The following is a 57671-nucleotide window of genomic DNA, read 5'->3' on the forward strand; positions in this document are numbered from 1 at the left end:
AAGCGGCGCGGCGGCGATCCCCGGCGTACCGCGCGGGCGCGAGGCGCGGCGGGCGCGGGCGCCCCGGCGCGCGACCGCGCCGCCCGCGGTCGCTACTTCGGAGCGCTCTTGAGGGTGCCGCCCATGCCGAGCCCGTTGGTCCAGTAGACCCGCTGCGCGTCGAGGGCGATGCCGTAGGGCGACGGCTCCCCGGCGACGAAGGCCCCGATGATGCCGTTCGGCAGCATCCTCATGATGTTGGGCGACGTCGGGTCGGTCCAGTAGACGCCTGTCGCGTCGGCGGCGATGCCCCTCGGGTTCCCGAGCCCCGTGGCGATCGCCGTGGGCCGCCCTCCGGTCTTGGCCACGCGCATGACCGTGCCGGTCCTGCTGGTCGTCCAGTACACGTGCGTCGCGTCGACCGCGATCTCGCGCACCTCGCCTTGATCGTCCGCCAGCTGCTTGGGCGGGACGTTGCCCGTGGAGTCCTTGGGCGCCGACAGCACGCGGCCGCTGTCGTCGCGGATCGTCCAGTAGACGTGGGTCGCGTCGACCGCGAGCGCGTGGGTCGTCCCCTCGCCCTCCGAGATGACGACGAACGGCCCATTGCCGTTCGAGTCCTTCCGCGCGCGGACCACGGAGCCGCCGCCCTCGCGGTTCGTCCAGTAGACGAACTCGTCGTCGATCGCCACGCCGAACGGCGCGGCCTGCCCCGCGGCGATGGCGACCGGCTCTTCCTCGCCGCCGATGCGCGTCCGCATCACCTGGCCGTCGTCCTCGCCGCTGTTGCCCTGGTTGGCCCAGAAGACGTGGGTGTCGTCGGCCTTGATGTCCGCCGGCTGGATCTGGCCCGTGGCGAGGTTCTTCGCGACGTCGTCGCCGGGCACATACTGCCTGACCATGCCCTGCTCCCCGTTGGTCCAGAACATGATGCCGCGGGAGACCGCGATGTAGAGCGGATCCTGCTGGCCGGAGACGTGGCTCGTGGGGCGGGCGCAGTCGCCGTCCAGGCAGACGCCTTCGCAATCGACGGGGCAGGTGCCGCAGTGGAGCGCGTCGTTCGTCACGTTGACTTCACAGCTGTTCTGCTCTTCCCCATCGCAGTCGACGTAGACGTCGCCGCACTCCGGCGGCTCGTCGATGATGACGGGCCCCGCGCCCGCGCCCCCGGTGCCTCCGCCCGCGCCCGCCTCGCCGCGGCCTCCCTGGCCGCCCTCGCCGCCGGCGCCCCCGTCGCCCGGCGCGCCGCCATCGCCTCCGCCTGCGGAGGTGACGCCCCCCGGCCCGGAGCCGCCGGTAGCGAAGAGGCTCGACGCTTCGGGAGCGGAGCAAGCTGCCACGGCAAGTCCGGAGAAGAGCGCGGGGAGAACGGTGCGACGCATGGTGCTGTGCATGGAAACCTCCACGAATAGAGGCTACACGAGCCCTTCGAAAAAACGCATCTGCGAACTTGGCGTGTCGCTCACGCCGCGTTCGTCCACGCACGACGGGCGCCGATGTGGGCTGCTCGTGGCGCGACCGCCGCGGTCGAGCCCGCGCGCCAGAGCCGGCTCGGCCGTGGCCTGCCCTCGCGCTCTGCTCTCCTCATCATCCTGCCCGCACGCGGGACGCACGGAGCCGGGCCCGGCGAGGTCGCGGGATCTGCCGAGAGGTGGTCGCGCTCCGCCGGCGACGGGCGTCTGCCGCCCCGCGCGGAGCGGGGGTCGCGCGTCGGCGGGGCGCGGGCGTGACTCCGCATCTCGCGACCAGCGCCTCTCCCCGCGCGCGCCGCCGCGGGCCACAGGCCATGAGGGCTCCTCGCGCGCTGTCCGGCCGGAGGCGCGATGAGCCCGCGCCATGAGCGCAGGAGACGGCGCAGCGGGCGACTCCGCATCACGGCGGAGCGGTCGAATCCGGGCGAACGGCCGCGAGGGCACGGAGATCCGCGGAGTCCGCGGAGTCCGCGGGGTCCGCGGAGGGAGATCGACAGGCGGCCCCGCGCCGAGCGCACCTCGCTCGGCGCGCGCTCGGCGGCGCGGCTCACCCGCGCTCCGCGAGCTCCAGCCTCCGCGCCGCATGAGCCCGCGCGAGCGCGCGTTCCGCCGCCAGGCCGAACCGTGACGATGGCGCTGCGCCCGGAGGGGCGCTACCCTCGGGACGCCCGGTGCGAGCGCGTATGATGTCAGCCAGGGTGGAACCGCTGTTCCGCCGCCAGACGCCTTGCGGGCGCGGGGCGGCTGCGCGCGCCCTGCGCCGCGGCGCTGCCGGCGCGCGGGGGGCTCGGCCGGGAGGCGCCGCCGCATGAGCGACTCGGTGTACCTCGCGGGTGGTCAGGCGAGCTCGGCGGCGCGCGAGCGGGCGATGACGCTCATCGGGCGCACGCTCCTCCACCGCTACCGCATCGAGGAGCTCGTCGCGATGGGCGGCATCGCCGCCGTCTTCAGGGCCACGAAGCTCGCCACCGGCGAGGACGTGGCCGTCAAGGTGCTCCACCCGGACGCGGAGGAGCTGCCGGAGCTCATCGAGCGCTTCGAGCGCGAGGCCGTCGCCGGCCGCCACATCTTCCACCCCAACGTCGCGGCGGTCTACGAGATCAACCAGCTCGACGACGGCGCGTGGTTCATGGTGATGGAGTTCATCCGCGGCATCACGCTGCGCAAGCTCATCGACCAGGGCCCCATCTCCGCGCCGCGCGCGGCGAACATCGCGCGCCAGATCGCGACCGCCCTGAACGCCGCGCACGATTTCGGGATCGTGCACAGGGACGTGAAGCCGCTCAACATCATGGTCCTCGACGGGCCGGAGGAGCGCGTCCAGCTCATCGATTTCGGCCTCGCCAAGGTCCCGATCGAGCAGTTCTCGTTCACGACGGACGACGGCTCGCGCCGCTCGCTCACGAACGCCGGGGTGCTGCTCGGCACGGTGGCGTACATGGCGCCCGAGGCGGCGCTCGGCATGCGCTCGGTCGACCGGCGGGCCGATCTCTACGCGCTCGGCGTCATCCTCTACGAGATGCTCGCGGGCAAGCACCCCTTCACGGCGGTGGAGCCCTCGGCGCTGTTCGCCCAGCACCGGTCGACGCCGCCGCCGCCGATCGCCGAGCGCACCCCCGGCATCGTCGTCCCGCCCGCGCTCGAGGCGGTCGTGATGCGCCTGCTCGCCAAGGATCCGGACCACCGCTTTCCCCACGCGCGCGCGGTGCTCGTGGCGCTCGACGCCGCCATCCAGAGGATGAGCGCGCCGGACACGAGCCTCGCCATCGGCGCCCCGACCAGCCTCCGGGCCGCGGCGAGCTTCATCGAGCGGCGGACCTCGCGCGCCGTGCTCGCCGGCGCGGGGCTCCTGTTCTTCGCGCTGGGGAGCGTGATCGCCTGGATGCTCGCGACGCGGTGAGCGCGGCGCGGCAAAAAAAGGAGCGTCGCGCGCCGTCGCGGTGAGCGCGGCGCGGCGAGGGACGCCGCGCGCCGCGCCCGGAGCGGCCTACGCGCAGACGCCCACACGGGGAGCCCCGCGATCGCCGAGCGGTCGACGCACTTGCGAAGGGGTCGCAGCCGTCGCCGTCCACGCACGAGCCGCCCGTGGGCGAGCCGCCGTCGAAGACGCACGCGCTCCCCGGCGCGCAGGCCGAGGTGCGATCGCAGGTCGCGGCGCAGCGCTGATCCGGGCTGCACGACAGCGCCTCGCCGCACTCCGGCGCGCCGAGGCACGTGTCGCCGCGGCCGGCGCCGGTCCGCGGCTGCCTCGAGAGGCTCGTCCCGCGGGGCAGCGCGAGCGCATCGCGATCGAGGAGGACGCCCGATTCGTGGACGCGCGAGACCCGCTCGAGCGCGCGGGCGTGGGCGAGCGGATCGCCGTCGATCACGAGCACGTCCGCGAGCGCCCCCTCCTCGATGCGCCCGAGATCGGGCCGCCCGAGCGCGTCCGCGGCCGCGCGCGTCGCGGCGGCGAGCGCGTCGGATCGACGGGCGGCCTGCGCGATCGCCGCGACGGCGTCGGGCGAGAGGCGCGGGAGTTATCCAGGGTTCGTCGGCTGGCGCGGAGCGACGCGACGGAGGCGGTCCATCCCCGACGCCCCTGGCGGCTCTCCGGCCCGAGCGGATAGGCGCCAGAGGCCACAGGCGATCTTGGCAAACGGGCCTATCCAGGGAGCGAGCGCGGCGCGCCGGATCGACCGCGACGCGAGGCCGCAGGATGCCGCGCGCCGTCGTCCTCGCCGCCTCGGCCGCGCCCGGGCGAGCAGGGCCACCCGGGAGAGCCGCCATTCAGGGGATGCGCGAGACAGGCGCTCTCGCGAAGCAGCCCTGTACGGCGGCGGGTCGCGCGCGCTGACCGCCGCGCCGGTCACCCTGGACGACAGAAAATCAGCGCGACGTCCGTCGCCAGACAACGTTTCATCGGATTGACGAAGAGCCTTTGCCTCTCTCGCGTACTCGTGGGAGACTCTGCGATGAGTGACTCGAACAGCGGGAATGGTGCGCCGAAGGATCTGGAGGTATCGATAAAGGAGCTCCGCAACGCCATCAACGATCTGTCGAGCAAGCTGGAAGCAATGGAGTTGGCGAATCCGACCAGCTACACCCGCGGCGGCCGGTGGGGCGACCGGTGCAGGTGCAGGTGCAGGTGCGGCGGCCGCTAGGTAGCCCTGAGGGCGGCGGGGCCGATCGATGGCTCCCCAGAGGAAGACGAGGATCGTGAGGAATCGAGAATGACATCTTCCCGTCTTGCTGGGCTCACCACGTTCGGGTGAGCTGGCGCGCCGGCCGCAGGCGAGGCTCGTCTCTCCTTGGCCTGTCGGGATACCGCTCCTTGAGCGCCAGAACTGAACCTCTTTACCGAAGGCCCGGCGCGGCGGCGCTGCCCTTACCTGGAGATCTCGCGTGGCCATCCAACTGCCCAGCTCATCGACCGCGGCACCCACGCTCGCGGAGAGCGCCCCGCCCGCGCCGGAGGAGGCGCGCGGGAAGCTCGCGCGATCGCGCGTCCTCGTGGTCGGGCTCGAGCCTTGGGGCGTCGTCGCGGCCGCCGAGCTCGCGTCCGCCGGCGTCGGCGCGCTCCACGTCCTCGACGACAGCGAGGTGGCGGCGGACGATCTCGGCCCGTTCGCGGAGGCGGATCTCGGGAAAGACCGCGCGCCTGCGCTCGCCCTCGCGCTCTCGCGGATCGCGCCAGGCTGCGCGGTCACGTCCGGGGCGCTGATCGCGGCCGCGGATCGCCCGCTCGTCCTCGAGGACACCGGCTGGGACCTGATCCTCACGTGCGTCTCCGGCGACGATCTCCTCGTTCTTCAGAGCGTCGCCCGCTTCGCTCACGCGACGTCGACCCTCTCGCTCAGCGCGCACCTCGAGGGGCTCGAGGCGGTGATCGGCCCCGCCGTCGTTCCGGGCGAGACGGCGTGCTGGAACTGCTGCCGTCTCCGGAGGCTCGCGACCAGCGATCAGCCCGAGGCGGATCACGCGCTCCAGGCGACGCTCCTCGCCGGGCGTCCAGGGCGCCGCGCGCGCACGCACCTCGCGCCCACGCCGGCGCTCCTTGGCCACGCCGTCGCGCTCGCGGCCGTCGATCTGCTCGTGAACCTCGCCGCGTCGCGGCTCGCCGGGCACCTCGTGGTCCAGAGCCTGATCGACCTGGAGGCCTCCTTCCACGCCGTCCTGCAGATGCCCTGGTGCCCGATCTGCGGCGGCGCCGCCGGCGGCCTGGGCGCGGGGGGCGCGCGCAGGGCCTCGCGCGCGCGCCTGCGCGACGCGCGCGATCCGGCGGAGCTCCGGCGGATGCTCGCCGGCGTCGTCGATCCACGGACGGGCATCGTCCGGCGGCTCGCGCTGGGCGCCATGCACCCGGCGCTCGCCCCCGAGACGCCGATCATCGCCAGCGCGGTCCTCAGCCATTACACCGAAGGCGCGGCGCACGCGCGCTGCTGCGGCGAGCCGGAGGTCGGCACCGGAAAGGGCACCACGGCCGTCGAGGCCATGATCCGGGCGACGGGCGAGGCGGTCGAGCGCTACTCCGCGAGTCTCTTCGACGAGCAGGGGCTGCTCCGCGCCCCGGTCGCCGAGATGAAGGGCGACTTCATCGCTCCGGAGCAGCTCTGTCTCTACAGCGAGGAGCAATACGCGAGGCCCGGGTTCCCCTATGCGCGGCTCGATCCCAACACGCCGATCGAATGGGTCCTCGGGCATTGGCTGGACACCCGCGCGCCCGTCCACGTGCCGGCGCTCCCGACCTACTACGGCGATTGCGCAGGGCCCGACGCCTACTTCTGCCAGGTGACCTCGAACGGGCTCGCCGCCGGCCCGACGCTCGAGGCGGCGTCGATGGGGGCCGCGCTCGAGCTCATCGAGCGCGACGCCTTCATGATCTCGTGGCTCGCTCGCAGGCCAGGGCGGCGCATCCTGCCCGACGACTCGGTCGACCGCGAGGTGCACGAGATCGCCCGGCAGCTCGGGGAGCGCGGCGCCCGGATCGAGCTGTATCTCCTCGACGTGGGCATCGCGGTCCCCGTGGTCATGTGCGTGGGATACGGCGATGGAAAGCGCTGGCCCGGCGCCACGGTCTCGCTCGGAGCCCACCTGAGCCCCCTCACCGCGATCAGGAGAGCCGTCCTCGAGCACGGTCAGATCGTCGGTTACGTCTTCCGCCTGATGGCGGGCGAGGAGCTCGCCATCCCCGAGCGGCCGGAGGACGTGCGCACGCTCGAGGATCACGCGATCTATTATGTCCCCCCGGGCCGCGCTGCGGCGTTCTCCTTCCTGCGCCAGGGGCGCACGGTGACCGCCTCCGAGCTCAAGGAGCCCGAGAGCGTCACCCTCTCCGAGCTCGCCCGGCGCGTCCAGGCCGCGGGCCTGCGGATCGCGATCGTGGACGTGACCTCGCCCGATCTCGCGTCGACCCCCTTCCGCGTCGCCCGGGCCCTCGGGCCCGGTTTCCAGCAGATCCATTTCGGCCACGAGCTCGCGCGGCTCGGCAATCCGCGCCTCCGTTCGATGGCCCCCGACGGGATCAACCCGGACCCTCACCCGATGGCCTGAGCGAGGACACCATGGCAAGGAGCAAAGAGGCGGACGTCGCGCGGCTCTATCACCTCCAGTCCTCCCACGTGAGGGCGCGGCCGGTCGAGCCGCCGTTCCACGGAGATCTCCAGCCGCTCCGCTTCCGCACCTACGCCGGCTCGGCGCGCACGCCGCTGCCCGGGCGCGATTTCGCGATCGACGCCCCGCTCGGCGCGGTGCTGGAGCGGCGGCGGTCGGTCCGCGACTTCGCCCTCAGGCCCATGCCCCTGGAGACGCTCGGGCGGCTCCTCCACGCGAGCTACGGCGTCCGCGGGACGCGGACGATCGACGGGGACTTTTGCTGCGATCGGCCGACGCCGTCGGCCGGGGGGCGGTATCCGCTCGAGATCTACGTGGCGGCGCAGGCCGTGGAGGACCTCCCGGACGGCCTCTATCACTACGACGCGCGCGCGCACGAGCTCGAGCTCCGCCGGGGAGGCCTCGCGCACGCCGCGCTCATGGATCTGACGCTGGATCAGGACATGGTCCGGAGCACCAACGTCGTGGTCGTCATCACGGCGGTCCCGCTCCGCACCCTGTGGAAGTACGGCCAGCGCGGCTATCGCTTCCTGTGGCTCGACGCCGGGCACCTCGGCCAGAACCTCTATCTCGTCGCGACGGCCATGGGCCTCGGTCCGGTGGCGATCGGCGGCTTTTACGACGACGAGCTCAAGGCCTTCCTCGCGCTCCCGGCCGAGGAGGACGCCATGTACATCGTCTGCATCGGTCAGCCCGGGCCGGCGGAGGGCCCGGCAGCGGCCCAGCGCGGCTGAACAGGGAGCGTCGGAGAGCACCATGCCCGGAATTCGACTCAGCCGCTCGGCCAGCATCACGCCCACGGACGCGGGGGTCATCCTCCGATCCGATCTCGGCACCTTCCAGCTCACCGGCGCGGACGTGAGCGCGTTCGTCGAGCGGGTGGCGCCGCTGCTCGACGGGTCGCGCGACCGGGAGGCGATCGTCGAGGCGCTCGCCGACTACTCGGGCCACAGCGTGCTCGCGCTCCTCGATCTGCTCGCGGCGCGCGGGCTGATCGAGCCCACCCCCGACGCGGCGGAGCCCCCGGAGCGCGAGCGCCTCCGCGGGCAGCTCGAGTTCCTCCGCAGGTGGTCCTCGGCCCCGGAGCAGGCGGCGCAGCGGCTCGCGGCCGCGCGCGTGCTCGTCGTGGGCCTCGAGCCGTGGGGCGCCGCCGCCGCCCTCGCGCTCGCGGCGGCCGGCATCTCCGCGCTCCGCCTGATCGACGAGGGCGACGTCGCGGTCGGCCCGCGCGACGCCGCGGTGGTCCGCGCGCGCGGCCAGGCGGCGCTCGGCGCGCGCGGACGGGCGGCGCGCGGCGCCCTGGCGGCGCTGATCCGCGAGCGCGCGCCGCGCTGCCGGGTGGACGAGAGCCCCGCCGCCGCGCTGCGCTCGGACGACCTGCTCGCGACGGAGGACCGCCCCGACCTCCTCGTCGCGGCCGTGCGCGGCGACGACGCGGAGCTCCTGGAGCGCGTCGCGCGGTTCGGCCACCGCGCGCGGATCGTCTCCCTCTTCTCGGACCTCGCGGGGACGACGGCCGTCCTCGGCCCCCTCGTGTTCCCGGGCGCGACGGCGTGCCGGGTCTGCGCGATGGCCGAGGCGCTGAACCCCCCGCCCGCCGCGGGCCCCCGGGGCGAGCCCGCGCTCCAGGCCGGCGCGATGGCGCAGCTGCTCGGCCAGCTCGTGGCCCTGGAGGCGCTCAAGGTGCTCTCGGGGTACACGCCGTCGAGGCTCGGGGGCCGGCTCCTGATCCAGGACCTCTCGACGTTCGAGACATCGCACCGCACGCTCGTGAGGCTGCCGTGGTGCAGGGGTTGCGGCGAGGCGTGACGCGGCGGCGGAGGTGCTCTAGCCTGCGGCCGTGAAGTCGGCTCGCCCCCAAGCCGCCGCTCCGGGCCTCCCGTCATGATCGGCCGCGTCCTCGACGAGCGCTACGCGATCGTCCGGCTGCTCGGCCAAGGCGGCATGGGCGCCGTCTACGAGGCGCGGCACACCGGCACCGGCCGCCGCGTCGCGGTGAAGGTCATCCTCGGCCAGGCCGCCGACGACGAGCTCCTCCGCCGCTTCCAGCGCGAGGCGCGCGCGGTCGGCGCGGTCGAGTCGGAGCACATCGCGCAGGTGTTCGACACCGGGCGCGACCGCGAGACCGGCTCGCCGTACATCGCGATGGAGTTCCTCGACGGCGAGGACGTGCAGTCCCTCATCGAGCGGCTCGGCCCGCTGCCGGTCGATCTCGCGCTCCGCGTCGCCGTTCAGGCGTGCCTCGGGCTCGAGCGCGCGCACGAGGCCGGCATCGTCCACCGCGACATCAAGCCGGCGAACCTGTTCCTCGCGCGCAAGCAGGGCGGCCAGCGCGTCGTCAAGCTCCTCGACTTCGGCGTCGCCAAGGTGACCGATCAGGGCCTCGGCAACGGCGCCATGACGAAGAGCGGCGCGCTCCTCGGCTCGCCCCTCTACATGTCGCCCGAGCAGGCGCGCGGCAGCGGCGCCATCGACGCGCGCTCGGACCTCTGGTCGCTCGGGATCAGCCTGTACCACGCCCTGTCCGGGCAGCGCCCCAACGAGCACCTGACCGGCCTCGGCGAGCTCGTCCTGGCCATCTGCACGACCCCCGTGCGCTGGATCCAGGAGGTCGCGCCGTGGGTTCCGCCGGAGGTCGCCCACGTGGTGCACCGGACGCTGGTCATCGATCCGGCCGGCCGCACCGCGAGCGCCGGCGAGCTGGCGGCGGCGCTGCGCGCGTTCCTGCCGCACGGCGAGGCGATCGTCGAGGCGATGCTCGTGCCGCTCGACGCCGTCACGCGCGCGTCGCGAGCGCCGAGCGCGCCGTTCAGGGCCGCCGCGCCGAGCGCGCCGTTCGGCGCCGCCGCGCCGTTCGGCGCCGCCTCGGGCCCGCCGCGCATGCCGAGCGCGCCGTTCGACGCCGCGTCGACCCCGCCCCGGCTGTCGAGCGCGCCGTTCGACGCCGCGCCGGGCGCGCCGCGGCCGTCGGGCGCGCCGGCCGGGCCGCACGCGCTGGCGGGCACGGCGCCCGCCACGAGCGTGGGGCTGTCGAACCGCAGCGACCGCCCGGCGTCGCGCGCGCCCGTGGCGCTGCTCGCCGGCGGCGTGCTGGCCGCCGCGATCGCGGGCGGGGCCGGCGTCTACCTCGCGGTGCACGGCAGCGGGTCGCCCCCGGCCGCGCCGTCGGCCGACCCGGAGCCCCCGCGCGCCGAGGCCGAGCCGCCGCCGCCGTCCGCGGGCGCCGAGGCCAGGCCGGCGCCGCGCGCCGAGGCCGAACCGCCGGGCAGCGGCGCGATAGCCCCCGGGGAGGCGCCGGCCGCGGCTTCCTCGACGGCCGAGGCGCCGCCCTCGCCGACGGTGACCGCGACGGCGACCGCGCCAGCGCGCACCGCCGCGTCGGCGAGCGCCGGCGCCGCCGCGCGCCCGCCCGCGCCGAGGCCGTCCGCCGTGAGGCCGCCGCCCCCCAGGCCCCCGAGGAACGACGATGACGAGACATCGAGGAAATAGGCGCGCCGCGTGGTGCGTCGCCGCGCTCCTGTCGCTCTCCGCGGGCCTGGCCCGCGCGGAGCCGTCGGCGGATCAGGCCGCCGCAGCCGAGGCGCTCTTCCGCGAGGGGCGTGAGCTCGTCGCGCAGGGCAAGCTCGCCGAGGCGTGCCCCAAGTTCGCGGCGAGCCAGCGGCTCGATCCGGGCTACGGCACCCAGTGGAACCTGGCGGACTGCCTCGAGCGGCTCGGCCGGACCGCGAGCGCCTGGGCGGCGTTCCGCGAGGCCGCGGACATGGCGAGCCGGGCTGGCCAGGCCGACCGCGAGGCGAAGGCGACGCGCCGCGCGGCCGATCTGGAGCAGCGGCTCGAGCGGCTCGCCGTCGCGGTGAGCGCGCCGGCCGACGGGCTCGTCGTGCGGCGCAACGGCGCGGTCCTCGACGCCGGCGCGTGGGGCGCGCCGCTGCCGGTCGACCCGGGCAAGCACCGCATCGAGGCGACCGCGCCCGGCAAGAAGCCGTTCTCGGTGGAGGCGCAGACCGCCGGCCCCGGCAAGGTCGTCACCGTGGCGATCCCGCCGCTCGAGGACGCCCCCGCGGCGGCCGGGGCGTCCGCGGCGGCGCCGCCGCAGCCGGGCGGGCCGCCGGCGCCAGCCGCGCCGCTCCGGCCGGCCGCGGGCGGCGACGATGGCGGCGCGAGCACCCGCCGCACGCTCGCCTTCGTGGCCGGCGGCGTCGGCGTCGCGGGCGTCGTGACCGGCTCGATCTTCGGGCTCATCGCCGGCGCGCGGTGGAACCGGGCCCAGGACGAGCACTGCCGGACCGAGACGCTCTGCGACGATCGGGGCGTGGCGCTGGTCGACGACGCCAAGAGCGCGGCGACGCTGTCCAACATCGGCTTCGTGGTCGGGGGGGTCGGGCTCGCGGCCGGCGTCGCGCTGTTCGTGACGTCGCTCGGCGACGCGCAGCCCGCGGCGGCGCGGATCGTGGTCACGCCCGCCGTCGGAGCGAACGGCGGCGGGCTCGGGCTCCACGGCCGGTTCTGACGAGCGTCGGCGGCGGCTTCGGCCTCGCGCGCCGCGGTGCGCGAGGCGCGCTCCACGAGGAGCGCGCCTCGCTCGTCGATCACTCCTCGATCACGAACTCCACGCGGCGGTTCTTCGCCAGGCTCGCCGGGTCGTCGCCCTCGGCCACCGGCCTGTCCGACCCGTAGCCCTCGGCCGTGAGCCGGCCCGGGCTGACGCCCTTCTGGATCAGGTACTTCCGGACCGTGTCGGCGCGCTGCTGGCTCAGCTCCTGGTTCAGCTCGCGCGTTCCGGTCTCGTCGGTGTGCCCCTCGACCCGCACGTGCTCGATCTCGGGGTTCGCCTTCAGGACGAGCGCCACCTGGTCGAGGGTCCTGTACGACTCCGGCTCGAGCTCGGCCGATCCCGTCCGGAAACGGATGGTATCCCGCATCACGAACTCGCCCTGCTCGTACGAGACGCGCGGATCGCCCTTGTCCGGGCAGCCGTCGTCGTCCTCGACGCCGTTGATCGTCTCCTTCTCGTCCGGGCACTCGTCGTCCGCGTTCGGCACGCCGTCCCGATCGTCGTCGGCGTCCTCCTCGGGGCAGCCGTCGCTGTCGTAGTCGGCGTCGCGGTCCTCGGGCACGTCGGGGCACTGGTCGCGCTCGTCGTCGACCCCGTCGTGGTCGCGGTCGTGCGAGGTCGGCGTGTACTTCACGCCGGCGAACACGCGGAAGAGCGGCACGCCGTAGCCGGCCAGCGCGCCGATGCCCGGGCCCGCGACGATCTCCCACTCCTCGCTCGGGTTGATCTTCACGTAGCCGAGCGCCTCGAGCGGCGTCTCCTCCTCCTTCAGGTCGTCCGCGGTGAAGCCGATGCCGCCGTTGGCCTCCGCGCCGATCTCGACCTTCCCGTCGATGCCGCCGAAGCGGTAGCCGAGCGCCGCCGCGTACGTCAGCTCGCTCCCCGCCTCGACGTTGCGGTACGTCGTCCCCTCGCGGATGGCGACGCCCGCGTTGACGCCGAACCTGAGGCCGGGCGCGAACCGGTGATCGAGGATGATGCGCGGCCAGAACACCACGTTGCGCGCGCCGCCCGCGAAGTCGCCGGTGTGCGTGGGCACGCGCAGCTCGGCCACGAGGCCGAGCCCGATGGAGTCGCGGTCGTCGAGGATGCGCAGCTTCGGCACGAGCCGGATGTCTCCGAGGCCCCCGAACGACGGCGAGCCCTCCCCCGACTGGAAGAGGAAGAACGGGATGTCGAGGCCGAGCGCGAACGGCTCGGCGATGGTGACCGAGGCCATGAGATCGGCGCCCAGCCGGCCGCTCACGATCTGGGTCCGCACGTCCCCGTCGCCGGTCGCGAAGATGAGCGGGTTGTGCGCGTAGTTCAGGAGCAGCCCGAACTCCCAGGGGTCCGCGGGCTCACGGACGCCGGAGCCCTCGGTGACGACGAACGCGTCGTGGGTAACGGCGGGCTTGAAGCGCTCGACGTCGATGTTGGTCTCCTGCGCCGACGCGCTCGTCGCGGCGGCGAGGATCGTGACGATGCTGCAGGCGGTGGCGGCGGTGGTCCGTGCGCGCATGGGTCTCCTCTTCATCGGCCAGCCCCCGGTCCGCGGCGGGGGCGTCTGCGCCAGGCGAGCGCGAGCCCGCCGGCGGCGAGCAGCGAGAGGGCGCCGCCGCCGAGGGGCGCGGGCCCCGCCGTGCAGGCGCAGGCGCCGCCCTGGACCCCAGCCTCCCCGCCCTCGACGCAGCGCCCGGTCGGCGCGCAGAGCAGGTCCCCGCCGCACTCGGACGAGCCCGGCGAGCACGGGCCGCACTGCCCGTTCACGCACACGAGATCGCCGCACTCGGCGTCCGACGTGCAGGTGCCGCTGGGCGTGGGGACGCACCGGTGATCCGGCGAGCAGTCCTCGTCCGCGTCGCAGTCCGCGTCGTCGACGCACGACACCGGAAGGATGCAGTCGCCGTCCACGCAGACGCCCCGGCCGGCGCACTCCGCGTCGTCCGTGCAGCCGGAGGGCGGCACGATCACGTCGGGCACGCGGTCGCCGTCCGCGTCGCCGGCCATGCACGGGGCGGAGATGCCGATGTCGAGATCGCCCGCCCCGATCCCCGGGGCGTCGTTCACCGACCGGAAGTACAGGTTCGCGTTGCACGTCGCGTCCACGCCCACGATGTCGAGCGCGATCGAGCCCTGCGCGTATCCCCGCGTCTCGTCGCCGAGCAGCAGCGGATCGACGTCGGTCCGTGCCTCGGTGGCCACCTGCATGTCGGTGACCGTGAGGGGCTCGTAGCTCCCCGAGGCCGCGAACGTCCAGACCCCCGCGCGCGTGCCGTCGCCCTTCACGCCGAGCACGACCTCGTAGCCGCCCGGCGACTCGTCCTCCGTGAACCGCGGGTCGATCTCGGGCGCCCGGGCCGTGCCGCCGGTCGCCCGGTTCTTGTCGGCGTCGATGAACACGAAGAGCGTCGCCTGGGCGCCGACCGCGGTCGTCCCCGACACGTAAGCGCGCACCCAGAGCCGCCCCGCGTCGGTGACCGCGTACGCCGCGCGGAAATCGATCGACTGCTCCGGGGCCTCGAACGTCCCCAGGCCGTCGCCCGCGACGTCCTCCTCGCCGTACGGCCAGCGCGGCTCCCCCGTCTTGTCGAGCGCGACGATCTCGTCGAGCACCGGCGTCGTCCGCCCGTCGGCCCATGTCTGAGCGGACGAGCTCTTCGGGACGAGCGCGACGGCGAGCGCCGCGCCCACAGCCAGCGGCGCGACAAGCGAGCGCCCCCTCCTGCACCCCTCTCTATGATGTGCCATGGCGGGCAGCATCCTCGCATAGGTCGCTGCAACCCTTGCAAATGAAAGGCGAAATGACCGGTGCGACGCGCCAGGAGTGCGCAGGGGTGCGCGCGCATCGGACAGCGCCTGCGCACGCGACGCGGCGCTCACCCGCGCTGGCGGCCCGCGCGCCGCGCTCGTGGTGCGCGCGACCGAACGCCCTGTTTTTTCAGCGCCGAGCGCCCCGACGCGGCGCTCGGGGCGCGTCGCCTTCGCTTGGCCGCGGGCCCGGGTTCTGTAACTGTCCCGCGGTCAGTTATGCGTCGCTGCGCCGGCTCGGGCTCGGAATGGCGGGCTCTAGCGTCGGGCCGGCGAGGGGAAGCTCCTCTTTCGATCGAGGGAGACCGGATGCACTGCACTGTCCAGAAACACCGCCCCGGAGCGTTCCGGGTGGCCTGCCTGCTGCTTGGATCGCTCGCCGCGGCGTGCTCGGGGGAAGGCCCGGCGCCGCTCGAGGGGAGCGCGTTCGACGTCGAGCGGTACGATCTCCGGGGCGAGTTCGACTGGGAGCGGGGCCGCCTCGTCGCGACGCTCGGCCTCACGCTGTCGATCACCGGCGACGGCCCGCGGGTCGTCGTGCTCGACAGCGCCGTCGCCGAGGTGAAGGAGGTCCGTCGCAAGGGCGGCGGCGCGCTCCCGCACGAGATCGATCCGGCGCGCGAGGCGCTCGCGGTCGATCTCTCGAGCGTGCCCGAGGCGGCGCGCGGCGAGCCGATCGCGCTCGAGATCGACTACGAGGCGCTCTCCGGCGACGCGCTCCGCGCGGTGCCGGCGCGCAAGGGCGATCCGGTCGCCGTGCGCGCGGTCTACACGATCTCGGAGCCGCTCGGGGCGTCGCGGTGGATGCCGTGCCACAACGCGCCCTCGGACCGGGCGGTGTTCTCGGTCGCGATGCGCGTCGACGGCGGCGAGTCGCTCATCGCGAACGGCGATCTCGTCGGCGACGAGGATCTCGGGGCCTCGGGCCGCCTCGTCCGCTACGAGACCGCCTACCCGCTGCCGCCCTACCTCATGGCGTTCGCGATCGGCGATTTCGAGATCGAGCGCGGCGCGAAGGGAGACCTCCCCATCGCGGTCTGGCACCGCCGCGGGCTGCCCGGCGATCACCGCAAGATGGTGGACGAGATCGCGCGCGCGATCGGCCGCTTCGAGGAGCTGCTCGTGCCGTACCCGTTCGAGAAGTACGCGCTCGTGCTCCTGCCGGACTTCTCGGCGGGCGGGGTCGAGCACGCGAGCATCAGCTTCCAGCGCGAGGAGCGGAGCACCGAGCCCGCGCTCGCCTCGGATCTCCTGCTCACGACGCACGAGCTCGCGCACCAGTGGTTCGGCGACCTCGTGACCGTGGAGACGTGGGACGACCTCTGGATCAAGGAGGGCATGGCGACGCTGCTCCAGCAGGAGGGCGTCCGCGCCTACACCGACGAGAGCGGCGCGGGCACGCTGAACGGCGACGAGCTCGGCCCCCGCGCGGGCGACGCCGTCCGCGACCCGTCGCTCGCGCCGGACGAGAAGTACACGAGCGGCCCCTACGACCGCGCGGCCTGGCTGCTCACCCAGATCCGCAGCCTCACCGGCGAGGACGCCTTCTGGTCGGCGCTCCGCGGCGTGCTCGCGGAGCGCCGCTTCGGGACGATCGGCACGGACGCGCTCCTCGACGCCTTCGCGCCGGCGCTCGGCCCGGAGGCGCTCGCCCGCGCGCGGCGCGCGGCCTCGGCCAAGGCGCTCCCGAGCCTCGCGGTCGAGCCCGCGCCGTCGGGCGGGGCGTTCGTCACGCTGCGCGACCCGGACGGCGCGCTCGTCGCCCCGCTGGAGCTCGCCTGGGTCTCCGTCGACGGCGCCACCCGCGTGCAGGCGCTCGCGCCCGGCGAGCGCGTCGAGGTCGCGCCCGCGCGCCCCTCCGAGCTCCTCGTCGTCGATCCGCTGGATCGCCACCCCGAGTGGGCCTTCCTCGGCACCGAGCGCGATCTCGAGGCCTACGCCGCGGCGCTCGCCCCGCGCCGCGTGCCGTCGGATCCCGAGGCGGTCTCGCGCTTCCTCGAGGTCGGCGGCGCGCACCAGCTCGCCGCGCTCCAGGGCGGCCTGCCCGCGGGGCTCGCGCCCGAGCAGCTCGAGATCTTCCTGGAGGACCTCGACGGCGAGGCGGCCCGCGCCGTGGCGCTCGCCGCGGCGTGCGACGCCGCGAGCGCGCCGGGCCTCGACGCCAAGGTCCGCGGCGCGTGGTCCAGCGTGCTCGCCGGCCTCTTCGCCGGCGCCCCGCACAGCTACGGGCTCGACTACGTCGACAGCTACGCGGCGTGCAGCGCCGTCGTCTCGCCCGAGGAGCTGTTCGCCGAGGACTGGGCCCTCTTGCGGGCCGGGCTCGCGTACGGCGGCGTCTCCGACGCGCGGCTCCAGTACCTGTCCAAGTTCAGGTTGTCCCCCGACGCGGCGCTCCGCACGTGGGGGCCGGTCGCGCTCGCGTCGAGCTCGGTGCGCGCGCGCGTCCTCGCGCTCCGGCACCTCGCGACGTACCTGGACGGGCTCGACCAGGCCGCCCTCCCCGCGTGGCGCGACCTCTTCGCCGGCGTGCTCGGCGCGACCGACGTCTCCGACGTCCTCGCCGCGGATCTCCGCGCCGTCGTGGCCTCTGCCGCGCCCACGGCGGCTGGCAACGAGGCGGCGCTCGCGGGCCTGACTCGGGTGCTTCGCGCGCCCGCGGCCCGCTCGGTCCACCCCGGCGCCGTCTGCGCGGCGTTCGTGTTGACGGGCGGTGACGAGCAGGCGTTCCGCCGCTTCGCCGCCGCCCTCGACGGCGCGGACTTGACCGATCGCGCCGCCGCCTTGCTGCGTTCTCCCTCCGACTGCCGCTGAGGCATCGCGCCCCGCGACGCGCCTCCTCCGGCCAGCCTCGCCTCGACGCGAGGCTGGCCGCCTGCGTCGAAAGCGGACGCTGCTATGCTCCTCTGCCCATGTCGGAGCTCATCCAACTTCTTCGCCAGAACGCCCCGGTCGCTCGCCTCGCGGAGTACCTTGATGGCCTGACGCACGACGAGCGCCTCCGCGCCCTCTCGACCACGACCCGCGCGGATCAGCGGTCGCTCTACGCCGCCGCGAGCCACTCCCCCCCGATCACGCTCGACTTCTTCGTCCCGGACGGCACCTCGCGCCGGGTCGCGGTTCATCACCAGGGCAGGAACAGTCTTCCTCTCCCGTCGCCGTTCCGTTTTTTCGAGAAGCGCTTTTCGCGCCCCGAGGACGGCAGCGCCCGGCTCTTTGGTTACAATGAGGGTCTCACGCGTTCCTGGATCGGTCCTGGCTTCTTCGTCGCGGTCCCGACCGCCGGCAATCTCGCCTGGCAGGAGCGCGGCGCGGTGGTGATCGATTACTTCCAGGTCCCGGACGGCCCCGTGCCCGACGGCTGGCCCCAGGTCGTTCCCAACAGCAAGGGCCTCCAGGTTTTCGTATACAACGGAACGCGCGACTTCATGCGCAGGGTCTCCAGGGACGTCTCGATCGGCGCCGCCTTCAAGGGAGAGAAGGCGCTCGATCATTACTTCACGCTCTGTCGCGCCCCGTCGATCTAGAGCGGTTTTCAGCTGGGACTGATACGCCGTCGTCCGCTTCTCGTCTCCGTCTCTCGTCTCTCGTCTCTCGTCTCTCGTCTCTCGTCTCTCGTCTCTCGTCTCCGTCTTCCGTGCGCGTGCGCGTGCGCGTCTGAAGATCCCGCACATCTTGATCCTTTTCGTCCGCGCCAAGCGTCCGAAAGGAGATGAGAAATTCGGGTTTGTCAGCGGCGGCACAGTCGATCGCCGATGAGTTCCAGGCGGTACAGCTGGGCGATGCTCGCCTTCACGAGCGTGTCCGCCGGATCGTGACGCGGCTCAGCGAGTCCCCTGGGGATAGTCTTCCCGACGCGATGAAGACGGACGCGGAGCTGGAGGGGCTCTACCGCCTCCTCGGCAACAAACGCGTCGCGTATGGTGCGCTCGTGAGAGCGCACGCGGAGCAGACCGTCGAACGCATGGCCGGGCATAGGACGGTCCGTGCGGTGCACGACACGACCGAGTTCGAGTTCGACGGCGAGGTCGAGCGCAAGGGGCTCGGCCCGCTGCGTGGCCGCAGCGAAGCGCGCGGCTTCTTTGCGCACGCGACGCTGGCGGTGGCCGAGGATGCGGTCAACCTGCCGCTCGGTCTGATCGGGCTGGAATGCTGGGCACGCACGAGCTCGCCGCGGTCCGGGCAGCGCAAGAAAAAGCTGAACGGCGGCGACTACGCGCGCATCGACGACAAGGAATCCACCCGCTGGGCGCGGCAAGTGGAGGAGGTCGAGCGAACGGTCGAGGGTCGCTGCTCGCTGGTGCACGTGATGGATCGCGAGGCGGATGCCTACCCGCTCTTGAGCGCGATGAGCCAACAAGGCCGGCGCTTCGTCGTACGCGTTGCGCGTGACCGGCTGGTGTGGGAGCTGGATGACCAGGACGAGCCGCTCGAGGACATCGGCCTGATGCCACTGAGCGAGGCGCTGGGCGAGCTGCCCATCAAGCTGGAGCGCGAGGTCGCGCTCTCCAAACGCCGCGCCAGCTCTGCGCCACGGCAGGGGCGCGCGCATCCCGACCGCCACGCTCGGCCGGCGACGTTGGGCATCAGCGCCACGCGCTTGGCGCTGCGGCGCCCGCCGTACCTGTCCGAGCAGATGCCCCACGAGCTCGGGGTAAACCTCGTGGTCGTGCGGGAGCTCGATGCGCCTGCCGGACAGGAGCCGGTAGCTTGGGTGCTGGCCACCAACGAGCCGATCCAGACCAAGGAGCAGATCGCAGCGGTGGTCGACCACTACCGCGCCCGATGGCTCATCGAGGAGTTTTTCAAGGCCCTGAAGACCGGCTGCTCCTTCGAAACGCGCCAGCTCGAGAGCTTTGAGAGTCTGACGAACGCGCTGGCCCTCTTCGTCCCGATCGCCTGGCAGATGTTGCAGCTGCGCGCGCTGTCGCGGCTCCGACCCAACGCTCCGGCCGACGAGGTGCTCAACCCAGCGCAAACGGCGCTGCTACGGCAGTTTCAGCCCAAGAAGATGCCCACCGAAGGCGCCACCGTGCGCGACGCGCTCTATGCCGTCGCTGGCCTTGGAGGTCACCTCAAGCAGAACGGTGCGCCCGGATGGCAGACGCTTGCGCGAGGCATGCAAACCTTGTTGACGTTGGAAGCCGGCTGGAATGCCGCGGCCGAGATTTCCCGCCAAACTATGGGGAAGATGTGATCAATCCTCAGGCGTGCGCGTGCGCGTGCGCGATTCCCCGGAGTCAACGCGCACGCGCACGCGCACGAAGGACGAGCAGGGAAGACGGAAGACGGAAGACGGGGGACGGGGGACGAGAGACGAAGGACGTCCGCATGAACCCGAGCGAAAACTGCTCTAGGTATCCGAAGCTAATTGGGCCGCGTCCCGCCCCCGCCCGAGAGCCGCGCGACCAGCCCCTTCCTCAGGAGCCCCACCTTGTTCCGCATCGCGGTCACCTGCTGCCGCATTCCGTCCGCCTGCTCCGCGAGGTCCACGATCCCCGCCGCCGTCGCCGCCTGAGCCAGCTCGCGCGCCTCGTCGGCGAGGCGTCCCATGCGCCCTTCGACCTCGTCCATGGCCGCCACCACCTCCGCGATCTGCTCGGGGCTCGTCGCGTCGCGCTGGCGCGCCGCCGCCTCCTGGACCAGCTGGTTGATGTTCCGCCCCTCCTCGCCGAGCGCCGCGAAGCGCTGGAACAGCTCCCCGAGCTGCTCCGCGCGCCGCTTGATCTCTTCCCCCCGCGCGGCCAGCGCCGTCGCCGTCGCCTCGTGGCGATCCCGCGCCGCGGCGATCGCCGCGATCAGCGACCCGAGCGCCACGCTCACGCGCTGCTGCGCCTCCGCGGCCTCCGTCGTCGACTTCGCCGCGCGCTCGATCCCCTTGCGTGTGTCCAGGGACAGCCGCCGCGCCGACTCCGCGAGCTCCTCGAAGCGGAAGAGCTCGCGCTCGAGCGCGCGCGCCGCCTCGGCGAGCTCGCCCCCGCCCTTGCCGTGATCGTCCTTCCCGCCCCCGCCGCGGCCGTTCTTCTCGCGCTTGTTCACGTTCTCCACTCTCGACCGCCCCTTGCGTCCGTCCGCGTGAGGCCGGCAGCATCCTGCACGATCCCCGGCCCGCGCGGCACCCCCTGCGCTCGCCCGGCGCGCGATCCCCGCGCAGGGGCGCTGCCGAGCGAGGCGCGTCGCGGGCGCGCGACCGCGCGCGGCCCCCTGCGCCGGCCCGGGCAGCGTGGTATCGGATGGCTCCCTACGCCTGCATCCGGTATCCTCGCGACCCCGCGCCCTCGCGATCTGTTGTTTCCATGAGAACGAAGAACAGCAGCCGCGCCCGGCGGCCATCCAGCAGGAACAAGAAGCCAGCGACTGCGCAGGTCGCACCCAAGCTGGAGGATCGTACGCCTGGCTTCATCGCCCAGAGCGCCGGGGCCCCGGCCGCCCACGAGCAGCTCGCCGTGGCTGGCCCAACCTACGTCGTGGGGATCGGCTCCTCCGCGGGGGGCCTCGAGGCGCTCCGGATCCTGATTGGCGGCCTGAAGGCCGCGGATCGGATGAGCCTGGTCATCGTGCAGCACCTCGCGCCGCAGCATCGGAGTCGGCTCGTCGAGATCATCAGCCACTCCACCACCCTGAGCGTCAAAGAGGTCTCCGAGGGCGAGGTCCTCCGCGCGAACACGGTCTACGTCACCCCGCCCAACGCAGACGTGGTGGTCGACGGCCACGTCCTCCTCCTGCGGCAGCCCGAGACCAAGGTCGGTCCGAAGCCGTCGGTCGACCTGTTCTTCAAGTCGATCGCCGAGCACTACGGCGAGAACGCCATCGGCGTCGTCCTCTCGGGGACCGGGTCGGACGGCGCGCAGGGCGTCCGCGCCATCAAGGCCGCCGGCGGGGTCACCATCTGCCAGACCCCCGAGTCGGCCAAGTACGACGGGATGCCGCGCGCCGCGAAGCAGACCGGCGCCGTCGACCTCGAGCTCGGCCTGGAGGAGATGGCCAATCAGCTCAGCAAGTTCAACGAGCTCGCCGGCCGCTCCGACCAGCCGGACGCCTCGCTCCGGCAGCTCAGCCTGAGCCAGCAGGACCCGTATCACAGCATCCTCACCTTCCTGGAGAAGGCGAGCCGGGTCAACTTCGCCCAGTACAAGCAGACCACCGTCCGCCGGCGGATCGAGCGGCGCGTCATCGCCACGCGCTGCGAGTCGATCGAGGCCTACGCCGACTACCTCCGCGTGCGCCCCGAGGAGGGCCGGCTCCTCTTCCAGGACATCCTGATCTCGGTGACGTCGTTCTTCCGCGACGAGGCCTCGTTCAAGGCCCTCGCGGCCTCCATCGCCGAGCGGATCGACAAGAAGCGCACCGGCGACAGCTTCCGCGCCTGGGTCGTCGGCTGCGCCACGGGCGAGGAGGCGTACTCGATCGCCATCCTCGTGTTCGAGGCGCTCGCGAAGGCGAACAAGCAGCTCCACGTCCAGATCTTCGCGACGGACATCGACGAGCAGGCGATGTCCGTCGCGCGCAAGGGGCTCTATCAGAAGGCCTCTGTCGCCGACATCCCCTCCAAGCTGCGGTCCAGGTACTTCGACGAGCAGGACCAGTGGTTCAGGATCAAGGACTACGTCCGCGACGCCATCGTCTTCGCGCGCCACGACGTCGCCCAGGATCCGCCGTTCCTCAAGCTGGATCTCGTCTCGTGCCGCAACGTCCTCATCTACTTCAACCCCCACCTGCAGGAGCACACGCTCAAGACGTTCCATTTCGCGATGGACGACCAGGGTGTCCTGTTCCTCGGCAAGTCCGAGTCGGCGACGACCGTGAGCGACCAGTTCGAGCTCACGGACAAGAACGCGAAGATCTTCGCCCGGTCCGGCAAGAAGGGCGACCTCCCGCGGTCGTACTCTCGGCAGGAGTTCAACCGCGAGAGCGCGCTCATCACGAAAGATCGGCAGTCCACCACGGCGATGGACCTCTTCACCGCCATGGTGAACGGCTTCGCGCCGGACTCGGTCCTGGTCGACGACGACCACCGGGTGCGGCACGTCTTCGGGAACGCCAACCGGTACCTGAACTTCCCGAAAGGCGAGCCCACCGTCACGATCCAGAAGCTGCTCCCGTCGGACGTGGCGAGCGAGCTCAGCGCGCTGCTCCACCGGGCCGAGCGGTCGGGCCACGCCGCGAAGGGGGACCACCGGCACAGATTCGTCATCGACCGCGAAGAGAAGAAGCTCCAGCTCACCGTCGTGCCGCTCCCGTCCGACGGCGGGACCGAGTTCATCGTCTGCTTCAGCCACGCGCACGACCCGCCCCGCCCCGCGAGGGCGCCCGCGAGCGGATCCCGCGTCGCGCCGGACGAGCAGATCCGGCGGCTCGAGCAGGAGCTCACGGCGGCGCGGGAGCACCTCCAGACCGTCATCGAGGAGCACGACACCGCGAGCGAGGAGCTCCAGGCCCTCAACGAGGAGCTCCAGTCGTCCAACGAGGAGCTCCAGTCCACCAACGAGGAGCTGGAGACCACGAACGAGGAGCTCCAGTCGGCGAACGAAGAGCTGACGACGCTGAACCAGGAGATCAACGTCAAGTCGTCCGAGCTCATGACGCTCAACCAGCGGCTCGTCGCGATCCAGAACGCGATCGCCTATCCCCTCCTCGTCGTCGACAAGAACCTCCGCCTCACCGACTACAACCCCGCGTCTCGCCACCTGTTCCGCATCTCGGAGGTGGACCGCGGCCAGCACATCCGCGCCGCGCTCGCGCACCTGAACGTCGAGCCCGTCCTCGATCTCGTCACCGAGAGCCTGCGCGAGCGGCGGCCCATGAGGCTCCAGCTCGAGGTCCTCGACCGGCACTTCGAGGCGCGCATCCAGCTCATCCCGGGGTCGAAGGGCGAGGTGGACGGGGCCGTCGTGAGCTTCGTCGACAACACCGAGCTCGTGCACGCGCTCACCCAGAGCAGGGTCAGCAAGGAGCGGCTCTCCGCCATCCTCGACAACACGCCGGCGCTCGTGACCATGAAGGACTCGATCGGCGCCTATGTCTACGTCAACCAGCGCTTCTGCGACGTCCTCGGGCGCTCCGAGAAGGACGTGCTGGGGAGGACGGACGAGGAGCTGTTCGGCCCGAAGGCCGGCAGCGCGCTGCGGGAGCGCGATTTCGAGGTGCTGAAGAGCCGGTCGCCCATGTGGCTGGAGGAGAGCCTGCATGTGGGCGGCAAGCTCCGCTACTGGCTCTCATCGAAGTTCCCCCTGCTCGACGACCGGCGCACCGCCCAGTCCGTCTGCACCATCGCGCTCGACATCACGGAGCGGGTGCTCCAGGAGCAGCACCTCAAGGTCTTCAAGAAGGTCGTCTCCGCGTCGAACGCCGGCCTCGCGATCCTCGAGTCGGACCAGGGGCTCTACCGGGTGACCTTCGCCTCGAACGAGTTCGCCGACAAGCTCGGCAAGGGCGAGCCCGAGCTCCACAGCCTCGCGCTCGACGAGCTGCTCGACCTCGTCCTCCGCGGCGCGGAGTCGCCGCGCATCGCCGATGTCTCGGACGCGGCCCGACAGAAGCCGCTCGCGTCGTTCACCATCAACCTGGCGGAGCGGGCGGGCGGCGAGCTCTGGATCGAGCTCAGGACGGCCACCGTCAGCTTCGGCGACGAGGAGCCGAGCTACCTCATCCTCCTCATCTTCGACGTCACGCAGCGGGTCCAGGCGCAGCGGCTCATCCTCTCCCAGCAGGAGGAGCTCTCGAGGTTCAGCAAGCTCGCGTCGCTCGGCGAGGTCGCGGCCGGGATCTCCCACGAGATCAACACGCCGCTCAACGTGATCACCACGAAGACCGATCTCCTGAAGCGGCTCGCGGAGCGGGGGCAGCTGGAGAAGGAGCGCCTCGCCCGCGTCGCGACCGAGATCGACGGCATGGTCGAGAACATCACCAACGTGATCTCCGGCCTCCGGTCCATCACCCGGATGGAGTCCGAGAAGCTCCGCCCTCACAACGTCCAGGAGCTCATCCGGGAAGCCGTCCGTGTCAGCGGCTTCCGGCTCCAGCAGGCGAGCGTCCAGCTGAGCTTCGATCTGCCGCGGGAGGAGCTCGTCATCGACTGCTACCCCGTCCAGATCATTCAGATCCTCATCAACCTGATCAACAACGCCGTCGAGGCCATCTCGGCGCTCCGGGAGCGATGGATCCGGATCGAGGCGCGCCCGTCGGACGGCAGGGTTTACGTGCGCGTGATCGACAGCGGCAAGGGGATCGATCCTGCGCTCGCGGAGAAGATCATGACCCCGTTCTTCACGACGAAGAAGGAGGAGCACGGCACCGGCCTCGGCCTCAGCCTCTCGCGGAACATCGCGCATCACCACAGAGGCGACCTGCGGCTCGTGACGGAGCACAAGAATACGTGCTTCGAGCTGGAGCTGCCCCAGAGGCAAGGCTGAGGCCGCCCCCGGGTCAGACGCAGGCCAGACGCAGACCTGACGCGCGCTTGGGGTCGCCGCGGGCTCGCGCCGGCTGCCGGACGCCGCGCTGGCCTCGTCCCCTCGACCGAGTCGGCTTGAACCCGCGGCGATCTCGCCTGGACTACATGTTCTCATGTAAGGCGACGCCTTACGCTCGACCTCGCCAGAGCGCCGAAACGCGCCGGAGCCGGCCAGCGCTTCGAGCGGGACACGACGCGGGATTTTGGAATCCTCGACGGCTGCCGCACGAGCTGCTAATCCGTCGTGAATGCCCGGCGTGAAGGTCGACACGCAGGTCCGATGGGCGGTGGGAGCATGCTCCTGAACATCATCATCGTCGAGGACAGCGAGGAGCTGTGTGAAGGATGGCAGGACATCCTCTCGCTCGACGGCCATCGCGTGCACTGCTTCCTCAACGGCAGGAATGCCCTCGAGAACCGGGCGCTCATCATGCAGGCCGACGTCCTGGTCACGGATTACTACTTGCCCGACATCAATGGATTGACGCTGGTCTCCATGGTGCGGAAGATCCGCGCGGACCTCCCGATCATCCTGCTCACCGGCACGCGCGACCCGGCCATCCGAGAGAGCCTCCGCCAGGTGGAGAACTCGATGTTCCTGAGCAAGCCGATCAGGATAGAGCAGCTGGAGCGCAGCATCCGCGAGCTCATCGCCGCCTCGTCGAAGCCCCCGGCCGCCGACGCCGACAAGGTGGACCAGACGCCCTCCTCGCCGTACTGAGCCGCGCGCTCCGCTGCGGGCGGCCTCGCGAGCGGGCGGCCTCGCGAGCGGGCGGCCTCGCGAGCGGGCGGCCTCGCGAGCGGGCGGCCTCGCGAGCGGGCGGCGCTCGCGAGCGGGCGGCGCTCGCGAGGGTGAGCGCGTGGAGGGCCCTCTGCCCCGCCTGTCGCACCTTCCGGAAGGGCGCCGCCGTTTCGCGTGCGGCGGTTGCTCGGACCGGTGTACTGTATCAAAACGGCGGACCGTACGTCGGACGGACCTCGGAGGAACCGATGCGAAGCGCGTTGCTCGTCCTCGTCGGAGTTCATGCCCTGCTGGGCTGCGGGGCAGCGTCGCAGGGAGAGCCAGCAACCGACGCTGATCCCGCGCACCTCCGGAGCGCTGCCCCGATCGCGGTCCCGGAGGGCTCGATCCGAGAGGCGCGCGCCGCCCTGCCCCCGCCCGACCAGGCCCCGCGGCCGTCGCCCGCGGAAGCCTCCCCGCCTTCACCCGAGACATCCCCGCTGCCTTCGTCCGTGGAGGCGGCCTTCCTGCCGTCGCCCGAGGAGGCGCTCCTGCGCGCCCCCGTGGAGAAGGAGCGCGCTGCGCTGCGCTCGCCCGGGAGTCGGCTCGCCCGGGACGCCGCGCCCGAGGCCGCGAAGGAGCGCGCCCCCGTCCCCCCGCCCTCGAAGGAGCGCGCCGCGGACAAGGCTCGCGCCCCTGCGGCCTCGTCCTCGAAGGGGCGCGCCGCGCGCTCGATCGAGGCCGATTGCAAGGCGCTCGGGCCCGAGGTGCAGAAGGCCTCACGGATGATCGAGGTGCTCCGGGAGTCCGACCTGAGCACGCCCCCCGAGGTGCTGCTGCGGATCGCGGATCGGCTCGACCTGTGGGCCGGCGCGGCCGCGGTCCGCGCCGCCGATCCGGAGCTCGCCCGCGAGGCCAGGAACCTCCAGGAGAGCTTCGCCCGGACGAGCACCGCCGTCCGCAAGCTGCGATCGTCGCTCATCCTCAACGGGCGCACCCCGAAGAAGGCGGGCGCCGCGCGCGCCGGGCTGGAGCGGGAGCTCGACAAGGACGCGAAGGTCGTGCGGAGCATCGTCGGCCGCTGCAAGAGCAACCCCTATGAGCCGATCAAGGGCAAAGCCCACATCCCGCCGCACGTCGTGCGGCGCGTCGTCCAGGAGAACTTCGGCGCCATGCGCGCCTGCTACGAAAAGGGCGTTCGCGCGAATCCCAAGCTCGAAGGGCGGATACCCGTGCACCTCGTCGTCGACGGCCAGGGCAAGGTGACGTACGCGGGTGACGCCGACCACCCGCCCGCCGACGCGCCCCTCCTCATCGCGCTCCCCTCGCCCGGCGCGGCGGCGCCGTCGTCGTCCGCTCCGCCGCTCCGCGACCCCAAGGTCATCGGCTGCGTGCTCGACGTCTTCCGCGGCCTCCGATTCCCCTCCCCCGCCGATCGCAAGAGCGTCGCCACGGTGGTCTATCCGGTCGTCTTCGGTGTGGACGATAACCGCTCTTCGGCCACGTCCTCCAGGTGACGCAGAGCGCAATCGCGGCGGCGGCGCGCTGGACATCTGCCGTCCGAGCGGGGCCGGCGCCAAGCACGCTCGCGGCCTGAGTTGCAAAGTTATTTCCTTCTCAGGAGCCAGAGGGTAAGCATTTCCCTGATGAAGCTCTCGCTCACCGAGCTCCAGGACATTCGCCGCACCCTCGCGGCCCGCATCGTCTTCGGCCTCTCCACGCCCGGCACCGAGATCGCCGCGCTCCCCGCCTACCTCGCGCCGCCGCCGGAGGGGATGACCGGCCGCGCCGTGGTGGTCGACGCCGGCGGCACGAACCTGCGCGCCGCCATCGTGGAGCTCCAGCCGGGCGGCGTGTCGCGCATCGTCGCCGGGCCCGCGCCGGCGAAGTTCCCGGGCGGGCCCGAGGTCGCGGGCGACGCCTTCTTCGATGTGCAGGCGGAGCTGGTCGAGCGCCTCGGCGCCGTGCAGGGCCTGCCGGTGGGGTACTGCTTCTCGTATCCTTCGGAGACCCTGCCGTCGCTCGACGCGCGGCTGCTCCGCTGGACCAAGGGCGTCCAGATCACGGGGGTCGAGGGCACGAACGTGGGCGAGCGGCTCGGCCGGGCGCTCGCCGCGCGGAAGCTCCGGCCCGGCCCGGTCCGGGTGCTGAACGACACGGTGGCGAGCCTGCTCGGGGGCGCCTTCACGCACGGCGGGGCCTCGCCCGCGGCGTTCATCGGCCTCATCGTGGGGACGGGGACCAACATGGCCACGTTCCTCCCCGCCGGTCGGATCCCGAAGCTCAAGACCGGGCACTTCGTCGCGCCGATGGCGGTCAACCTCGAGAACGGCAACTTCAACCCTCCGCACCTCCAGCCCTTCGACGCGGAGGTCGACGCGAGCTCGGAGAACCCGGGGGCGCAGCGCTTCGAGAAGGCGGTGTCCGGGGCCTACCTGCCGCGGCTCTTCGCGCGGCTGTGCCCGGAGCACGCTCCCCTGACCAGCTCGGCCGACCTGGTGCGGCTCCGCGACGAGGGCACGGGGGACGCGCGGCGGGTCGCCGGCGACCTGCTGCAGCGCTCGGCCGACCTCGTGGCGGCGGCGCTCGCGGCGGTCGCCGACGTGCTCGAGAGCCCCCCGGGGGTGGGCATCCTGGCGGAGGGCAGCCTCTTCTGGGGCGATCCGCGCTACGCGCCGCGGGTGCAGGAGACGCTGCGCGGCCTCGTCGGCGCGCGTGTCGAGCCGCGGATCGCCCGGCTCGAGCACGTCAACCTGATCGGGTCGGCCTGCGCCGCGCTGTTCGCCTGATCGGCCGCGCGCGTCGCCCCCGCTCGCCGTGTCCCAGCCGGCGAAGAGCGCGCCGGGGCTGGCCGTGCCAGGGCTGAGCGGGCGGCCGCGAGCAGCCGCCATTCTCCAATGTTTCCAGGAAGTTTCCGAAAGGGATCGCGATGGCGACCGGCGCGGCAGCGCGACGTTGCCACCGGCGGCCTGAAGCGGCAGAATCGCACATTTCTGGCCGTATTCGCCGTTTCGGACCACCATGGCGCAGCGTTGACCCCGAGGAAGGAGCTCGGCCGGTGATGTGTGGAACAGCAGCATGCTTCGGCGTTGCCGGGCCGGATGGGCGGGCGGGGCGCGTCCGGTCGTCGCGGGCGGGCCCCGGTAGCCGGAATGGCTATTGTCATTAGAGAGATGCTCCCGTCGAACCGCAGACTTGCGTTCCGAAGGCAGCCGCACCTGCTCGATGACAGCGGGAGCGTCGGCGTGTGGATCACGCAGCCGGCGGGCATGGTGGTGCAGCTCCTGCGCGAGACGGCGGCGACGGGCGAGATGGCGCGGTTCATCTCGGTCGACGCGTACCAGAAGCTCGTGGGCGTGATGCGCCCGGGGGAGCGGGCGTACTTCATCTACGACATGGCGCTCATGGTGCGCCACGAGACCGAGGCGCGCGTGGTCCTGACGCAGTGGGGGCTCAGCGTGCGCGACCGGATCGAGCACATCGTGGTCCGTCCGCCGCCCGAGATGAACAAGCTGGGGCGCATGGGGATCCAGACGATCGCGGCGGCGATGAGCCTGGCGGGGGTGCAGCTCGACATCATGGACGACTTCGAGCCGTTCCTGCGCGAGCGGAACCTGCGGCCGCGGATCAGCCTCACCTGAGGCGAGGCCTCGCCGGGGCGGCGGCCTGGCAGGCCTTGCTCAGGCCTGGGCTGTCAGGAGGGGGTCGCGGGGGCGGTCAGTGGCCGCCGCCGGTCCCCTTGATCTCGAGCTGAGGGCGGGAGGGGTGGGGCCAGTCGAGGTGGAAGAACTTGCCGCGCGGCTGATCCGTGCGCTCGTAGGTGTGGGCGCCGAAGTAGTCGCGCTGCGCCTGCAGGAGGTTCGCGGGCAGGTGGGGCGCGCGGTAACCGTCGTAATACGACAGGGCCGACATGAACGCCGGCGCCCAGACGCCGTTCTGCGCGGCGATCGAGACCACCTTGCGCCAGTTGGCCTGACCCAGCTTGATCTGATCGTTGAAGTACGGGTCGAGCAGGAGGTTCGTCAGGCCAGGATTGCGCGTGTACGCCTCCGTGATCTTCTGGAGGAACCGCGCGCGGATGATGCATCCGCCGCGCCAGATGCTCGCGATCGTGCCGAAATCGAGCTTCCACTTGTACTCCGCCTGGGCGGCGGCCATGAGCTGGAAACCCTGAGCGTAGGCGCAGATCTTCGAGCAATACAGGGCGTCGCGGATCGCCGTGATCGTGCCCTGACGATCCTCGACCCGGGTCGGCGTCGGCCCCGCGAGCTGCTTCGAGGCCTCGACGCGCTCGTCCTTGAGCGCCGAGAGGCAACGGGCAAACACCGCCTCGGCGATGGCGTTCGCGGGGATGCCCATGTCGAGCGCATTGCTGCTCGTCCACTTGCCGGTGCCCTTCTGCCCCGCGGTGTCGAGGACGAAATCGACGAACGGCTTGTCCTTCTGGACAGGGTCCTTCTGCTGGAGGATGTCCGCGGTGATCTGGATGAGGTACGAGTCGAGATCGCCGCTGTTCCACTCGGCGAACACCCGCGACATCTCGTCCTTCGACAGCCCGAGCAGCCCGTCGAGGAGCGTGTACGCCTCGCAGATGAGCTGCATGTCGATGTACTCGATGCCGTTGTGGACCATCTTCACGTAATGGCCCGCGCCGTTCGGCCCGATGTACGCCGTGCAGGGGACGCCGCCCTCCACCGGCTTGCCAGGGGCCGCGCCCTCGAGCGGCTTGCCGGTCGCAGGATCGACCTTGGCGGCGATCGCGCGCCAGATCGGCTCCAGGTGCTTCCAGGACTCGGGATCGCCGCCCGGCATCAGCGAGGGGCCGAAGCGCGCCCCCACCTCGCCGCCCGACACGCCCGAGCCGAAGAACTTGCACTGCTGCGCGTACTCATGCTCCCGACGGATGGTGTCCGTCCAGAGCGAGTTGCCCAGATCGACGACGATGTCGTCCGGCTCGACGCCCGCCTCGATGAGCTGCTTGACTACCATGTCCACCGGCGGACCGGCCTTGACCAGGATCACCGCCTTGCGCGGCTTCTTCAGGGCGCGGACGAAGTCCTTCAGCGTCTCGCAGTAGACAAGGCCGCCGGGGGTGCTCGGGTTCCTCGCGACGAAGTCCTTCGCGACCTGCACCGTGCGGTTGTACACGGCCACCTTGAACCCGTGGTCGGCCATGTTGAGCGCGACGTTCTCGCCCATGACGGCCAGCCCGATCATGCCGATGTCGCAGCTGGATGTGGCATCATTCATCCCGGTTCTTCTCCTTCACGCGTTGCTCATGCTCCGTCAGCGACCGCTGTGTTGCGCTGTCTTGCGCGGATGCGACGGCTCAGCAAGGCCTCGGCCCGCGCGCCGTCAATCTCGTTGGGTCGGCTGGCAGCCACGGCCGCGCATTCTGAGCAGGCCGGCGGCGCGGCGTCCAGTGCGCTCGTGAACGGACGCCGCGCCTGCACGCCAGCCACGCCGGCGCCGCGCGGAGGCGCGCCTCGCCCCCGCGCGACGCCGGCGTGGAGGCGCGCTCGCGCGCCGTGGTAGGCTCGCGCCGGTGCGACCGGGCCCGGCGCTCGTAGGCCTCTTCCTCGCCGCAGCCGCGGCCCCGGCGTGCGTCCCCGCCACGTACAACGTCCGCGCGGCGCGCGCCTTCGCCAACGAGGACGCCCGCCGCGCGATCATCGACGACCGCGCGGCCGATCTGGAGCGCGCGGTCTGGCTCGCGGACGAGGTCCTCGCGAACACCGCCTACTCCCCGGGCGACGCGTGGGTCGCGGCGCTCCGGCTCGACGACGACGAGGGCGAGCGGCTCCGCGAGCGCTTCGAGGAAGCCGCGCCGTACGACGGGGAGCACGAGGTCCCGCTCGCCAAGCTCTACCGCGTGAAGCTCGACGAGGCGCTCGCCCGCGCGGCGGCGCCGCGGCCGGCGCCGCCCGCGTTCGCGCGGCTCTTCGACGCGCTGGCGGCGCTCGCGGCGCCTGTCCCCGCGGCGCCCCCGCCCACGGCGCCGCCGAGAGCGCCCGCGGCGCCCCCGCCCGCCTCCAGCGCCGCGGGCCGCCTCCCGGCCGCGTGGCAGGCGCTGGCGGGGCACGCGCGGGCGCTCGCCGCCGAGGAGCGGAGCGTCGCGCGGCTCTCGGCCGGAAGGCCCCTCGGCGCGCCGGACACGCCCGAGCTCGCCGCCGCGAAGGGGAAGGTCGCCGGGCGGCGGCGAGCGCTCGCCGCCGCGCAACGGGACATCGCGGGCGCGGCCGCCGAGCTCCGCGCGGCGAGCGCGGGGCAGGAGCCCGCCGCGACCATCGCGCGCGACGCCCTCCGCGTCACGTCGTTCCTCCTGCGGATGCACACCGAGGCGCTCGCCGTGGCGCCGTACGTGGTGAAGCAGGCCCGGCGCGTCGCGCGCGGCGAGCCGGGCTACGGGGCCACGGCAGCGCGCGCGGAGGCGCTCTCCAGGGTCCTCGAGGAGCAGCGCGAGGCGCTCTCCGCCTGCGCCGAGGCGCTCGCCGTGCCGGCGCGGACGCCGCTCGAGGACACGGCGGGGTTCGAGATGCAGGAGAGCCTGCTCGAGCAGGGTCGGGCGATCAGCCTCGACGCCGTCCACCTCCAGCTGAAGAGCGACGTCGAGCTCCTCTTCTTCCACCAGCTCGCGAGCCCGAACTCCTCGGGCGGCATCAACGATTACCGGGGCAGGACGCGGCGGCTCGCCTACGACGTCGATCCCGTGTTCATGGTCGGCGGCCGCGCGCTGCTCACGTACGACTTCGAGCACGTGCGCAACGCCGCGCGCCTCAACGCCGGGTTCAAGACGGACCGGCTGTTCTCGTCGGGGGGCGACATCGCGTACGATAACTCGCTCGGGAAGCTGATCGGCCTGAACGGCTTCGCGAGCGACGTGTTCGACATCGGCGCCGACCTCGTCGGCATCAGCACGAGCCTCAAGATCGCGCGGTTCACCTCGGGCAACGTCACCGAGCTCGCCGTCGATCCGGTGACCGGGCGCGACGCCGGCGCCGTGGCGAGCGCGCCGTTCCAGCTCCTCGTCCGCCAGATCGACGTCGGCTTCGACGTGACGAAGCTCTTCCCGGAGGCCGCGGACGATGTCTACCTGGAGGAGCTGCTCGTCGGCTTCCGGTACATGGATTACAAGCTCCCGCGCATCTTCTATGCGCTCCGCGAGCGGGAGCCGGGCACCGGCAATGTTTACGTCTTCGAGCGGCAGAGCCCTGCCCAGAGCGTGACATCGCGCTTCTACCAGGGCGGCTTCAGCCTGCGGATGGGCAACGGCGAGTGGCCGCGGCTCGCGCCGTTCGGCGACCTCGGCCTCTACGGAGGCGCCGGACCGGTGCGCTACGCCTTCTCGGCGGATCCCGCGGTCCCGGGCGGCCCGCGCGAGGTCGACGAGGCGACGATGATCGCGCTCTCCGGCAACCTGTCCGTGGGGCTCCGGCTCCGGCTGACGTCGTACCTCAGCCGGCTCCGCCTGCTGACCGAGCTGTCCTACAACGTCGAGGCGGTCGGCCAGGGCATCGTGTCCAGCATCCACGCGACGAGGCGTGGAGACGAGACGACCTACACGGTCGGCCGCAAGATCGACATCGGCGGCTTCGACCTGTTCCACGGGCCCCGCCTGCTCGCGGTGCTCGTGCTCTGAGGAAACGTCGCTTCAGAGTTCGAATTCTTCCACGACATCGTAAACTGAGCTGGAAGGCATGGATCTCGGCCATGCCGAGATCGAGCTGGTCGAGCGGCGCAACACGGCGAGACACGACGAAACACCGCGAACGTACCCGCATGGATCGCGCCAGCGCGTCCTACACGGGGCGAGCGCTGTAGGCGAACCTGCGACGGCAAGTTCCTGGATGCAGCCGTCGGACCCCATGGTGTAAGCTCGATCGACGCGGTGGACCCATGTCGCTGAACTTCATCGAGGGGAGGCTGTTCGCAGGCAGGTACCGCGTCGTGCGCTGCATCGCGACCGGAGCCATGGGCGCGGTCTACGAGGTCGTGCACATCGAGACGGAGCGCCGGCGGGCGCTCAAGGTGATGCACCCGCACCTCGCCGAGAACCCCGAGTTCCACGCCCGGTTCAAGCTCGAGGCGCGCGTCGCCGCCCGCATCGCCACCGAGCACATCGTCGAGGTGTTCGACGCCGGGATCGACGCGGAGACCGGGATGCCGTTCCTGGTCATGGAGCTGCTCCGCGGCGAGGAGCTCAGCAAGCGCATCCGCCGCCTCGGGCGCCTGTCGCCGGAGGCGGCCGTCGCCTACCTGCGCCAGACGGCGATCGCCCTCGACAAGACGCACGCCGCCGGGGTCGTCCACCGCGATCTCAAGCCGGCGAACTTGTTCCTGGCGGCGATCGGCGACGACGACGAGTTCCGCATCAAGGTGCTCGATTTCGGCATTGCCAAGCTCGTCGCGGAGACCGCGCTCGACTCGGCGACGACCGCGGCCCTCGGGACGCCGCTCTACATGGCGCCTGAGCAGTTCAGCGGCGCGTCCATCTCGAAGGCCGTCGATCTCTTCGCGCTCGGCATGATCGCGTACACGCTCCTCGTCGGCAAGGCCTACTGGCTCAACGACATGCGGGAGTTCAGCAACACGCTCGCGTTCGCGGTGATCGCGATGTACGGCCCTCAGGAGCCCGCGTGCGCGCGCGCGGCGGCCGATGGGGTGGAGCTGCCCCCGGCCTTCGACGCGTGGTTCGCGAAGGCGACGGCGCACGACCCCGAGGCGCGCTTTCCGACCGCATCCGCCGCGGTCGAGGCGCTCGCCGAGATCTTCGACATCGCGCCCGCGCCGGCGAAGTCGTCGCGCCTGTCCGTGGTGGAAACGCCGCTGCCGCGCGCACACCAGGGTCCCGCTTCGTCGGTGCCGGCGCCCGCCCAGTCCTCCAGCACGGGCGTGGAGACGAGGGTCGCTGCCGCGCCGCCGCGGAGATGGTCCACGGTCGCGATCGCGGCCGTCGCCCTGATCGGCGGCGGCGCCATCGCCTTCGCCTCGCTCGGCGGGGGCGCGCGCTTCGCTCCGGGCAACGCGCCGGACGCGCCGGTGGCCCGGGCGGCCCCCGCCCCGCCGATCTCCACGCCGCCCTTCCCCTCGGCCGTGCCGGTCCCCGCTCTCCCCGAGGCCTCCGGGCCCCCCGGAGCGCCCGACCTCGCGGCGCCTGCGGCCGTGACGCCCGCGCCGCTCGAGCACGGCGACCTGGCGCCCGTCCCCGCGGCAGCGTCCGCGAGCGCGAACGACGCGATGCTGCCGCCTCGCGCGGCGCCGCACCCTCGCGCCACGGCGCCGTCCAGCGCCGCGACGTCGTCCAGCGCAGCGACATCGTCCGGCGCAGCGCCGCCTTCCAGCGCCGCACCACCGTCCAGCGCAGCGCCGCCGTCCAGCGCAGCGCCGCCGTCCAGCGCCGCGCCGCCTTCCAGCGCGGGGCACACGCCGATCCCGCCGGCGTCCTCCTCGGCCAAGCCCCGGGAATCGCTCTACTCGGCGGACTGACGCGGCGCCCGCGCCGACGCGGCGACGGCGGAGCGCTGTTTTCTTGCCTGCGGCGATACCGGGAATGGTATCTCATGCATCCACCGATGCGCTTCGCCTGGTCTGCGCCTCTAGTGAGCGGATTGCTGAGCATCGCTCTCACCGCTCCGGCAAGCGCGCAACCCGACGCCGTGGCCGTGGCCGAGTCGCTCTTCAACCGCGGTCTCGCGGACATGCTGGCGGGCCGGCATTCGGTGGGCTGCCCTGCCCTCGCCGAGAGCTATCGGCTCGATCCTCGCGCAGGTCGGCTGTTCACGCTCGCCGAGTGCGAGGCCCAGTGGGGGCGCATCGCCACCGCCGTTGCGCGCTACAACGACTTTCTGGCGCTGTATTCCCGCATGTCGGAGGCCGACAAGCTCCAGCAGCTCGAGCGCTACAAGGTCGCGATCGAGCAGCGCGATACGCTCGCGCCGCTCGTCCCGCAACTCACGCTGTCGCTGCCGGACGACGCGCCCGCGGGCACGGTGGTGCAGCGCGACGGCATCATCCTCGAGCGGCCTTCCTTCGGCATCCCGCTCCCCGTCAACCCGGGAGAGCACGTCGTGACGACGAGGGCGCCGGGGGGGCCGCTGCACGAGGTGCGGTTCACGATCGACAGGTCCGACGCGAAGACGATCGCGCTCGAGGTGAAGCTCCCCCGCGAGGAGCCTCCCCCCGACAAGCCGGCGGCTCGGCCGCCCGACCCGCTCGGCGTGCCGCCCGCGAACGGCGCGAAGGGCGCCGCGGCGGCCCCGCAGTCGTCCGGGCCCAGCGGCCAGCGCGTCCTGGCCTACGTGGCGGGCGGGCTCGCCGTGAGCGGGCTGCTCGTCGGCTCGGTGACCGGGTGGATGGCGCTCAACGAGAGCAGCCGCGCGGACAAGGAGTGCAAGGACGTAAGCCCCGGCGTGGCGGAATGCGACACCCCCGTCGCGAAGGCCGCCGGCGAACGCGCGAAGGACCTGGGGACGGTGAGCACGATCGGCTTCAGCGCCGGCGCGGCGCTCGCGGGTGCGGCGGTGCTGCTCTTCCTGACGGAGCCTTCCCCGTCCGGCCCGCAGGCCAGCGCCGCGTCCCGCCCGCAGGCCGGGACGGTCCGCTGGTCGCTGCTCGCCGGGCCGAGCGGCGGCGGCGTCGCGGTCCAGAGCCGGTGGTGAGCCTGCCCGCGCCCGTCGCCGCCGGCGCAACCCGCCCGTAACGCAGCTCGCCCGCGGCGCCCATCGCGCTGCGCGCGCCGGCGCGCCACGCCGCGCGGCCGCGGCGGGCTCACGCCGCCTTGCACCCAGCCTGCACCCAGGTTGCGGCGTCGATGCAGGTCAATCCACGTCGGGATCTCCCCGATTCGTCGAAAACGTGCGCCTCGTCGGTGGACACGATGGACACGATCGGGTGTAGCATCAATAAAAAACTACAGGCCGGCGCGCCCGGATGGGAAGGTATCGCGATGAGGAAAGGGCAATTCATGATCACGAAGACCACGATGGCCATGTTCGGGCTCGCGGCCTCCGGGCTGCTCGCGGGCTGCACGGAGACGCTCGACTCGAAGCAGATCCGCACCGGAGGGATCTCGGCGACGATAGAGGCGACCGCCGAGAGCGCGTCGTCGACGAGCGTGAAGGCCACGCTCAAGGCGGGCGGCGACGAGAGCAACACCTACGTCATCCTGAGCGCGGGAGACCGGATCTCGGCGACGGCGGACGGCGAGGAGGTCGAGATGTCCTCCGAGAGCTCCGGGGTCTACGTGGCCCACTTCGACATCGGGGAGGGAGGCACCGAGTTCACGGTGCGGCTGGACCGCGAGGACGACGACGACGCGCCGAACAACGCCGGGACGCTCCCCGACCCGTTCGACCTCGAGGCGCTGCCCAAGGATCCGGTCCCGCGCGGCGAGGACCTCACGGTCACGTGGGCGCCGAGCGGGTCGGGCGACGACATGGTGATCCGCGTGGACGGCAGATGCATCTTCGCCAAGACGTTCGATGTCGGGGGCGATCCCGGGACGTACACCATCGAAGCGGATGAGCTGGAGGCGACGAGCTCGCAGGAGCCCGAGAGCTGCGATGTGGACCTCGTGATCAGCCGCACGCGCGGCGGCACGACGGACAAGACCCTGGACCCGGAGAGCTCGTTCGAGCTGAGCCAGGTCCGGCAAGGCCGCTTCACCTCGGCGCCCTGAGGCGCCCTCCCTGCGCCTGCCGGCCAAAGGCGCCGTCGTCGATCCAGACGTCGAACGCCTGCCCCGGATCGAAGGAGAAGGCTGGCGATCTCAGCCGAACAGCGCGGCGTAGTCGTCCTCGCGAAAGCCCACCAGCACCCGGCTCCCCTTCACCAGCACGGGCCGCTTGACGAGCTTCCCGTCCTCGGTGAGCCACCGCGCGACCTCCGCGTCGCTCGCGGCGTCCACCCGCGCCTTGCCGAGGGCGCGGTAGCTCTGCCCGCTCGTGTTGAGCCACCGGCGCACCGGGAGCCCGCTGGCCGGGATCCATCGGGCGAGCTCCTCGGCCGTCGGCGGCTCGTCGACGATGGGCCGCACGGCGACGTCGACGCCGCGCTCGCCGAGCCACTTCAAGGCCTTCTTGCAGGTGCTGCACCCGGAATACGAGAGGATCTGGACCTTGCTCATGCGGGCCTTTTGCCCTCGCACGCGCGAAGTGGCAAGGCCCGCGGATCATCCTCCGCGGCCTCGCGCCCTGCGGCGTGGCGTCGAATCGGATGGATCCGCCCGGCGGGCCGCGCCCTCAGTCGGGATACCCGGGGATGTTCATCGCTATCGAATAGAGCGAGTCGCCCGCCGTGATGTAAAGCGTCTTCCGATCGGCCCCGCCGAACGCGACGTTCGTCGCCTCGCTCATCCCCCCGATCGTGCCGAGCCTCGCGCCGGACGGCGCGAAGACCTCGACGCCGCCCGTCCACCCGACGTAGAGGTTGCCCGCGCAGTCGACGCCCATGCCGTCGGCCTTCATGAGGCCCGAGGCGAAATCGGAGGAGGGGCCGGGCGCGCCGCCTTCATCCAGCGGATATCGCCGGATCCGGCCGGCGCTGAACTCGCCGGCATAGAGGACGCGCTCGTCGGGCGAGAGCGCGACGCCGTTCGGCTCGGTCATCGTGCCCACGACGCTCACCTCGCCGGACGGCGACACGCGGTACACCGCCGTCGGCAGCTCCGACATGCCGGTGAGCTGGAACTCCGGATCGCTGAAATAGACGTTGCCGTCGGCCCGCACGGCGACGTCGTTCGGCGCGTTGAACCGCTTGCCACCGTAGAGCTCGGCCACTGGACGCCGCGACTTCGTGCCGAGGTCGAAGGCGGAGATGCCGCGCGTGTCGTGGGTGCACGCGATCAGCTCCCCGTCCGCGGACAGGGCGAGACCGTTCGTCGAGCTGTTCTCGATGAACACGTCGAACGAGCCCGGAGGCGTGAACCGGCGCAGGGTCGCCGGCGGGCCGTTGAGCGGCGGCTGGTTCCGCTGCATGCGGTGGATGTCCGAGAAGAACAGCGCGCCGAGCTCGGCGACCCAGACCGGCCCCTCGAGGTAGTCGAACCCGCCGCGCACCCGCTGCGCCGTGCGGTTCGCCGGCAGCGGATCGGCCGCATACGGCCCTCCCGGGCAGATCCCCAGGTCGCCGCCGCCCCCGCCGCCGCCCCCGCCGCCGAGCCCGCCCTCGCCGGACCCGCCGCCGCCCGCGCCGCCTGACCCGCTCGCCGTCGTCGCGCCGTTCGTCGCGCCGCTCGTCGCGCCGCTCGCGCCCGCGCCGCCGCTGCCGCTGCCGCTGCCGCTCGTGGCGACCTGGTCCCCGGTGGAGCCGCCCGGATCGCCGCCCCCTTCCGAGGGAAATCCGGGAGAACCGGCGCCGTCACCACAGCCGCTCGCGGCCGCAGGCAGGATTCCACATAGCAACAGAGAAAATCGAGCTCTCATAAGCAAAGATCTCCATCCCGAGATGCGCATGACGTGGATTTATCACAGGCGACGCGCCCGTTGTGGTCACCACCTTGCGGCGGAAAAATTGCCACGTCGCGCGACGGGCCGTCTGGTATACGTGCGCGGAAAGGAGCCGCCTCCCCGCGGCAGCGCCCCTCGTGATCCGCCTCGATTCCATCAGCAAGCAGCACGGTAAGCAGATCCTCTTCCTCGAGGCCTCCGCGGCGGTGAACCGCGGCGAGAAGGTCGGCCTGGTGGGGCCGAACGGCTCCGGCAAGACGACGATCTTCCGGATGATCACCAAGGAAGAGGCGCCCGACGGCGGCCAGGTCGCGATCGACCGCGGCGTCACCATCGGCTACTTCAGCCAGGATGTCGGCGAGATGAAGGGCAGGAGCGCCGTCGCCGAGACCATGGACGGCGCCGGCCCGGTCTCCGTCGTCGCGGCGGAGCTCCGCGAGCTCGAGGCCGCGCTCGCCGACCCCGAGCGCATGGACGAGATGGAAAGCCTGATCGAGCGCTTCGGCCAGGCGCAGGCCCGCTACGAAGAGCTCGGCGGCTACGCGCTCGACGCCAAGGCGCGCGAGATCCTCGCCGGCCTCGGCTTCAGCCAGGCCATGATGGATGGCGACGTGGGCGCCCTCTCCGGCGGCTGGAAGATGCGCGTCGCGCTCGCGCGCATCCTCCTCATGCGGCCCGACGCGCTCCTGCTCGACGAGCCGACCAACCACCTCGACATCGAGTCGATCATCTGGCTCGAAGGGTACCTGAAGCAGTATCCAGGGGCGCTCGTCATGACCTCGCACGATCGCGAGTTCATGAACCGCATCGTCACCAAGATCATCGAGATCGACGGCGGCGAGCTCACCAGCTACTCGGGCAATTACGAGTTCTACGAGCAGCAGCGCGCCATCATCGAGCAGCAGGCCGAGGCGCAATACGAGCGCCAGCAGGCGATGCTCGCGAAGGAGATGCGCTTCATCGAGCGCTTCAAGGCCCAGGCCGCCAAGGCGGCGCAGGTCCAGTCGCGCGTGAAGAAGCTCGAGAAGATCGACAAGGTCGAGCCGCCGAAGCGCCGGAGGACCATCCGCTTCGAGTTCAAGCCGGCCCCGCGCTCGGGCGACGACGTGGCGCGGCTCGACGGGGTCAAGAAGTCGTTCGGAGGCCGCCCCATCTACGACGGGTTCGACCTCCTGATCCGCCGCCGCGAGCGCTGGTGCGTCATGGGCGTGAACGGCGCCGGCAAGTCCACGCTGCTCAAGCTCATCGCCGGGGCCTCCGCGCCGGACGCCGGCCAGGTGAGCGTCGGCGCGAGCGTCAAGCTGGGGTACTTCGCGCAGCACGCGATGGAGCTGCTCGACCCGACCCGCTCCGTCTGGGAGTCCATCGTCGCTGCCTTCCCCCAGGCCTCCATCGGCTCGCTCCGCACGCTCGCCGGCGCATTCGGCTTCTCCGGCGACGACATCGACAAGCCGTGTCGCGTGCTGTCCGGCGGCGAGAAGGCCCGCCTCGTGCTCGCGATCATGCTCTACGATCCGCCGAATTTCCTGGTGCTCGACGAGCCGACCAACCACCTCGATATGGCGACCAAGGAGATGCTCGTCGAGGCGCTCTCCTCGTTCGAGGGCACCATGCTGTTCGTCTCGCACGATCGCCGCTTCCTCGCCGCGCTGTCGAACCGCGTCCTCGAGCTCCTGCCCGACGGGCCGCGCGTCTACGGCGGCGGATACCTGGAGTACGTCGCCCAGAGCGGACACGAGGCGCCAGGCATCCGGAGCTGAGGGCGCGGCTCCGCGCCGCCGCGCGCTCCGCCCGGGAGCGACTCCCGCCCGCCAGCTCGACGCGACTCGGCGCCGGGCGGGGCGGGGCGCGAGGTGAACACATGCTCAAGGTTTCGCGCTATCGTAAGGACCTCGATGGAGCAGCTCGGTAGACCGAACCCAAAGCGGCTCTCCGACTTCATCCAGCGCCATCACGACGCGGTCCTGGAGAAGTGGAAGCAGCGGGTCCAATCGCTGAGCCCGGCGCGGCGGCTGTCGGATACGTTGCTGACCGACCATATCCCGAGCGTCCTCGCGTACATCGCCGAGGCCACCGGGAGCGAGGGCGCGGAGGCCGCTGTCGACCGGAGGCTCCGCGGCATGCCCGGGTATCACGCGCTGAACCGGCTGGCCCACGGGTACGACCTCTCCGACGTGGTGATGGAGTACGCGGCGCTCCGCGCCGTGATCCTGGAGCTCTGGGAGCGCGACGGCGGCGGGGACGGCGGGCGCGAGCTGATCCGGCTGAACGCGGCGATCGACGAGGCGATCGCGGGCGCCGTGTCGCATTACCAGGAGGCGCGCGTGCGCCTGCTCCAGGCGCTCGACACGATCTCGGCGGCCGCCCTCGGCAGCAGCGACCTGGACACCTTCCTGAAGGCGCTCATCCGCGCCACGCGGGAGGCGGCGGCCGCCGTGGACGTGGCGATCGTCCTGCTCGGGGACGGCCTCGAGGTGCACGCGACGGCCGGCCTCGACGATGGGCCGCTGCTCGGCCCGCCGCTCGAGGCGACGCGGGAGTTCGCCCGCGCGGTGCTCGCGCTGCGCGGGCCCACCTCGCTCGACGCCGCACTCCCGGCCCTGCCCGCGACCGCGCGCGAGATCCGGTCGAGGGGGCTGCGCGCCGTCTACGGCGTGCCGCTGCTCCACGAGGGGCACGCCATCGGCGTCGCGATCCTCGGCTCCCGCAACGCCGAGGACTTCTCCGACGAGGACATGCTGATGCTCCGCACGATGACCAGCCGGGCGACCGGGATCATCGTGCAGGCGCAGCTCGTCGCGAAGGAGCGCGCGTCGCGGCACCAGGCGGACGACGCCCGCGCGCTGCTCGCGACCGTGGTCGAGCAGATGCCGGCGGGGCTCATCATCGGCGAGCGGCAGACGGGGCGCGTCCTCCTCACGAACCGGCAGGCCACGGAGATCTTCCGGCAGTCGTTCGAGGGCATCCAGAGCATCGAGGGCTACACCGGCCGCGGCTTCCACCCGCGGTCGGGCAAGCCGTACGAGACGTGGGAGTGGCCGCTCTCGCGCACCGTCACGACGGGCGAGGTCGTGAACGACGAGGAGATCGACATCCTCCGCGGCGACGGCACGTGGGGGCGCATCCTCGTGCGCTCGTCGCCGGTGCGGGATCCGGACGGGCGCGTCTCGGCGGGCATCGTCACCTTCTTCGACATCACCGAGCGCACGCGCGCCGAGCAGGGGCAGCGCTTCCTCGCGGCCGCGAGCGCCGCCCTGAGCGACAGCCTCGATCTCCAGGGAACGCTCGACCGGCTCGGCCGCCTCACGGTGCCCGAGCTCGCGGACTGGTGCGTGATCCAGACGCTGCCGGAGTTCGAGGCGGCGCGGCGGGTCACGCTGACGCACGCGGACCCGGAGACCGTGAAGCGGGCGCGCGCGCTCTTCCGCGAGATGGATCCGCCCCCGGCGCTGACGGCGCTGATGGAGCAGGTCCTCTGCACCGAGCGGCCGGAGCTCGTCCGGGACCTGTCGCACCCGCTGCTCGCCTCGGTCGGCGAGCACCCCGCCTTCCGCCGGCTGGTCCGCGCGCTCGGGATCACGTCGGCCATGGTGGTGCCGATGGTGGCGCGGGGGCGCACGTTCGGCTGCATCACCCTGGCGACCGCGGAGTCCGGGCGGATCTACGACGAGGCGGACCTGGCGGTCGCGCACGATCTGGCGCAGCGGGCGGCGCTCGCCGCGGACAACGCCCGGCTCTACGAGGCCGCGCAGCGCGCGATCGAGCTCCGGGACAACGTGCTCGCCACGGTGTCCCACGACCTCCGGAACCCGCTGAGCGCGATCATCACCGCGGCCGCCGTGATGACCAAGCGCGCGGCGGCGCGGGGGGAAAAGGGGGACGCGAAGGCGATTCAGGCGATCCAGCGCTCGGCGCACCGGATGGATCGGCTGCTCCACGACCTGCTCGATTTCGCGAGCCTGCGCGCCGGCCGGCTGGCGCTGCGCCGGCAGCCGCAGGACCCGCGGGAGATCAGCCGGGAGGCGGTCGAGACGTTCGAGTCGCAGGCCCAGGAGAAGGGGGTCCACCTGGGCGTGGCGTCGACCGAGGACGTCCCGCTCGTCGTGTGCGATCGCGATCGCGTGCTCCAGGTGCTCTCGAACCTCCTGAGCAACGCGCTCAAGGTGACCGGCGCCCAGGGGTCGGTCACGGTGCGGTGCGAGCACCGGGAGGAGCACGTCGTCTTCTCGGTGGCGGACACGGGGCCGGGGATCCCGGAGGACGAGCTGCCGTACCTGTTCGAGCGGTTCTGGCGCGGCCAGCGGAACGGCTACAAGGGCACCGGGCTCGGGCTGGCCATCGCCCGGGAGCTCGTGGTCGCGCACGGGGGGACCATCCAGGTGGAGAGCCGCGTGGGCGTGGGGACCACGTTCCGGTTCACGATCCCCGTCGGGAGCGCCGAGGGGTAGGCCGGCGGCGAGCGCCGGGGAGGGAGTGGACGATCGGGCGCGCCGGCCCCAGAGGCCTCCGGAAGGAGGAAACATGGGAGACGAGACAACGCGCGACCAGCTGGGCGCCCCGCGGCCCGAGCGCGAGGTCAGCGAGGAGAAGCTGCCGCACCCGCAGGCGGACGTCCCCGGCGTCCGCGGGCCGATCACGTCGTCCGGCGAGCGAGAGGACGCGCCCCCCGGCGAGGTCGAGACCTGGGGCAGCGAGGGCGGCGCCGGGTCGTACGAGGGGGGGCCGGTCGTCTCGGACACGAAGCTCCCCGCGGGGAGATCGGGGCGTAAACCTTCGTAATTACGTATGTATTTGTCGATGTTGCGGCCCGCGGAGCCCCCTCGCGGGCCGCCGGGTCACGGCTGCTGCTGCTGCGTCGGCCTGGGCGCGCACCGCTGCATGTAGGCGGGCTCGGGGCAGCCCTCGTGGGTCAGGATCTCGCTCTCCTGGCATTTCACGAGCGCAGCCCGGATGTCGAGGCACTTCCCGGGGCCCGCCTCGACGCACCGGTGCACCGAGGTGGTCCCGTTGGCGCAACCGTCGAGCTGGCCCTCGGGGCAATCCAGGAGCGGCCCGACCGAGCAGTCACGCTCCGGGGTCGGGCCGGTCGCCGTCGTCGACGTCCGCTGGGTGGCCTGCTGCCGGGGCGTGCAGGCGGCGCTCCCGGCGAGCGCGAGCCCCGTGAAGAAGAAGAGCAGGCCCCGGCGGGGCGAGCAGCTGCGCGTGTTCATGCCGTCGTTCTCCGTGGGTGAGGCTGGGCCGGGGACCGGAAGGCAGGTCGCCGACCAGCGCGCCCGGCAGACTACTCCACGGAACGAGGTCGTCCGGCGCTTTTGCCTCGGCGGCCGGAGGCCCCCGGCAGGACCGAGCGCCTCAACCTGGGTCGGGCCGTCCGGCTCAACCTGGGTCGGCCGGCTCAACCTGGGTCGGGTCGCCTCAACCTGGGTCGGGCTACCTCAACCTGGGTCGGGCTACCTCAACCTGGGTCGGGCTACCTCAACCTGGGTCGGGCTACCTCAACCTGGGTCGGGCTACCTCAACCTGGGTCGGGCTACCTCAACCTGGGTCGGGTCACCTCAACCCGGGTCGGACCGCCCGCCTCAACCCCGGTCAGAACGCGCCGCCGCCGTGCGCGAGCAGCGCCCAGCTGTCGCCGCCCGTCTGGGTCGCAGCGCCCCGGACGGTCAGGTCGTCGAAGAACGCCGGGCGGAAGTTGAGCCGGGCGCCCACCTTGACGTTGCGCGTGACCAGCCGCTCCACCCCCACGGTGACCGGCACCGTCAGCGCGAACGCATCGCCACCCTCGCCCGCCCAGCCGGCGTAACCCAGCCCCGCGACCACGAACGGCTGCACGATCGCCTCGTCGGCCCGCAAGACGTTGTACCGCAGCCCCGCGTCGAGCGACGTCAGCACCAGCGACCGGCCCAGCGTCGCGCGCTGGTTCACCGAGCCGATGTAGTTGCCCTCGACGGCCACGCGCGGCGACATGCTCCCGGTCACGCGCACGTTCCAGGTGGGCCCGACGCCCGCGGTCCCTCCCAGGTAGCCCAGCATGCCGAAGCCGCCCTCGACCGCGATCGTGGGCTCGGGGATGCGCCGGATGAGCGGCTGATCCGCCGGTGGGACGTTGCCCGCCGGCCGATCGCGCTGCTCCTGTCGCGCCGCGCCCTGCGCCCCCGCCGCGCCAGCGAGCGCCATCATGGCGGCGGCCGCCATGGCCGACGCCGCGAATCGTCGCGTGCTCATTGCAGTTCTCCCCCCGGGTGGACCGGTTCCGCCTCCCCCCCGGGTGGACCGGTTCCGCCTCCGACGACCGCCTCGTGCACACCACAGGCCACGCGCGGCTGTGCAGCCCGGGTCCGACGCCCTCACCCGCGCCGCTCGCCCGCCCGCGCGACGCCGCCTCACGGCCGCATCCGTCGCCGAAACCGCGCCGCCGCTCGCACGTAAACCCGTACGCAGCATCAAGCGAGGCGCGCCGAGCCACCCGCTCGCCCGGATCGGACGCGCCCGCGGCCACGGCATCGCTCGGGTCGACGGTGACATCGAGCGAGCGGGTGGGCAGACGGGGCAGCCCCCGATCGCCCTTCCCGCCCTCCTACCTTCCTGCTCCAGTGGAGAGCGCCACGCGATCACGGCCGCGAGCACCAACCCCATGAGACCCAGGAGACGAGCGTGAAGACGATTCGGACAAGGACACTGCTCCTCGTCGTGCTCGCGGCCGCCGCGACGGGCGCGACCGCATGCCAGGGAGAGCCGCAACCCCTCGCGCCCGCCGCGACCGAGCTCAAGGCGCCGGAAGCGAAGGCGCCCGCCGCGACCGCCTTCGCGATCGACCGGGCGGGCAGCAAGGTCGAGCTCGCGATGGATGCGCCGCGAGAGAAGATCCGCGGGCGAATCGAGGGCGCCGCCGGGGGGACGTTGCAGGTCGATCCCACCGACATCACGAAGACGACGGGCCTCATCACGGTCGACCTCGCCACGCTCGAGCTCTTCCAGACCGCCGTGGGCGACGACGGCAAGCCCGGCGAGGAGAAGAAGAGCGACGTGCAGAACGAGCACGCGCGCACCTGGCTCGAGATCTCCAAGGACACGCCCGACGACGTCCGCGAGAAGAACGCGAAGGCCCAGTTCGCGATCCGGTCGATCTCGACCTCCGGCGAGAAGGACCTCTCGAAGCTGTCCGGCGCGGAGCGGACGGTGACCGTCACCGCGTCGGGCGACCTCCTGCTGCACCAGCGGCAGACCCCGAAGACCGTGGAGCTCATCGCCACGTTCCGGTACGAGGGCGACAGGCCCGCCGGCGTCACCGTGAAGACGGCGAAGCCGTTCTCGGTCGGGCTGGCCGAGCACGACGTCCGGCCGCGCGAGGCGTTCGGCAAGCTCGCCCAGAAGACGCTCGAGGTGCTGGCGCCCAAGGTCGCCAAAGAGGCGATGGTGTCGCTCGAGCTCACCGCGACCGCGGGCGCGGCGACCCCGGCGCCGGCGGCAGCCGCGGCGCCGGCGGGAAGCGCGGCGCGATGAGCGGCGCGCGCCGCCTGCCCGGGAGCCATTGCGGCGCCGCGGCGGTTTTGAGATGACACGGCGCTCCGTGCGCCGCCGGGAAACCGGATCACGCCTCGCCCGTAGTGGGCGCAGGCCCGTCACGACGAGAACCAGAGGAGCCACACGATGCTGTCGAAGAAGAGCATTTACGAGACCCTCGCCGCGCTGAGCGCCGGCGCCCTGCTGATGGGCGGCTGCGGCGGCGCGCAGGCGCCGGTCAACGCGACCGAGGTCCCCGCCGAGCAAGAGGCGACCCCGGCCGCCCCCGCCGCGCCGGCCGAGCCCGCGCCGGCCGAGACGACCTCCGGCGACGCCGCCGCGGGCGCGAACGTCCCCGCGGCCCCGGCCGCGCCTGGGTCCGCCGCGCCGCCGAGCGACGCGCAGTCCGCCGCGACCTCGCCGCAGGTCGCGCCCACGGCCACCCCGGCGGCCACCGCGCCCACGCCGCCCACGCCGACCGCCGCGCCCAAGCCCGCCGCGAAGAAGGCGGCCGCCAAGAAGCCCGGCCACGCGGGCTGCGGCCAGGGCACCTGCGCCTGATCCCGGTCGGCCCCGCCCGCCCCGCGCCCCCATGACCGAAAGCGCGCTCACCGGCGTCGGCCTCGGGCTCCGATGGGAGTTCCTCGACGAGGTGCTCGCGGCGCTCGAGGCGCCCGACGAGGGCGCGCGCGGCGCGGCGCTGGCCGTCCCCTTCTTCGAGCTCTCCCCCGAGAACTACATGCGCCGCGGCGGCTACTACCCCGCCGCGATCGCGCGCGTCCGGGAGCACCGCGCCATCCTGACGCACGGGCTCACCCTCTCGGTCGGCGGGGTCGATCCGCTCGACGACGGCTACCTGCGCGCCCTGCGGGCGTTCGTCGATCGGCTCGATCCGCCGTTCCACAGCGACCACCTCTGCTTCTCGGGCGTCGACGGCAGGTTCGTGCACGACCTCCTGCCGCTCCCGCTCACCTCCGCGGCCGCCGTCCACGCCGCGGCCCGCATCCGCGAGGCCGCGGACCGGCTCGAGCGCCCGATGGCCATCGAGAACATCACCTACTACCTGGTCCCGGGCCGCGCCTCGCTCGACGAGGCCGACTTCCTCGTCGAGGTGCTCGAGCGCGCCGGCTGCGGGCTCCTGCTCGACGTGAACAACATCTACGTCAACGCCAGGAACCACGGCTTCGACCCGGTCGCGTACCTGGAGAAAATTCCACCCACGCGCGTCGTCTCGATGCACGTGGCCGGGCACGAATGGCGCGACGACGCGGGGGTCGTCCTCGACACGCACGGCGCGCCGGTGATCGAGCCGGTGCTCGACCTGCTCGCCCGCGCGGTCGCGCGGACCGGGCCGGTGCCGGTCGTGCTGGAGCGCGACAACGACGTGCCGCCGCTCGACGCGCTGCTCGCGGAGCTTGCCGAGGTCGACGCGGCGTACCGGCGCGGGCTCGCCGCGCGGGAGGCGCGGGCATGAGCGCGCCGCGCGAGGCGATGGCCGGGCCGCCGCCGGAGCTCCCGGGCGCGAGCGGGGCGCGCGAGGCGATGGCCGAGCCGCCGCCGGAGCTCGCGGCGCTGCAGCGGGCGCTCCAGGCGAGCGTGAGCGCGCCGGACGGCGAGGCGATCGCGGCCGACCCGCGCGCGTGGCTCGCCAGCGCCGGGCTCGAGGGACCGGACCTCGAGGCGATGGCCGCGCTCCCGCCGAGGCGGCTGCTGCTCTACCGGAGCCTCGTCCGCCGCGGGCTGACCGGCGCGATCCGCGCCGGGATCCCGCGGACCGCGGCGCGGCTCGGCGACCGGTTCGAGGCGGACGCGGCGCGCTTCCTCGAGGCGGAGCTGCCCCGGTCGCGCTACCTCCGCGACGTCGCCTTCGCGTTCGTGGCCTTCGCGGCGCCGCGCTGGGTCGAGGACCCGGAGGTGCCCGCTTACCTCGCGGATCTCGCCCGCCACGAGCTCGCCGCCTTCGCGGCGGCGCTCGCCGAGCCGGACGAGGAAGAGGCCGCCGCGACGGGCGACCCCGCCGCGACGGGCGAACCGGACGCGACGCGCGGACCGGACGCACCGGGCGCGCCCGCCCCCGGCGAGGCGCTCTCGCTCGACCGCGGCGTGCGCTTCCAGCGGGCCGCGGCGCTCGCGCGCTACGAGCACGCGGTCCACCGGCTGCAAGGCGCCGTGTCGGCGCGCGACGTGCCGGCCCGCGAGCCCACGCGCCTGCTCGTGTACCGCGACGCCGGGCACGACGTGCGCTTCCTCGAGCTCACGCCGCTCGCGGCCGAGATCCTCGACCGCCTCCTCGCGGGCGCCGCGCTCGGCGACGCCGTGGTCCAGGGCTGCGCCGCGCTGGGGCACCCGGTCGAAGGCCCGGTGCTGGAGAGCGCCGCGGCCCTCCTGAGCGACCTCGCCGAGCGCGGGGCGCTCCTCGGACCGTCGCGCGCGCCGGGCATCGGCGCGCCGGGCGCCGCGCCGTGCTGATCGCCGGCGCGCAGACGGTGTATGCCGTCAGAGGCGCCATGGACGAGCTCGCCCTGAACGCAGCGATGGACCGGTACGCGTGCGGCGACGCGCGCGCGTTCACCGAGCTGCACCGCGCGCTCTCGGCGCGCCTCCTCGCGTACCTCACCCGGATGTGCGGCTCCGAGACGCTCGCCGGCGACCTGACGCAGGAGACGTTCCTGCGGATGCACCGCGCCCGATCGACCTTCGCCCGGGGCGGCGCCGTCACGCCGTGGGCGTACGCCATCGCGCGGAACGTGTACGTCGATCACGCGCGCGCCCAGAAGCACCGCAGCACCGAGCGGCTCCCGAGCGATCCGGGCGCGGAGCCGCCGGACGCGCGCGGCGCCGACGCCGAGGCGGTGGCGATCGCCACCGAGACGGCGCGGGCCGTCGAGCGCGTGCTCGCGCGCCTCCCGGCGTCGCAGCGCGAGGCGTTCATCCTGATCCGGTACGAGGGCCTGAGCGTGCAGGACGCCGCGGCGATCCTGGGGACGACCGGGACCGCGGTGAAGCTGCGCGCGTTCCGCGCCTACGAGGCGCTGCGCGCCGCGCTCGAGGAGCTCAAGCGGCAGCCCGACGCGGGACCAGGCGAAGGCGGGGGCGCGGAGAAGGGCGCCGGAGCGAGGGGCGACGGGCCCGCGGCCGCGAGGCCGGAGCGGAGCGGCCGCCGCGGCAAGGGGCAGCCGGGCGTGCGGGGAGGTGCCGATGGCGAATGAGCGCGACCTGCTGAGCGGGATCGAGGACATCCCCGATCCCGCGGCCCACCTCGTCGCCCGCCCGCCGCCCGCCCCGGCGGCGGCGGTACCGGCCGAGCCGTCGCTGACGCGCCCGGCGCGCGAGCGCCGCGCCCTGATCGCGGGCATGGTCGGGCTCGCCTGGATCCTGATCTTCAGCTGGGTCGAGGGCTTCCGCGACGACCTCGGGTCTCCCGGGGTCGCCGTCCCGCTCGCCGTCGGGGCGGCGCTCTGCGGCCTCGGCCTGCTGCTCGCGCTGAGGCCGCGCGCCCGGGGCCTGCCGGCCGGCGTGCGGGCGCTCCAGGCGCTCATCGCCGCGGTGCCGGTCGGGTTCCTGGCCGCGGCCGTCGCGACGTCGCGCGTGGCCGATCCGCCGGTGCCGCTGGAGCTGCACCTCAGGTGCATCGCGAGCGCCGTCGGCACCGGGCTCGTGCCGTTCGCGCTGGCGGCGCTCGTGCTGCGCCGCTCGTTCCTCTCGGCCCCGGCGTGGCGCGGCGCCGCGATCGGCGCCCTGTGCGGCCTCGCGGTGGTGGTCGGCCTCGGGACGCACTGCGAGCTCGACGATCTCCTCCACGTCGCCCTCGCCCACGGCCTCCCGATCGCGGCCGGCGCGCTCCTCGGCGCCGCCGCCGGGGCGCTGCGCGGGCGGGCCTGACGGGCGCCGTGGCGCTTGCCCCGCGGCGCCGGCCGGGGGTAACGCATGTCCGGTGAACGCGGACCGACCGATGCAGCGCCTCCTCTTCTGTCTGGCCGCTGGGCTGTGGCTCGGATGCAGCCGATGCGCCGATGGGGCCGCGAACAGCGGCGCGACGGCGGGGAGCTCCGGAGGCGGCGGCGGCATGAGCCAGGGCGACGCCACGACGACGGCCAGCGCTGCGGGCGGCAGCGGCACGGGGAGCGTCGGCGCCAGCGTCGGCGCGGGCGGAGGCGGCGCGCCGCCCGCCGTCGCGCCCCTGGTCTATGTCGGGGGGCGCAAGGGCATCTTCGTCTTCCGCCTGGACGAGGCCGACGGCGCGCTCTCGGCCGTGGAGGGCCCGCTCGACGCCGAGATGAACCCGACCTTCCTCGCCGTCGATCCGGCGCGCCGGCGCCTCTTCGCGGTGAACGAGCTCGACGAGGTGGACGGCGAGGCGTCGGGCGCGGTCGCCGCGTTCCGGATCGACGCGGGCGACGGGACGCTCGCGTTCCTCAACCGGGTGTCCTCGCAGGGCGAGGGCCCTGCCCACCTCTCCCTCGATCGCGCCGGACGCTTCGTCCTCGTCGCCAACTACGGCGGGGGCACGGCCGCGGTGCTCCCCGTCGGCGACGACGGCGCGCTCGGGGAAGCGGTCGACCAGATCGCCTTCGACGGGCGCATGCCGAGGTCGCACCACGTCGTGACCGACCCGGAGAACCGGTTCGCCTTCGTCACCAACCTCGGCCTCAACTCCATCGCCCAGCTCACGTTCGACGCGGACATGGGCCAGGTGGAGCCCAGCGACCCCGCGGCCGTCGCGCTCGCCGCCGGCGCGGGCCCCCGGCACCTCGACTTCCACCCGAACGGCCGGTTCGCCTACGTGATCAACGAGACTGCCGACGCGATCACCACGCTGAGCTACGACCCGTCGCGCGGGGCGCTCTCCGCCGTGGCGACCGTCTCGACGCTGCCGGAGGGCGTGAGCGGCCGGGGGAACACCTGCGCCGAGATCCAGGTCTCCCCGTCGGGGAGGTTCGTGTACGGCTCGAACCGCGGCCACGACAGCATCGCCATCTTCGCGGTCGATCCCGACGAGGGGACGCTGTCCCCGGTCGGCCACGCGCCGACGGAGGGCATGACCCCGCGCCACTTCCAGATCTCGCCGTCCGGCGCCCTGATGCTCGTCGCGAACCAGGACTCGGACAGCATCGTCGCGTTCCGCGTCGACGAGGCGACGGGCGCCCTCGAGCCGACCGGCGGCGTCACCGCCGTCCCCGAGCCCACCTACGTCGGGATCGTGGCGTCGCCGGGCCGGTGATGGCGCGCCGCGCAGCACGCCTCGCGCTCCTCGCTGCGGCGCTCGTCGCTGCGGCGCGCCCCGCGCGCGCGTCCTCCGGCGAGCAGACGGCGTCGCTGAGCTGGGTCCGGCTCGCGGGCGCCGAGGCGTGCGTCGCGGCGCGCGCGCTCGCGCAGGCGGTGGAGGCGCGCCTCGGGCGCGCGGCGCTCGTCTCGGCCGCCCGGGCCGACCTCACGATCGAGGGGCGCGTCGAGCCGGGCGGCTCCGGCGGATGGCGCGCGGTGATCGCGGTCGCCGACGCGGACGGCGCGCTGCTCGGGACGCGCGAGATCGCCACGGCGTCGCCGCGCTGCGGGGCGATCGACGACGAGCTCGCCCTGGCCATCGCGCTCATGATCGACCCCAGCGCGCGGCTCTCCCCCGGCGCGCCGCCGGCGCCTCCGCCGCCGCCTCCACCCCCGGCGCCGGCGCCTGCGCCTTCACAGCCGCAGGTCATCGTGCAGCGCATCCTGATCCCGGTCCCGCCGCCGGCGCCTCCGCCGCCGGCGCCGTGGCGCGTCGAGGTCGGCGCCGGTCCGCTCTTCGGGCTCGGCCTCCTGCCCTCGCCCGGCGTCGCCGCCGCGTTTCGCGCGCGCCTCACGCCGCCCCGGTTCTGGTCGTTCGAGGTCGGGGGGGCCGTCTGGTTCCCGAACGAGGCGACCACCGGCGCCTCCTCGACGCGCTTCTCCTGGGGCGAGGGGTTCGTGTCCGCGTGCCCCGTCTCGCTCGGGAGCGCCACGCGGCTCACCGCGTGCGCCGGCGCCCGCCTCGGCGCGCTCCGCGTCGGCGGCCTCGGGTTCGGCGTCGACCGCGCCGACGAGCGCCTGACCGCGGGCGGCGCGCTCGACGTCCGTCTCACCCGGCGGCTCGTCGGCCCGCTCACCGCGGGCGGCGGCCTCGGGCTGATCGTGCCGCTCGTGCGCGACACCTTCTTCTACGTCGACGCGCAGGGCCGGGATCGCGAGATCTTCCAGATGGCGCCGCTCGCCGGGACGGCGGACGTCCTGCTCGGCGTCGATTTCCCCTGAATTTCCCTGGCTCCCCGCGATTCGCGCCCGGCATCGATTTTCTTTCATAAGCGCTCGCCCTCGCGACCATGAAGGGCGGGGCCGGCTTTCCTCGCGCTTGCGCCCCGGCCTCTCGCGATGACCCTCGAAGCGATCTTCGAAGAGAACGCGGATCGCGTGTGGCGCGTGCTGCGAAGACAGCGGCGTCCGTGACGCGCTCCGCTGCCCCCGAGCGCCGCTCGCCGCCTCTGCGCTGCGCCGCATCGCCCTCGCTGCCGCTGCCTCGAGCGGAGTCAGCGCTGCCGCCCCGATCAGGCCCACCGTCGTCCCCGAACGAAGACCGATCCGGAGATCATAAAAACCGACGAACGACCCCATTCATCGAGTGACAACGGGCTTCGCTGGCAGGCCCGGGGAGACAGGAATGCGACGCTTCGCGAACACATCCATTTCATTGTTCTTTGGGCTGATGGTGCTCCAGACCTTCGGCGCCGGATGCACCGCCCGCGTGGAGGTCGGCGACGACAGCGGCGACGGCGGCGGTCAAGAGGCAGGGCCCGATGATGACGCCCATGGGAGCGGCAGCGGCGGCGGCGTTAGCGCCGAAGGCGGCTCGTCGGTCGGGAACGGCGGTAACTTCAGCACCGGGGGCGGCTCGTCGGTCGGGAACGGCGGTAACTTCAGCACCGGGGGCGGCTCGCCGGTCGGGAGCGGCGGTAACTCCAGCACCGGGGGCGGCTCGCCGGTCGGGAGCGGCGGTAACTCCGGCACCGGGGGCGGCTCGCCGGTCGGGAGCGGCGGTAACTCCGGCACCGGGGGCGGCTCCGAGTCGGCACCGGCCGGCGCGATCGCGCTCCTCGGGAGTCAGCTCCCCGACCCGCCGGATGACCCCGGGAGCAGCGCCGCCACGGGCGGCGGGTCTCCCCCCGATCCGAACGATCTCCTCGTCGTCATCGGCGCCCCGGCGCGTTCCTGCGCGGCGCCAAACGCGGCCCTCGAATGCGGCGACTGGCGCGTGACTCTCCGTATTCCCCCTTCGCTGCAGGTGCCCGGCATCATCGATTTCAGGGAGGATAATTTTCTAGGGTTATCGATTTACGGTGTATACGGCCCCGACAGGGGCGACGGCGACTGCTCGCGGATCGGCGGCATCTTCACGTCCGGCACGCTGGAGATCGTGAGCATCGACGCCGCCAACGTCGTGGTCCGGCTGAGCGGCACCGAGACCGACCGTTTCGACGCCAACGGCGAGTACACCGCGCCTCGATGCCCCTGACGTTCCTGGCTCCGTGATGGAGAAGAATTTGAACCACAGAGGCGCGGAGGACACCGAGGATGAGGGAGAGAGGCTTCATTCCCCTCCCTCTGTGCCCTCTGTGCCTCTGCGGTTCATCTCTCTGGCTCTTCGGACCTCCTCGACACGGAGCTACGTCGCCGAGAGGCGCTTCTGCATCTCCTCCGGAGAGATCGCCTCGATGCGGCTCGCGAGCCCCCAGCGATGGCCGTGCGGATCGCGGAGCCAGGCCATCCTGTCCCCGAACGGCGTGTCCCGCGGCGGGCGCTCGATGGTCGCGCCCGCCGCGGCGGCCTGCGCGGCGAGCGCGTCGACGTCCTCCACGTAGACGATCACGCTCGCGCTGGTGCCCCCCAGCGTCGCGGGGCTGACGGCGCCGAGATCGGGGTACTCGTCCGACAGGTAGAACCGGGCTCGACCGATCGACAGCTCGACGTGGCCGATCCGCCCATCGGGCATCGTGACGCGAAATTCCTCGCGTGCGCCGAGAGCGCGCTTGTAGAAATCGATGGCCTCCGCGGCGCTCCGCGCCGTCAGGTAAGGAATGCACGTCTGACCTTCGGGGATGGGGGGGACCTGGCTGTTCGTCATCGTCGCGCTCCTTCGTGCTCGCATCGCGCCGCGACCGTTCCCGGGGCGACGGCGCATGCCAGCTTCCTAGAGGGTCGCGCCGCCGAGGTCTTGGAAGAAATTTACCTGCGCCCCCGGCGGGCCGCTTCAGCGTTCGCGGGTTCACCACGGCAGCCCGAGCGTCGTCCTCACATGCGCGACGCCACGCACGTCCGTCGCGCGGCAACCGTGCTCCTTGCAGGAGGCCTTGCGACTCCTGTTACATTGCGCCCTTGAGCCGTGATCCCTTCGAGCTCCACGCCGGGACGTTCACGCCCGCGGACCTGCGCGTCGTCTCGTTCCGCGGGCGTAAGGCGCTCTCCCAGCTGTTCTCGTTCCAGCTCGTCGTGCAGGCCACCCCCGAGCTCGAGGGCCGCGACGCCGAGCTGCTCGGCAGCCTCGCCGCCTTCGTCCTGCGCGACGGGCGCGGGGCCGAACGCCGCATCCTGCCGGTGATGCCGTGAAGAGAGCTGCCTCCAGCGAGAAGATGCCAGACAACAAGAGGCAAAAGGCGCTGGATGCCGCAGACGCGGCGCTGGCGGCAGCCAAGCAGGCCGAAACCGAGGCACGACAGGCGACCGCGATGTAGGTCGACGCCGTGTCCCAACCGCTCCGATCCGGTATCATGAGGCGAGAGATGAGTCGTCTTGTTCTCCTTGGTGCGTTTGTCGCAGTCGCAGTCGGAGTGACCACCTCTGCCTGCCGCCCAGCGACGCGACGAGCCCAGCCTGAAGCCGGCGTCGCGCACGCCGCTCCTCGTCCGTCCGCAGCGCCGAGGGAGCAGGTCGGCCTGTGCCCACCGATTCAGCGCGCCCGGGTGGCCACGTTCAATGAAGAACAACGCACCCATGACAAGCGCTGGCTCCTGCCCGAAGTGGTGGAGAGTCCGCCCAGAGAGCCCGTGCAGGAGGACTCCGAGGTACCGCTGGACGAAGCCAGCGCGCGGGCGCGAGGTGCCACCTCTAGCAACGATCCGGTGTGGATACTGGGCGACGGGGTTCCGCCGTGCCGGATGACGCCGGGGCAGTATCTGCTCCAGCGCGAGAGCTGGGGATCCCAGAGCGCGAGGGTCGTGCGGGTGCTCGAGGGGGTGTGCCCTGAGCAGGGTCGGTCGGCACGGTCGGTCGTGTTTCAGCAGACCGAATCGCCGGAGAGGTGCCTCTTGCACAAGAAAGAGACATTGACCCAACGTGCTCCACCCGAAGGTCTCATCCCCCAGAAGCATTGCGAACCCCCGGAGTGCCGCTACATGGAAGCGGTGAGCGGCGGCGAGCTGCCCGGTGGTGGCGGAAGCGCGGTGCTCGAAATTACAGCGACTTGGCTTCACCCCACGGAAGAGCATGAATGTTCCTGGACGCACGACGATTTCTACGGCATCTTCGTCCAGGCGAGGAAAGACCTACCGTTCACCAAGATTCCCAAGGTGGACGGCCTCTTCGGTGTCCTGGTCGACGATCGAGGGCTCCGGGCCGTGATCGGCGACGCGCTATGGATCATGACCTTCGTGCCTATCGCGCCGTCCGGGCAGCCGGAGAAGCCGCTCGAGGTGACGGCTCACGTGGCCCACCATGATGAGAAGACCTGGAACTCGCTCGCGCCCTACTGCGGGCCGTGAGCCGGTGATCACCGCGAGAGAAAGAGAAGGAGGAGCGAGGATGCCAGCGCATGGGCCGAAGGCGGGCAAGCCCGCGGCAAAGCAAGGGGACGAGGTCGTCGGCATCGACACGCACGTGGTGATGCTCCCCTCGCCGGGCGGGCCGGTGCCGACGCCGACGCCGCTGCCCTTCCGCGGGACGTTGAACGGCGATCTGAGCCGCGACGTGCTGATCGAAGGCAAACCGGCCGCCACCCATGGCAGCACCGCGGCGAACGCGCCCGCGCACGTACCTCCCGGGGGCACGTTCCAGCGGCCGCCGTCGAACCAGGCCCGGGTTCAGGCGAGCAGCAAGACGGTGCTCATCAACGACAAGCCCGCCGCGCACCTCGGGGATCCGGCGATGACCTGCAACGACCCGGCCGACGCGCCGAACGGGAGCGTGATCGCCTCCGGAACCGTCTTGGTCGGCGAGTAGAGGCAGGGGAGATGGCGGCAGCCACGAAGCCCGCAGCAGGGGCGCAGGGGGCGAGCGAAGGGATCTCGCTGGCGCGGTACGCGGCCGTCAAGGCGGCGGTGACCGAGGGGTTCCCGCTCGCGGACGTGCTCGCGGTCGAGGGGCTCTCGCCGCGTACGTTCGCGCGGGCCGATCTTGCCTGGAAGCAGCGGCTGGCCGCCGAGCCGGAGCTGCTCGCGGCGTACGAGCAGGAGCTGGCACGGGCGGAGGACTGGCTGGATCGACAGGTCGAGCCGCTCGCGAACGACCCGGCCGCCTGGGCGAGCTTCCTTGCCGCCTTCGGGGCGCACCCGGCCCCGTTCGAGCTGCTGCAGGAGAACGACCTGGGCATGAACGACGTCGCGCGGCTCCGCCGCCTTTGGGCGCGGCGCGCTGCAGAGGACGCGAAGGTCGGCGAGCTGCTCAAGGATCTGCACGCGAAGCCCGGGAAGCTGGGGCCGCTCCGGGCTGGCCCCCGGGTGCTGCGTCCGTCGAGGATGGCCGAGGCGCGGGGATCGGCGGCCTCGTCCGCGCCTGCCGTGCCGTCCTCCGAGGCGATGGCCGGCCCTGCGGCGCCCCTCATGGCCCCGGCGGCGCTGCACGCCACGGGGCCCCTGCTGGGTGTCCCTCGAGGCGCAGCGGTCCCCTTCGTGCTCGTGCACGCCGAGCTCGCGACCCGAAAGACCGAGCCGAAGCCTCCTCGCGCTGCGGAGTCGCTCACCGGCACCGCCCCCTTGCCCGACGTTCCGCGAGGGCCGGAGCTGCCGTTCCCTCGCTTCGAAGCGGCGAAGATGGCGGAGCGCCCGCCTCCTGCCATTGCGGAGACGGCGCCGCTCGCCGAAGTTCCCCGTGGTCCCGCTCTCCCGTTCACGGCCGGAGCCCCGGGGACTCCCGCGCCGTCCCCACCGACAGCCCGGCCGCAGCA

45 protein-coding genes (1 of these 45 running past the window's edge) are annotated in these 57671 nt (G+C 72.7%); 34 read left to right on the forward strand and 11 right to left on the reverse strand.

Going from position 1 to position 57671, the window contains the following annotated elements:
• Positions 1–92: 92 nt before the first annotated feature.
• Complete coding sequence (locus WME83_RS36620) at positions 93–1361, reverse strand: hypothetical protein (protein ID WP_437314342.1); 1269 nt, start codon at positions 1359–1361, stop codon at positions 93–95.
• Positions 1362–2259: 898 nt separating this feature from the next.
• Between WME83_RS36620 and WME83_RS36625 the strand changes: the two genes are divergently transcribed.
• Positions 2260–3351 (forward strand): serine/threonine-protein kinase, encoded by a 1092-nt coding sequence (locus WME83_RS36625; protein WP_437314343.1) that lies wholly within the window; start codon positions 2260–2262, stop codon positions 3349–3351.
• On the opposite strand, the gene WME83_RS36630 is transcribed toward WME83_RS36625, so the two are convergent.
• Positions 3254–3937, reverse strand: coding sequence for an amidohydrolase family protein (locus tag WME83_RS36630; RefSeq protein WP_437322087.1), 684 nt, complete (start codon positions 3935–3937; stop codon positions 3254–3256). The genes WME83_RS36625 and WME83_RS36630 overlap by 98 nt on opposite strands.
• An 898-nt stretch (positions 3938–4835) precedes the next feature.
• Here WME83_RS36630 and WME83_RS36635 point away from each other — a divergent pair.
• The 5 genes from WME83_RS36635 (at position 4836) to WME83_RS36655 (ending at position 11553) form a co-directional block, all read left to right on the forward strand.
• The gene (locus WME83_RS36635; protein WP_437314344.1) at positions 4836–6983 is read left to right on the forward strand and encodes a TOMM precursor leader peptide-binding protein; all 2148 of its coding nucleotides are present in this window, start codon (positions 4836–4838) and stop codon (positions 6981–6983) included.
• Positions 6984–6994: 11 nt separating this feature from the next.
• On the forward strand, positions 6995–7777 hold the full coding sequence (locus tag WME83_RS36640) for a SagB/ThcOx family dehydrogenase (RefSeq protein ID WP_437314345.1): 783 nt from the start codon (positions 6995–6997) through the stop codon (positions 7775–7777).
• A gap of 22 nt (positions 7778–7799) precedes the next feature.
• On the forward strand, positions 7800–8852 hold the full coding sequence (locus WME83_RS36645) for a TOMM precursor leader peptide-binding protein (RefSeq protein ID WP_437314346.1): 1053 nt from the start codon (positions 7800–7802) through the stop codon (positions 8850–8852).
• Positions 8853–8927: 75 nt separating this feature from the next.
• Entirely contained in the window at positions 8928–10532 is a 1605-nt protein-coding gene (locus tag WME83_RS36650; protein WP_437314347.1) for a protein kinase domain-containing protein, read from the forward strand.
• Positions 10510–11553: a hypothetical protein gene (locus WME83_RS36655; RefSeq protein WP_437314348.1), complete on the forward strand. Its 1044-nt coding sequence runs from the start codon at positions 10510–10512 to the stop codon at positions 11551–11553. The genes WME83_RS36650 and WME83_RS36655 overlap by 23 nt, the downstream gene beginning before the upstream one ends.
• A 79-nt stretch (positions 11554–11632) precedes the next feature.
• Here WME83_RS36655 and WME83_RS36660 read toward each other — a convergent pair whose 3' ends face one another.
• Together WME83_RS36660 and WME83_RS36665 are read right to left on the reverse strand one after the other, a co-directional pair.
• On the reverse strand, positions 11633–13099 hold the full coding sequence (locus WME83_RS36660; protein ID WP_437314349.1) for an OmpA family protein: 1467 nt from the start codon (positions 13097–13099) through the stop codon (positions 11633–11635).
• Between the two features lie 11 nt (positions 13100–13110).
• On the reverse strand, positions 13111–14328 hold the full coding sequence (locus tag WME83_RS36665; RefSeq protein ID WP_437314350.1) for a hypothetical protein: 1218 nt from the start codon (positions 14326–14328) through the stop codon (positions 13111–13113).
• A 369-nt stretch (positions 14329–14697) separates the two neighbouring features.
• On the opposite strand from WME83_RS36665, the gene WME83_RS36670 reads away from it, so the two are divergent.
• The 3 genes from WME83_RS36670 to WME83_RS36680 all read left to right on the forward strand — a co-directional run bounded on the left by WME83_RS36670 (position 14698) and on the right by WME83_RS36680 (position 19582).
• A complete protein-coding gene (locus WME83_RS36670) occupies positions 14698–17199 on the forward strand; it encodes a M1 family metallopeptidase (protein WP_437314351.1) in 2502 nt (833 codons plus the stop codon).
• 98 nt (positions 17200–17297) lie between these two features.
• Entirely contained in the window at positions 17298–17912 is a 615-nt protein-coding gene (locus WME83_RS36675; RefSeq protein WP_437314352.1) for a hypothetical protein, read from the forward strand.
• A 200-nt stretch (positions 17913–18112) separates the two neighbouring features.
• A complete protein-coding gene (locus WME83_RS36680) occupies positions 18113–19582 on the forward strand; it encodes an IS4 family transposase (protein ID WP_437314353.1) in 1470 nt (489 codons plus the stop codon).
• A gap of 170 nt (positions 19583–19752) precedes the next feature.
• Here WME83_RS36680 and WME83_RS36685 read toward each other — a convergent pair whose 3' ends face one another.
• Positions 19753–20424: a hypothetical protein gene (locus WME83_RS36685; RefSeq protein WP_437314354.1), complete on the reverse strand. Its 672-nt coding sequence runs from the start codon at positions 20422–20424 to the stop codon at positions 19753–19755.
• A gap of 257 nt (positions 20425–20681) precedes the next feature.
• Between WME83_RS36685 and WME83_RS36690 the strand changes: the two genes are divergently transcribed.
• The 5 genes from WME83_RS36690 (at position 20682) to WME83_RS36710 (ending at position 29200) form a co-directional block, all read left to right on the forward strand.
• Positions 20682–24797: a chemotaxis protein CheB gene (locus tag WME83_RS36690; RefSeq protein ID WP_437314355.1), complete on the forward strand. Its 4116-nt coding sequence runs from the start codon at positions 20682–20684 to the stop codon at positions 24795–24797.
• Between the two features lie 336 nt (positions 24798–25133).
• Positions 25134–25559, forward strand: coding sequence for a response regulator (locus WME83_RS36695; RefSeq protein WP_437314356.1), 426 nt, complete (start codon positions 25134–25136; stop codon positions 25557–25559).
• Between the two features lie 269 nt (positions 25560–25828).
• Positions 25829–27076: a hypothetical protein gene (locus WME83_RS36700; protein WP_437314357.1), complete on the forward strand. Its 1248-nt coding sequence runs from the start codon at positions 25829–25831 to the stop codon at positions 27074–27076.
• 129 nt (positions 27077–27205) lie between these two features.
• On the forward strand, positions 27206–28348 hold the full coding sequence (locus WME83_RS36705) for a hypothetical protein (protein WP_437314358.1): 1143 nt from the start codon (positions 27206–27208) through the stop codon (positions 28346–28348).
• Positions 28349–28804: 456 nt separating this feature from the next.
• Complete coding sequence (locus tag WME83_RS36710) at positions 28805–29200, forward strand: hypothetical protein (RefSeq protein WP_437314359.1); 396 nt, start codon at positions 28805–28807, stop codon at positions 29198–29200.
• A 76-nt stretch (positions 29201–29276) separates the two neighbouring features.
• Here the strand turns inward: WME83_RS36710 and gndA are convergent, their stop codons facing one another.
• Positions 29277–30809, reverse strand: a complete 1533-nt coding sequence (gene gndA / locus WME83_RS36715; protein ID WP_437314360.1) for an NADP-dependent phosphogluconate dehydrogenase — start codon at positions 30807–30809, stop codon at positions 29277–29279.
• A 295-nt stretch (positions 30810–31104) separates the two neighbouring features.
• Here gndA and WME83_RS36720 point away from each other — a divergent pair, with 295 nt between their 5' ends.
• From WME83_RS36720 to WME83_RS36735, 4 genes are all read left to right on the forward strand, one after another.
• Positions 31105–33198 (forward strand): hypothetical protein, encoded by a 2094-nt coding sequence (locus tag WME83_RS36720; RefSeq protein ID WP_437314361.1) that lies wholly within the window; start codon positions 31105–31107, stop codon positions 33196–33198.
• 257 nt (positions 33199–33455) lie between these two features.
• Complete coding sequence (locus WME83_RS36725) at positions 33456–35045, forward strand: serine/threonine-protein kinase (protein ID WP_437314362.1); 1590 nt, start codon at positions 33456–33458, stop codon at positions 35043–35045.
• Between the two features lie 113 nt (positions 35046–35158).
• Positions 35159–36217 carry a hypothetical protein gene (locus tag WME83_RS36730; RefSeq protein WP_437314363.1) on the forward strand — a complete coding sequence of 353 codons (1059 nt, stop codon included), beginning with the start codon at positions 35159–35161 and terminating at the stop codon, positions 36215–36217.
• Between the two features lie 305 nt (positions 36218–36522).
• On the forward strand, positions 36523–37236 hold the full coding sequence (locus WME83_RS36735) for a hypothetical protein (protein ID WP_437314364.1): 714 nt from the start codon (positions 36523–36525) through the stop codon (positions 37234–37236).
• A 90-nt stretch (positions 37237–37326) separates the two neighbouring features.
• On the opposite strand, the gene WME83_RS36740 is transcribed toward WME83_RS36735, so the two are convergent.
• Both WME83_RS36740 and WME83_RS36745 read right to left on the reverse strand, forming a co-directional pair.
• Positions 37327–37683: an arsenate reductase family protein gene (locus tag WME83_RS36740; RefSeq protein WP_020739063.1), complete on the reverse strand. Its 357-nt coding sequence runs from the start codon at positions 37681–37683 to the stop codon at positions 37327–37329.
• 115 nt (positions 37684–37798) lie between these two features.
• Positions 37799–38980: an SMP-30/gluconolactonase/LRE family protein gene (locus tag WME83_RS36745; RefSeq protein ID WP_437314365.1), complete on the reverse strand. Its 1182-nt coding sequence runs from the start codon at positions 38978–38980 to the stop codon at positions 37799–37801.
• 161 nt (positions 38981–39141) lie between these two features.
• On the opposite strand from WME83_RS36745, the gene abc-f reads away from it, so the two are divergent.
• The 3 genes from abc-f to WME83_RS36760 all read left to right on the forward strand — a co-directional run bounded on the left by abc-f (position 39142) and on the right by WME83_RS36760 (position 43783).
• Positions 39142–40764, forward strand: coding sequence for a ribosomal protection-like ABC-F family protein (abc-f, locus tag WME83_RS36750; protein WP_437314366.1), 1623 nt, complete (start codon positions 39142–39144; stop codon positions 40762–40764).
• Between the two features lie 135 nt (positions 40765–40899).
• Positions 40900–43452, forward strand: coding sequence for an ATP-binding protein (locus tag WME83_RS36755; RefSeq protein ID WP_437314367.1), 2553 nt, complete (start codon positions 40900–40902; stop codon positions 43450–43452).
• A 73-nt stretch (positions 43453–43525) separates the two neighbouring features.
• Entirely contained in the window at positions 43526–43783 is a 258-nt protein-coding gene (locus tag WME83_RS36760) for a hypothetical protein (RefSeq protein ID WP_437314368.1), read from the forward strand.
• 56 nt (positions 43784–43839) lie between these two features.
• On the opposite strand, the gene WME83_RS36765 is transcribed toward WME83_RS36760, so the two are convergent.
• On the reverse strand, positions 43840–44214 hold the full coding sequence (locus WME83_RS36765; RefSeq protein ID WP_437314369.1) for a hypothetical protein: 375 nt from the start codon (positions 44212–44214) through the stop codon (positions 43840–43842).
• A 379-nt stretch (positions 44215–44593) separates the two neighbouring features.
• The gene (locus tag WME83_RS36770; protein WP_437314370.1) at positions 44594–45229 is read right to left on the reverse strand and encodes a hypothetical protein; all 636 of its coding nucleotides are present in this window, start codon (positions 45227–45229) and stop codon (positions 44594–44596) included.
• A gap of 429 nt (positions 45230–45658) precedes the next feature.
• On the opposite strand from WME83_RS36770, the gene WME83_RS36775 reads away from it, so the two are divergent.
• The 9 genes from WME83_RS36775 to WME83_RS36815 all read left to right on the forward strand — a co-directional run bounded on the left by WME83_RS36775 (position 45659) and on the right by WME83_RS36815 (position 54029).
• Entirely contained in the window at positions 45659–46507 is an 849-nt protein-coding gene (locus WME83_RS36775; protein WP_437314371.1) for a hypothetical protein, read from the forward strand.
• Positions 46508–46654: 147 nt separating this feature from the next.
• A complete protein-coding gene (locus WME83_RS36780) occupies positions 46655–47068 on the forward strand; it encodes a hypothetical protein (RefSeq protein ID WP_437314372.1) in 414 nt (137 codons plus the stop codon).
• A gap of 31 nt (positions 47069–47099) precedes the next feature.
• Positions 47100–47981: a DUF692 domain-containing protein gene (locus WME83_RS36785; RefSeq protein ID WP_437314373.1), complete on the forward strand. Its 882-nt coding sequence runs from the start codon at positions 47100–47102 to the stop codon at positions 47979–47981.
• The gene (locus tag WME83_RS36790) at positions 47978–48976 is read left to right on the forward strand and encodes an HvfC family peptide modification chaperone (protein WP_437314374.1); all 999 of its coding nucleotides are present in this window, start codon (positions 47978–47980) and stop codon (positions 48974–48976) included. The genes WME83_RS36785 and WME83_RS36790 overlap by 4 nt, the downstream gene beginning before the upstream one ends.
• Positions 48977–49014: 38 nt before the next feature.
• The gene (locus WME83_RS36795; RefSeq protein ID WP_437314375.1) at positions 49015–49716 is read left to right on the forward strand and encodes an RNA polymerase sigma factor; all 702 of its coding nucleotides are present in this window, start codon (positions 49015–49017) and stop codon (positions 49714–49716) included.
• Positions 49706–50389, forward strand: a complete 684-nt coding sequence (locus tag WME83_RS36800) for an NrsF family protein (protein WP_437314376.1) — start codon at positions 49706–49708, stop codon at positions 50387–50389. Before WME83_RS36795 ends, WME83_RS36800 begins: the two co-directional genes overlap by 11 nt.
• A gap of 184 nt (positions 50390–50573) precedes the next feature.
• Positions 50574–51728: a lactonase family protein gene (locus WME83_RS36805; RefSeq protein WP_437314377.1), complete on the forward strand. Its 1155-nt coding sequence runs from the start codon at positions 50574–50576 to the stop codon at positions 51726–51728.
• Entirely contained in the window at positions 51725–52774 is a 1050-nt protein-coding gene (locus tag WME83_RS36810; RefSeq protein WP_437314378.1) for a hypothetical protein, read from the forward strand. Before WME83_RS36805 ends, WME83_RS36810 begins: the two co-directional genes overlap by 4 nt.
• A 403-nt stretch (positions 52775–53177) precedes the next feature.
• The gene (locus WME83_RS36815; RefSeq protein WP_437314379.1) at positions 53178–54029 is read left to right on the forward strand and encodes a hypothetical protein; all 852 of its coding nucleotides are present in this window, start codon (positions 53178–53180) and stop codon (positions 54027–54029) included.
• 150 nt (positions 54030–54179) lie between these two features.
• On the opposite strand, the gene WME83_RS36820 is transcribed toward WME83_RS36815, so the two are convergent.
• Complete coding sequence (locus WME83_RS36820; protein WP_437314380.1) at positions 54180–54638, reverse strand: VOC family protein; 459 nt, start codon at positions 54636–54638, stop codon at positions 54180–54182.
• Positions 54639–54889: 251 nt separating this feature from the next.
• Between WME83_RS36820 and WME83_RS36825 the strand changes: the two genes are divergently transcribed.
• The 4 genes from WME83_RS36825 to WME83_RS36840 form a co-directional block, all read left to right on the forward strand.
• Complete coding sequence (locus WME83_RS36825; protein WP_437314381.1) at positions 54890–55120, forward strand: hypothetical protein; 231 nt, start codon at positions 54890–54892, stop codon at positions 55118–55120.
• Between the two features lie 353 nt (positions 55121–55473).
• The gene (locus WME83_RS36830; RefSeq protein ID WP_437314382.1) at positions 55474–56271 is read left to right on the forward strand and encodes a hypothetical protein; all 798 of its coding nucleotides are present in this window, start codon (positions 55474–55476) and stop codon (positions 56269–56271) included.
• 40 nt (positions 56272–56311) lie between these two features.
• Entirely contained in the window at positions 56312–56728 is a 417-nt protein-coding gene (locus WME83_RS36835; RefSeq protein ID WP_437314383.1) for a PAAR domain-containing protein, read from the forward strand.
• Positions 56729–56739: 11 nt separating this feature from the next.
• Positions 56740–57671, forward strand: the 5' portion of a protein-coding gene (locus tag WME83_RS36840; protein ID WP_437314384.1) for a hypothetical protein. 541 nt of this gene lie beyond the right edge of the window; the window shows 932 of its 1473 coding nt (coding positions 1–932); its start codon is at positions 56740–56742; its stop codon lies beyond the right edge, outside the window.

Origin of the sequence: Sorangium sp. So ce385 (genome assembly GCF_051474135.1) — a bacterium.
In the GTDB taxonomy this organism is placed as follows: Bacteria; Myxococcota_A; Polyangia; order Polyangiales; family Polyangiaceae; genus Sorangium; species Sorangium cellulosum_D.

Excerpts from the sequence above, each read along its gene's own strand:
- WME83_RS36795 (WP_437314375.1), top strand. The coding sequence starts at position 49,015 with ATGGACGAGCTCGCCCTGAACGCAGCGATGGACCGGTACGCGTGCGGC.
- WME83_RS36660 (WP_437314349.1), bottom strand. The coding sequence starts at position 13,099 with ATGCGCGCACGGACCACCGCCGCCACCGCCTGCAGCATCGTCACGATC.
- WME83_RS36665 (WP_437314350.1), bottom strand. The coding sequence starts at position 14,328 with ATGGCACATCATAGAGAGGGGTGCAGGAGGGGGCGCTCGCTTGTCGCG.
- WME83_RS36770 (WP_437314370.1), bottom strand. The coding sequence starts at position 45,229 with ATGAGCACGCGACGATTCGCGGCGTCGGCCATGGCGGCCGCCGCCATG.
- WME83_RS36820 (WP_437314380.1), bottom strand. The coding sequence starts at position 54,638 with ATGACGAACAGCCAGGTCCCCCCCATCCCCGAAGGTCAGACGTGCATT.
- gndA (WP_437314360.1), bottom strand. The coding sequence starts at position 30,809 with ATGAATGATGCCACATCCAGCTGCGACATCGGCATGATCGGGCTGGCC.
- WME83_RS36675 (WP_437314352.1), top strand. The coding sequence starts at position 17,298 with ATGTCGGAGCTCATCCAACTTCTTCGCCAGAACGCCCCGGTCGCTCGC.
- WME83_RS36655 (WP_437314348.1), top strand. The coding sequence starts at position 10,510 with ATGACGAGACATCGAGGAAATAGGCGCGCCGCGTGGTGCGTCGCCGCG.
- WME83_RS36700 (WP_437314357.1), top strand. The coding sequence starts at position 25,829 with ATGCGAAGCGCGTTGCTCGTCCTCGTCGGAGTTCATGCCCTGCTGGGC.
- WME83_RS36645 (WP_437314346.1), top strand. The coding sequence starts at position 7,800 with ATGCCCGGAATTCGACTCAGCCGCTCGGCCAGCATCACGCCCACGGAC.
- WME83_RS36695 (WP_437314356.1), top strand. The coding sequence starts at position 25,134 with ATGCTCCTGAACATCATCATCGTCGAGGACAGCGAGGAGCTGTGTGAA.
- WME83_RS36755 (WP_437314367.1), top strand. The coding sequence starts at position 40,900 with ATGGAGCAGCTCGGTAGACCGAACCCAAAGCGGCTCTCCGACTTCATC.
- WME83_RS36625 (WP_437314343.1), top strand. The coding sequence starts at position 2,260 with ATGAGCGACTCGGTGTACCTCGCGGGTGGTCAGGCGAGCTCGGCGGCG.
- WME83_RS36790 (WP_437314374.1), top strand. The coding sequence starts at position 47,978 with ATGAGCGCGCCGCGCGAGGCGATGGCCGGGCCGCCGCCGGAGCTCCCG.
- WME83_RS36785 (WP_437314373.1), top strand. The coding sequence starts at position 47,100 with ATGACCGAAAGCGCGCTCACCGGCGTCGGCCTCGGGCTCCGATGGGAG.
- WME83_RS36765 (WP_437314369.1), bottom strand. The coding sequence starts at position 44,214 with ATGAACACGCGCAGCTGCTCGCCCCGCCGGGGCCTGCTCTTCTTCTTC.
- WME83_RS36740 (WP_020739063.1), bottom strand. The coding sequence starts at position 37,683 with ATGAGCAAGGTCCAGATCCTCTCGTATTCCGGGTGCAGCACCTGCAAG.
- WME83_RS36640 (WP_437314345.1), top strand. The coding sequence starts at position 6,995 with ATGGCAAGGAGCAAAGAGGCGGACGTCGCGCGGCTCTATCACCTCCAG.
- WME83_RS36745 (WP_437314365.1), bottom strand. The coding sequence starts at position 38,980 with ATGAGAGCTCGATTTTCTCTGTTGCTATGTGGAATCCTGCCTGCGGCC.
- WME83_RS36835 (WP_437314383.1), top strand. The coding sequence starts at position 56,312 with ATGCCAGCGCATGGGCCGAAGGCGGGCAAGCCCGCGGCAAAGCAAGGG.
- WME83_RS36705 (WP_437314358.1), top strand. The coding sequence starts at position 27,206 with ATGAAGCTCTCGCTCACCGAGCTCCAGGACATTCGCCGCACCCTCGCG.
- WME83_RS36815 (WP_437314379.1), top strand. The coding sequence starts at position 53,178 with ATGCGACGCTTCGCGAACACATCCATTTCATTGTTCTTTGGGCTGATG.
- WME83_RS36760 (WP_437314368.1), top strand. The coding sequence starts at position 43,526 with ATGGGAGACGAGACAACGCGCGACCAGCTGGGCGCCCCGCGGCCCGAG.
- WME83_RS36670 (WP_437314351.1), top strand. The coding sequence starts at position 14,698 with ATGCACTGCACTGTCCAGAAACACCGCCCCGGAGCGTTCCGGGTGGCC.
- WME83_RS36650 (WP_437314347.1), top strand. The coding sequence starts at position 8,928 with ATGATCGGCCGCGTCCTCGACGAGCGCTACGCGATCGTCCGGCTGCTC.
- WME83_RS36780 (WP_437314372.1), top strand. The coding sequence starts at position 46,655 with ATGCTGTCGAAGAAGAGCATTTACGAGACCCTCGCCGCGCTGAGCGCC.
- WME83_RS36725 (WP_437314362.1), top strand. The coding sequence starts at position 33,456 with ATGTCGCTGAACTTCATCGAGGGGAGGCTGTTCGCAGGCAGGTACCGC.
- WME83_RS36690 (WP_437314355.1), top strand. The coding sequence starts at position 20,682 with ATGAGAACGAAGAACAGCAGCCGCGCCCGGCGGCCATCCAGCAGGAAC.
- WME83_RS36800 (WP_437314376.1), top strand. The coding sequence starts at position 49,706 with ATGGCGAATGAGCGCGACCTGCTGAGCGGGATCGAGGACATCCCCGAT.
- WME83_RS36805 (WP_437314377.1), top strand. The coding sequence starts at position 50,574 with ATGAGCCAGGGCGACGCCACGACGACGGCCAGCGCTGCGGGCGGCAGC.
- WME83_RS36735 (WP_437314364.1), top strand. The coding sequence starts at position 36,523 with ATGATCACGAAGACCACGATGGCCATGTTCGGGCTCGCGGCCTCCGGG.
- WME83_RS36620 (WP_437314342.1), bottom strand. The coding sequence starts at position 1,361 with ATGCGTCGCACCGTTCTCCCCGCGCTCTTCTCCGGACTTGCCGTGGCA.